At 62.8% G+C, this 56,029-nt stretch carries 55 protein-coding genes (1 of these 55 cut by a window edge); 23 read left to right on the top strand and 32 right to left on the bottom strand.

From position 1 onward, the window contains the following. The 4 genes from bamJ to C7I36_RS02815 form a co-directional block, all read right to left on the bottom strand. Positions 1–421, bottom strand: the 5' portion of a protein-coding gene (bamJ, locus tag C7I36_RS02830; RefSeq protein ID WP_106452221.1) for a BamJ family beta-barrel-assembly machinery protein. Its footprint begins 191 nt before the window's first position; only the first 421 of its 612 coding nucleotides appear in the window; it begins with the start codon at positions 419–421; the stop codon falls past the left edge of the window. A 51-nt stretch (positions 422–472) separates the two neighbouring features. Next, positions 473–1,393 (bottom strand): ROK family protein, encoded by a 921-nt coding sequence (locus tag C7I36_RS02825; RefSeq protein WP_106452220.1) that lies wholly within the window; start codon positions 1,391–1,393, stop codon positions 473–475. 8 nt (positions 1,394–1,401) lie between these two features. Then, entirely contained in the window at positions 1,402–2,193 is a 792-nt protein-coding gene (locus C7I36_RS02820) for a M48 family metallopeptidase (protein ID WP_245880016.1), read from the bottom strand. Between the two features lie 101 nt (positions 2,194–2,294). Continuing rightward, positions 2,295–2,555: a helix-turn-helix domain-containing protein gene (locus tag C7I36_RS02815; protein ID WP_106452218.1), complete on the bottom strand. Its 261-nt coding sequence runs from the start codon at positions 2,553–2,555 to the stop codon at positions 2,295–2,297. A 397-nt stretch (positions 2,556–2,952) separates the two neighbouring features. Between C7I36_RS02815 and C7I36_RS02810 the strand changes: the two genes are divergently transcribed. From C7I36_RS02810 to purU, 3 genes are all read left to right on the top strand, one after another. Beyond that, positions 2,953–3,909, top strand: a complete 957-nt coding sequence (locus C7I36_RS02810; RefSeq protein WP_106452217.1) for an OmpA family protein — start codon at positions 2,953–2,955, stop codon at positions 3,907–3,909. 87 nt (positions 3,910–3,996) lie between these two features. Then, positions 3,997–4,476, top strand: a complete 480-nt coding sequence (locus C7I36_RS02805; protein WP_245880015.1) for a YchJ family protein — start codon at positions 3,997–3,999, stop codon at positions 4,474–4,476. A 41-nt stretch (positions 4,477–4,517) separates the two neighbouring features. Next, positions 4,518–5,354: a formyltetrahydrofolate deformylase gene (gene purU / locus C7I36_RS02800; RefSeq protein ID WP_106452366.1), complete on the top strand. Its 837-nt coding sequence runs from the start codon at positions 4,518–4,520 to the stop codon at positions 5,352–5,354. 215 nt (positions 5,355–5,569) lie between these two features. On the opposite strand, the gene C7I36_RS02795 is transcribed toward purU, so the two are convergent. After that, positions 5,570–5,860: a DUF1244 domain-containing protein gene (locus tag C7I36_RS02795; protein WP_106452215.1), complete on the bottom strand. Its 291-nt coding sequence runs from the start codon at positions 5,858–5,860 to the stop codon at positions 5,570–5,572. A gap of 68 nt (positions 5,861–5,928) precedes the next feature. On the opposite strand from C7I36_RS02795, the gene yfbR reads away from it, so the two are divergent. Further along, entirely contained in the window at positions 5,929–6,522 is a 594-nt protein-coding gene (yfbR, locus tag C7I36_RS02790) for a 5'-deoxynucleotidase (protein ID WP_106452214.1), read from the top strand. Here yfbR and C7I36_RS02785 read toward each other — a convergent pair. From C7I36_RS02785 to C7I36_RS02695, 19 genes are all read right to left on the bottom strand, one after another. Further along, positions 6,519–7,040, bottom strand: coding sequence for a DUF3833 domain-containing protein (locus tag C7I36_RS02785; RefSeq protein ID WP_106452213.1), 522 nt, complete (start codon positions 7,038–7,040; stop codon positions 6,519–6,521). The genes yfbR and C7I36_RS02785 overlap by 4 nt on opposite strands. A gap of 1 nt (position 7,041) precedes the next feature. Continuing rightward, positions 7,042–7,524, bottom strand: coding sequence for a chalcone isomerase family protein (locus C7I36_RS02780; RefSeq protein ID WP_106452212.1), 483 nt, complete (start codon positions 7,522–7,524; stop codon positions 7,042–7,044). A gap of 2 nt (positions 7,525–7,526) precedes the next feature. Further along, the gene (locus C7I36_RS02775) at positions 7,527–8,009 is read right to left on the bottom strand and encodes a DUF2878 domain-containing protein (RefSeq protein ID WP_106452211.1); all 483 of its coding nucleotides are present in this window, start codon (positions 8,007–8,009) and stop codon (positions 7,527–7,529) included. Continuing rightward, complete coding sequence (locus C7I36_RS02770) at positions 7,979–9,232, bottom strand: SAM-dependent methyltransferase (protein ID WP_106452210.1); 1,254 nt, start codon at positions 9,230–9,232, stop codon at positions 7,979–7,981. The genes C7I36_RS02775 and C7I36_RS02770 overlap by 31 nt, the downstream gene beginning before the upstream one ends. 12 nt (positions 9,233–9,244) lie before the next feature. After that, on the bottom strand, positions 9,245–9,964 hold the full coding sequence (locus tag C7I36_RS02765; protein ID WP_106452209.1) for a DUF1365 domain-containing protein: 720 nt from the start codon (positions 9,962–9,964) through the stop codon (positions 9,245–9,247). Beyond that, positions 9,961–11,208 carry an NAD(P)/FAD-dependent oxidoreductase gene (locus tag C7I36_RS02760; protein WP_106452208.1) on the bottom strand — a complete coding sequence of 416 codons (1,248 nt, stop codon included), beginning with the start codon at positions 11,206–11,208 and terminating at the stop codon, positions 9,961–9,963. Before C7I36_RS02760 ends, C7I36_RS02765 begins: the two co-directional genes overlap by 4 nt. After that, the gene (locus tag C7I36_RS02755) at positions 11,201–11,935 is read right to left on the bottom strand and encodes an SDR family NAD(P)-dependent oxidoreductase (RefSeq protein ID WP_219899593.1); all 735 of its coding nucleotides are present in this window, start codon (positions 11,933–11,935) and stop codon (positions 11,201–11,203) included. Before C7I36_RS02755 ends, C7I36_RS02760 begins: the two co-directional genes overlap by 8 nt. After that, positions 11,929–12,351, bottom strand: coding sequence for a nuclear transport factor 2 family protein (locus tag C7I36_RS02750; protein ID WP_106452206.1), 423 nt, complete (start codon positions 12,349–12,351; stop codon positions 11,929–11,931). The genes C7I36_RS02755 and C7I36_RS02750 overlap by 7 nt, the downstream gene beginning before the upstream one ends. Continuing rightward, positions 12,348–13,757, bottom strand: a complete 1,410-nt coding sequence (gene phrB, locus C7I36_RS02745) for a deoxyribodipyrimidine photo-lyase (protein ID WP_106452205.1) — start codon at positions 13,755–13,757, stop codon at positions 12,348–12,350. Before phrB ends, C7I36_RS02750 begins: the two co-directional genes overlap by 4 nt. Continuing rightward, complete coding sequence (locus C7I36_RS02740) at positions 13,729–14,574, bottom strand: MerR family transcriptional regulator (RefSeq protein ID WP_106452204.1); 846 nt, start codon at positions 14,572–14,574, stop codon at positions 13,729–13,731. Before C7I36_RS02740 ends, phrB begins: the two co-directional genes overlap by 29 nt. Next, positions 14,564–15,517, bottom strand: coding sequence for a YbgA family protein (locus tag C7I36_RS02735; protein WP_106452203.1), 954 nt, complete (start codon positions 15,515–15,517; stop codon positions 14,564–14,566). Before C7I36_RS02735 ends, C7I36_RS02740 begins: the two co-directional genes overlap by 11 nt. 185 nt (positions 15,518–15,702) lie before the next feature. Beyond that, the gene (locus C7I36_RS02730; RefSeq protein WP_106452202.1) at positions 15,703–16,518 is read right to left on the bottom strand and encodes a TIM barrel protein; all 816 of its coding nucleotides are present in this window, start codon (positions 16,516–16,518) and stop codon (positions 15,703–15,705) included. A gap of 40 nt (positions 16,519–16,558) precedes the next feature. Then, on the bottom strand, positions 16,559–17,545 hold the full coding sequence (iolG, locus tag C7I36_RS02725) for an inositol 2-dehydrogenase (protein ID WP_106452201.1): 987 nt from the start codon (positions 17,543–17,545) through the stop codon (positions 16,559–16,561). Positions 17,546–17,587: 42 nt separating this feature from the next. Further along, complete coding sequence (iolB, locus tag C7I36_RS02720) at positions 17,588–18,463, bottom strand: 5-deoxy-glucuronate isomerase (RefSeq protein ID WP_245880014.1); 876 nt, start codon at positions 18,461–18,463, stop codon at positions 17,588–17,590. A 141-nt stretch (positions 18,464–18,604) separates the two neighbouring features. After that, complete coding sequence (locus C7I36_RS02715) at positions 18,605–19,450, bottom strand: helix-turn-helix transcriptional regulator (protein ID WP_106452200.1); 846 nt, start codon at positions 19,448–19,450, stop codon at positions 18,605–18,607. Positions 19,451–19,518: 68 nt separating this feature from the next. Beyond that, positions 19,519–20,691, bottom strand: a complete 1,173-nt coding sequence (locus C7I36_RS02710; protein WP_106452199.1) for a Gfo/Idh/MocA family protein — start codon at positions 20,689–20,691, stop codon at positions 19,519–19,521. A gap of 332 nt (positions 20,692–21,023) precedes the next feature. After that, on the bottom strand, positions 21,024–21,947 hold the full coding sequence (locus C7I36_RS02705) for a TIM barrel protein (RefSeq protein WP_106452198.1): 924 nt from the start codon (positions 21,945–21,947) through the stop codon (positions 21,024–21,026). Positions 21,948–22,162: 215 nt separating this feature from the next. Then, a complete protein-coding gene (locus C7I36_RS02700; protein WP_106452197.1) occupies positions 22,163–23,317 on the bottom strand; it encodes a phytanoyl-CoA dioxygenase family protein in 1,155 nt (384 codons plus the stop codon). Continuing rightward, positions 23,314–24,162 (bottom strand): SDR family oxidoreductase, encoded by an 849-nt coding sequence (locus C7I36_RS02695; protein WP_106452196.1) that lies wholly within the window; start codon positions 24,160–24,162, stop codon positions 23,314–23,316. The genes C7I36_RS02700 and C7I36_RS02695 overlap by 4 nt, the downstream gene beginning before the upstream one ends. 114 nt (positions 24,163–24,276) lie before the next feature. Between C7I36_RS02695 and C7I36_RS02690 the strand changes: the two genes are divergently transcribed. After that, positions 24,277–25,311, top strand: coding sequence for a LacI family DNA-binding transcriptional regulator (locus tag C7I36_RS02690; protein WP_106452195.1), 1,035 nt, complete (start codon positions 24,277–24,279; stop codon positions 25,309–25,311). On the opposite strand, the gene C7I36_RS02685 is transcribed toward C7I36_RS02690, so the two are convergent. From C7I36_RS02685 to C7I36_RS02675, 3 genes are all read right to left on the bottom strand, one after another. Further along, positions 25,312–26,064, bottom strand: coding sequence for a sulfite exporter TauE/SafE family protein (locus tag C7I36_RS02685; protein ID WP_219899589.1), 753 nt, complete (start codon positions 26,062–26,064; stop codon positions 25,312–25,314). It abuts the gene before it with no gap. 41 nt (positions 26,065–26,105) lie between these two features. Further along, on the bottom strand, positions 26,106–27,578 hold the full coding sequence (locus tag C7I36_RS02680) for a sugar porter family MFS transporter (RefSeq protein ID WP_106452193.1): 1,473 nt from the start codon (positions 27,576–27,578) through the stop codon (positions 26,106–26,108). Between the two features lie 743 nt (positions 27,579–28,321). Further along, the gene (locus C7I36_RS02675) at positions 28,322–29,377 is read right to left on the bottom strand and encodes a LacI family DNA-binding transcriptional regulator (RefSeq protein ID WP_219899588.1); all 1,056 of its coding nucleotides are present in this window, start codon (positions 29,375–29,377) and stop codon (positions 28,322–28,324) included. 262 nt (positions 29,378–29,639) lie between these two features. Between C7I36_RS02675 and C7I36_RS02670 the strand changes: the two genes are divergently transcribed. The 4 genes from C7I36_RS02670 to C7I36_RS02655 are packed head-to-tail and all read left to right on the top strand — an operon-like array spanning position 29,640 to position 33,886. Beyond that, a complete protein-coding gene (locus C7I36_RS02670) occupies positions 29,640–30,662 on the top strand; it encodes a Gfo/Idh/MocA family protein (RefSeq protein WP_106452192.1) in 1,023 nt (340 codons plus the stop codon). Between the two features lie 45 nt (positions 30,663–30,707). After that, complete coding sequence (locus C7I36_RS02665; RefSeq protein ID WP_106452363.1) at positions 30,708–31,883, top strand: Gfo/Idh/MocA family protein; 1,176 nt, start codon at positions 30,708–30,710, stop codon at positions 31,881–31,883. Positions 31,884–31,922: 39 nt separating this feature from the next. Continuing rightward, positions 31,923–32,915, top strand: a complete 993-nt coding sequence (iolG, locus tag C7I36_RS02660) for an inositol 2-dehydrogenase (RefSeq protein WP_106452191.1) — start codon at positions 31,923–31,925, stop codon at positions 32,913–32,915. A gap of 11 nt (positions 32,916–32,926) precedes the next feature. Next, positions 32,927–33,886: a sugar phosphate isomerase/epimerase family protein gene (locus C7I36_RS02655; RefSeq protein ID WP_106452190.1), complete on the top strand. Its 960-nt coding sequence runs from the start codon at positions 32,927–32,929 to the stop codon at positions 33,884–33,886. A 1,185-nt stretch (positions 33,887–35,071) separates the two neighbouring features. Here the strand turns inward: C7I36_RS02655 and C7I36_RS02650 are convergent. The 4 genes from C7I36_RS02650 to C7I36_RS02635 form a co-directional block, all read right to left on the bottom strand. Beyond that, positions 35,072–36,112 (bottom strand): ABC transporter permease, encoded by a 1,041-nt coding sequence (locus C7I36_RS02650; protein WP_106452189.1) that lies wholly within the window; start codon positions 36,110–36,112, stop codon positions 35,072–35,074. 21 nt (positions 36,113–36,133) lie between these two features. Next, entirely contained in the window at positions 36,134–37,618 is a 1,485-nt protein-coding gene (locus C7I36_RS02645) for a sugar ABC transporter ATP-binding protein (RefSeq protein WP_106452188.1), read from the bottom strand. 55 nt (positions 37,619–37,673) lie between these two features. Next, positions 37,674–38,597, bottom strand: a complete 924-nt coding sequence (locus C7I36_RS02640; RefSeq protein WP_106452187.1) for a sugar ABC transporter substrate-binding protein — start codon at positions 38,595–38,597, stop codon at positions 37,674–37,676. Between the two features lie 387 nt (positions 38,598–38,984). Then, positions 38,985–39,992, bottom strand: a complete 1,008-nt coding sequence (locus tag C7I36_RS02635; RefSeq protein WP_106452186.1) for a LacI family DNA-binding transcriptional regulator — start codon at positions 39,990–39,992, stop codon at positions 38,985–38,987. A 220-nt stretch (positions 39,993–40,212) separates the two neighbouring features. Here C7I36_RS02635 and iolG (C7I36_RS02630) point away from each other — a divergent pair, with 220 nt between their 5' ends. The 6 genes from iolG (C7I36_RS02630) to galU all read left to right on the top strand — a co-directional run bounded on the left by iolG (C7I36_RS02630) (position 40,213) and on the right by galU (position 44,697). Further along, positions 40,213–41,226 carry a bifunctional inositol 2-dehydrogenase/D-chiro-inositol 1-dehydrogenase gene (iolG, locus tag C7I36_RS02630; protein WP_106452185.1) on the top strand — a complete coding sequence of 338 codons (1,014 nt, stop codon included), beginning with the start codon at positions 40,213–40,215 and terminating at the stop codon, positions 41,224–41,226. Between the two features lie 19 nt (positions 41,227–41,245). Then, on the top strand, positions 41,246–42,064 hold the full coding sequence (locus C7I36_RS02625; protein WP_106452184.1) for a TIM barrel protein: 819 nt from the start codon (positions 41,246–41,248) through the stop codon (positions 42,062–42,064). A gap of 153 nt (positions 42,065–42,217) precedes the next feature. Continuing rightward, positions 42,218–42,775: a septation protein A gene (locus C7I36_RS02620; protein ID WP_106452183.1), complete on the top strand. Its 558-nt coding sequence runs from the start codon at positions 42,218–42,220 to the stop codon at positions 42,773–42,775. Beyond that, entirely contained in the window at positions 42,775–43,074 is a 300-nt protein-coding gene (locus C7I36_RS02615; protein WP_106452182.1) for a YciI family protein, read from the top strand. Before C7I36_RS02620 ends, C7I36_RS02615 begins: the two co-directional genes overlap by 1 nt. Positions 43,075–43,419: 345 nt before the next feature. After that, positions 43,420–43,707 (top strand): ComEA family DNA-binding protein, encoded by a 288-nt coding sequence (locus C7I36_RS02610; protein WP_106452181.1) that lies wholly within the window; start codon positions 43,420–43,422, stop codon positions 43,705–43,707. An 84-nt stretch (positions 43,708–43,791) separates the two neighbouring features. Next, the gene (gene galU, locus C7I36_RS02605; protein ID WP_106452180.1) at positions 43,792–44,697 is read left to right on the top strand and encodes a UTP--glucose-1-phosphate uridylyltransferase GalU; all 906 of its coding nucleotides are present in this window, start codon (positions 43,792–43,794) and stop codon (positions 44,695–44,697) included. On the opposite strand, the gene C7I36_RS02600 is transcribed toward galU, so the two are convergent. Next, complete coding sequence (locus tag C7I36_RS02600) at positions 44,694–45,668, bottom strand: response regulator (RefSeq protein WP_106452179.1); 975 nt, start codon at positions 45,666–45,668, stop codon at positions 44,694–44,696. The genes galU and C7I36_RS02600 overlap by 4 nt on opposite strands. A 135-nt stretch (positions 45,669–45,803) precedes the next feature. Here C7I36_RS02600 and C7I36_RS02595 point away from each other — a divergent pair, with 135 nt between their 5' ends. The 8 genes from C7I36_RS02595 (at position 45,804) to C7I36_RS02560 (ending at position 55,833) form a co-directional block, all read left to right on the top strand. After that, positions 45,804–46,484 (top strand): DnaT-like ssDNA-binding domain-containing protein, encoded by a 681-nt coding sequence (locus C7I36_RS02595; protein ID WP_106452362.1) that lies wholly within the window; start codon positions 45,804–45,806, stop codon positions 46,482–46,484. Then, entirely contained in the window at positions 46,468–47,310 is an 843-nt protein-coding gene (locus C7I36_RS02590) for a DnaA ATPase domain-containing protein (RefSeq protein WP_106452178.1), read from the top strand. Before C7I36_RS02595 ends, C7I36_RS02590 begins: the two co-directional genes overlap by 17 nt. An 81-nt stretch (positions 47,311–47,391) precedes the next feature. Next, positions 47,392–50,187, top strand: a complete 2,796-nt coding sequence (locus tag C7I36_RS02585) for an HD domain-containing phosphohydrolase (RefSeq protein WP_106452177.1) — start codon at positions 47,392–47,394, stop codon at positions 50,185–50,187. 69 nt (positions 50,188–50,256) lie between these two features. Beyond that, on the top strand, positions 50,257–51,888 hold the full coding sequence (locus tag C7I36_RS02580; protein WP_219899587.1) for an ATP-binding protein: 1,632 nt from the start codon (positions 50,257–50,259) through the stop codon (positions 51,886–51,888). A 2-nt stretch (positions 51,889–51,890) separates the two neighbouring features. Then, positions 51,891–52,610: a response regulator gene (locus tag C7I36_RS02575; protein WP_106452176.1), complete on the top strand. Its 720-nt coding sequence runs from the start codon at positions 51,891–51,893 to the stop codon at positions 52,608–52,610. 120 nt (positions 52,611–52,730) lie between these two features. Then, entirely contained in the window at positions 52,731–53,732 is a 1,002-nt protein-coding gene (locus C7I36_RS02570) for a tripartite tricarboxylate transporter substrate binding protein (RefSeq protein WP_106452175.1), read from the top strand. Between the two features lie 52 nt (positions 53,733–53,784). After that, positions 53,785–54,267, top strand: a complete 483-nt coding sequence (locus C7I36_RS02565) for a tripartite tricarboxylate transporter TctB family protein (RefSeq protein WP_106452174.1) — start codon at positions 53,785–53,787, stop codon at positions 54,265–54,267. 51 nt (positions 54,268–54,318) lie between these two features. Then, positions 54,319–55,833: a tripartite tricarboxylate transporter permease gene (locus tag C7I36_RS02560; protein ID WP_219899586.1), complete on the top strand. Its 1,515-nt coding sequence runs from the start codon at positions 54,319–54,321 to the stop codon at positions 55,831–55,833. Positions 55,834–56,029: the final 196 nt, after the last annotated feature.

Raw genomic sequence — 56,029 nt, 5'->3', positions numbered from 1 at the left:
GCAGTACCGAGCTGTCGAACACGGAGCCGTCGATAAAGGTGCCGTGGTAGTGCACGCGTACGGTGTCGGTGGCGGCAGGCTTGGCGCCCTCGCCCTGGGCCAGCACTTCGTACTGCAGGCCGGAGGCGGTCTGCTCCACTTCGGCACGCTCGCCGTTGGCGGCAAAGAAAGCCGCTTCGTCTTCCCTGGCCTTGGCAAACTGAGCAGACTGCTGCTCCTGCATACGCTGGGTGATCACCTGGAAGGCACCGTTGATGTCCTCGCGGGACACGGCAAACTCCACCCCGCCGAGGGCGTCGGCCAGGCCTTGCTGTACGGCGGACACATCCAGCCCATCGAATGATTGCTGGCTAAGTTGATCACCGATTTGACGGCCGATACCGTAGCTGGCCTTCTGCTCTACTGTCTCATAGGACGACATGACATTCCCTCTGTTTGGGTGCAAAAAAACCATGTTAACAAATTACGCACCTCAGCTAAATGCCGTCTCGTCCCGGATGGCCAATAATGCCGCGCCCCTGACGCCGCCATCACCGCCAAACAACGGCGCCACCAGCGGGGCGGGAGCAACGCCCTTCATCATCCAGTCCGGCAGGCGGGCCGAAAGTTCCTGATACAGCCAGGGATACTCGCTGAGCCCACCTCCGAGCACCACGGCATCCGGCGCCAGATGCACCATCAGGGAGCCCAGACCGGCCGCCAGGATATCAAGGTAGAGGGCCATACAGCGGGATGCCGCCTCATCGCCACGCTGCCAGCCGGCGACGATGTCGCGGCCACCCAGGCGGACACCGGTGTCATGCTGGTAAAGCCGGGACAGGCCGGTCCCGGAGACATAGGTTTCCAGGCAGCCACTCAAACCACAACCGCATTCAAACAGGGGCAAGGTCGGATAACGCCGCAGCAGGACCGCCCCCACGGCACCATGGCCAAACTCGCCACAGCCTCCCCGCCGGCTGTCGACCAGCCGCCCTTGATGTATCAAAGCGCCACCAACCCCGGTGCCCAGGGTTAACGCCAAGGCCAGACCAGCGCCGGCGACGGCCCCCTGGTGGTATTCGGAGAGCAGGAAACAATTGGCGTCGTTGTCCGCCACCAAGGGGCGTCCAAGCCGCAGGCTCAAATCCTCAAGCAAATTCCGGCCATGAATGGCCGGCACATTGGGCGCCAGGATCCGGGATGCCGTGTCCAGCACCCCGGGAAAACCGAGGCCGACCCGTCCCCTGCCGCCCCAGCGGGCGTCCGCCTGTTCCACCAATCCCACCACCAGGGCGACAAAAGCGCCATAATCCCGGGATGGGGTGGCATGCAGGGAACGCTCACATTCCCTGAACTCGGCGTCAAACACCGCAAAGGCAATCTTGCTGCCACCGATGTCGAAGCCGTAATGCATCCCCCTGCTCAACGCCGGCAAGCCGGTGTTTTACCCTGGGCACGGGCCTGCTGGTAAAGGGCCAGTGCCGCGGGCATGGCGGCATCGAGTTCCTGGATACGGGTGCCGTGAGAGGGATGGGTCGACAACAGCTCAGGCGGCTGCTTGCCGGAGGAAGCCGCCGACATGTTGCGCCACAAATCGAGGGATTGTTCGGGATTAAAGCCCGCCCGGGACATCAGTTCAAGACCCAGCCGGTCGGCCTCGCTTTCCTGTTCACGACCATAGGGCAACAGATAGCCGACCTGAACTCCCAGCCCCAGGGCCGCCATGGCCGGCTGGCGCAGGGCAGACTGACCCAGGGCCAAGTCGGCGGCACTCAGGCCAATATTGGTCAACTGGCTGCGGGATACCCGTTCATTGCTGTGGCGAGCCAGCACATGGGCAATTTCATGGCCGATTACGGCCGCCACCTGATCGGCGCTGTCGGCGACCTTGAGCAGGCCTGAATAGACCCCGACCTTGCCCCCTGGCAGGGCGAAGGCGTTAACCTGGGGCGAATCGAACACCACGACCTCCCACTGGGTCTGACCATAGCCGGCAGGAATCTCCGCCACCAGGCGATCGGTGATGCACTGCACATACTGGATGTCCGACCGGTTGCCACTCGGTTTTTCCTGCTCTTTTATCTGGGTGAAGGAAGTTTCACCGAGTTTTTGCATATCCGCTTCCGAAAACAGCAACACCTGGCTACGGCCGGTGGGGGACTGGCTGCACGCCGTCAGCAGGCCCAGGGTTAACAACAGGGGAATGGCACGCACAAAACTGTCCTCATGACAGGGATCGGATGCGCTACTTTTAGCACAAACCAGCGCCACGAAAAAGCGGACCGGGCCGGCCATCCGGCACCGGTTTGCCGGTTTTAGTCGCTAATTTCAGGACTCACCTGGCCCGCATCCACCAGGGTCCGGTCGGACAGCAGCCAAAGCGTGTACCTGTGCAATTCGGGATGCTGGGCCAGCGCGACCAGAAAAGCCCCGCCAACCTCCCTGTAGCCAAGCTCATAGTTTTTGAGGGTAGTGGGAGGCACCTGGAGCAGCTCAGCGAACTTGGGCCGGCTCAGTCCCATGGCCTCGCGGATTTGCCGGATTTTTTTTCCGACCAGACTGGTATCAGGATTCATAACCTTGCTACTCCTGTCGAGGATTTCGATAACACTGCGGTTACGCACTGTTTAGTTTAACACCAGTCAACAGACTCGTTATGAACTGCCCGGCTTTTACCGAAAATAAATCGTTTCCCTTCTCTTACTGACACTTTCTCGACTCAGACAGGCAGGAGCCGAAATGCAAAAGCTGCGACAATTTTGGCCACGGCCCTTGGGGCGGAGCTTGTCGATAAGGACGAAAACCGCTAGTCTTGGTGTCGTGCGGGTACACTTTTTCGGGATACAGGAGTCCAGCTGGACAATCCCACAACAACTAAAAACCAAAGGACCTCCCGCACTGCACTGGCGCCGAGCGCCTGGGTGCATATTTTATTCCGGCAGCCGCCGGATTCTCATCTATGAGGAAGACAAAATGAAAAAGACAGTGGCTCCTTCTCTGATTGCAATCGCGCTGGCAACCGCCGGTATTTCCGCTGGTGTTCAGGCCAACGACTGGTACCTGGGCGGTGGCGCAGGTCTGTCCAATTTTGAAGACATCCAGGACAGCCTGCCCGCCGTCAAGGATGAAACCCTCTCTATTAATGCCTTCAGCGGCTACAACTTCAACGAACATTTCGGTGCCGAACTGGGTTACACCCTGTTCAATGGTGGCGCAACTCGTGCTCACGGCATCAACCTGTCCGCCATCGGCCGCCTGCCCCTCAACGAGCAGTTTTCCGTATTCGGTGAAGCCGGTGCCATGGGCTGGAAAGCCATGCGTGCCGTTAACGACGAAGGTATTTCTCCCATGGCAGGTATCGGTCTGACCTACCGTGCCTCCGATCTGGTTGATGTGCAGGCTCGTTATCGTCGTATCGAAGACATCGGCGATATGGGTAACAATGGTTACGAAAGTGATGTAAACAACTTCATGCTGGAACTGGTACTGCACCCCAACCGTGGCGCCACCGCTCCGGCTCCCGCCGCTCCGGTTGCTCCCCAGCCGCAGCCCGAAGTCACCTACGAGACCCGTACCGTGACCGCCGATGGTTCCATCTACTTCGCCTTCGACAAGTCCGATCTGTCCGCGGAATCCCGCGCGACCCTGGACGAAGTTGCCCGTTTCGCCCAGGAAAACCCGGATTACCAGGTTGAACTGGCCGGTTACGCCGACCGTCTGGGCAGCGCCGAGTACAACCGTCGCCTGTCCGAGCGCCGTGCCATGGCCGCCAAGGACTATCTGGTACAGCGTGGCGTTGCCGCCCAGAATATCCAGACAGCCTGGTACGGCAGTGAGCTGGCCGAAGGCGTGACCGAAGCCGAGCGTCAGCGCGACCGCCGCGTGGATGCCAAGGCCCAGGCCACCATCCAGGTAGAAATCATCGAGTAAGCCCCCAGGCTCTAATGGTTTCAAAGCGGCCCTTCGGGGCCGTTTTTTATTTTTCGCATCCCCTCCCCCATGGCATACTGAGTTTCTTTGACTTACGGGTCCATAGCCATGCTTTGCCATTGCGACAGCCAACAGCCGTTCAGCCTCTGCTGCGAGCCCCTGCTGCGGGGCGCCCCGGTGCCGACTCCGTTGGCCCTGATGCGCTCCCGCTACAGCGCCTACCGGCTGGGCCTGGGCGACTACCTGGTGCAGAGCTGGCACCCGGACACTCTGGGCGGACTGACCGCCGACGAACTGGCCCAAACCGGGCTGGACACCGACTGGCTGGGGCTGGCCATCGTCTTTGCTCGAGGCGGCCAGCAGGATCAGGAAGGCGAGGTGGAATTCAGGGTACGTTACCGGGACGCCGGCCGGGTGGTGGTGCTGCACGAGCGCTCCCGCTTCCTGCGCCACCAGGGCCGCTGGGTCTATCACTCCGGCCAGTTCAACCCACCCAAAATCGGCCCCAACCAGCCCTGCCCCTGTCTCAGCGGCAAAAAATACAAACAGTGCTGTGGCCGGCGCTGACTCGACCCATTCTCATCATCCTCAACACCGACAAGACCATAATGGAACGAAAAATACTGCTGACCCACTGTCCCGACGCCAAGGGGCTGATCTCCAAGATCACCAATATCTGCTACAAGCACCAGCTCAACATCATCCGCAACGATGAATTCGTGGACTACGACAACGGCCACTTCTTCATGCGTACCGAGCTGGAAGGCATCTTCAACGATCACACCCTGCAGGCCGATCTGGACGATGCCCTGCCCCAGGGCAGCCAGCGCCGACTGGTGCCGGCCGGCAGCAAGCGGGCGGTGATACTGGTGACCAAGGAAGCCCACTGCCTGGGCGACATCCTGATGAAGCACTACGCCGGCGCCATGAACATCGACATCGCCGCCGTGGTGGGCAACTACGACACCCTGGCCAGCCTGACCGAAAAGTTCGATCTTCCCTTCCATACCGTGTCCCACGAGGGGCTGAACCGGGCCGAACACGAGCAGCGGCTGGCGGACATCATTGACCGCTACCAGCCGGACTACGTGGTGCTGGCCAAATACATGCGCATCCTGAGCCCCGAGTTCGTGGCCCGCTACCGCCAGCGTATCATCAATATCCACCACTCCTTCCTGCCCGCCTTCGTCGGCGCCAGCCCCTATCGCCAGGCCTATGAGCGCGGCGTGAAGATGATCGGCGCCACCGCCCACTTCGTGACCGACGATCTGGACGAAGGCCCCATCATCGAGCAGGACGTGACCCACGTGAACCACACCTTCTCCGCCCAGGACATGGCCAAGGCCGGCCGGGACGTGGAAAAGTCGGTGCTGAGCCGGGCGCTCAACCTGGTGCTGGAAGAAAAGGTCTTCGTCTACGGCAACAAGACGGTGGTGTTCAAGTAACGGGCCCTTCGGGGGGCTGTCAGCTGTAAGTGGTGGCGGCTGAAGGTTCTCGGCCGCACTGATTAATGAGGCGTTGTTTGCATAATGGGTTCCGAGTCCATCATGTTGAACTTGATTCTGTAGCGGAATAACGAAGTGTTAAATCTGCAGGTACAACGCCGTACCTGCAGACAAAACCGGGCTGCTTACAGCTTAAAGCTGACCGCTTATCGCTGTTATTTGTGGCTCTTCTCAAAGGCCGCCTTCTGCTCGGGCGTGGCTTCCTGCTGGTATTTGACTTTCCACTCCTCGTAGGGCATGCCGTACACCCGTTCCCGGGCCTGGTCGTAGTCCATCTCCAGACCGCGCTCTTCGGCGGCGGCCAGGTACCACTTGCTCAGGCAGTTGCGACAAAAGCCGGCCAGGTTCATCAGGTCGATGTTCTGCACGTCCTTGCGCTTGTCCAGGTGCGCCAGCAGGGCGCGGAAGGCGGCGGCTTCCAGCTCGGTTTGGGTTTGCTTGTCCATTCTCTTCTCCATTGGGGTCGGTTAGTGCCATTATAACGGCATCGCCCCGCAACGACACAGGCAAGCCCATGAACCGCAGCCACTTCTTCGCCCATATGGCGCGCATGAAACTGATCCAGCGCTGGCCGCTGATGCGTAACGTCGAGCCGGAAAACGTGGCCGAACACAGCCTGCAGGTGGCCATGGTGGCCCACGCCCTGGCGGTGATCCGCAACACCTGCTTCAATGGCCGCCTCGACCCGGCCCAGGCCGCCATGCGAGCCCTCTTCCACGACGCCAGCGAGGTGCTTACCGGTGACCTGCCCACCCCGGTGAAGTATTTCAACGAGGACATCGCCCGGGCCTACAAGGATATCGAGAAGAACGCCGAGGCCACCCTGCTGAAAATGCTGCCCGCCGAGCTGCAGGGCGCCTACGCTCCCCTGCTCAGCAGCCCGCCGGATGACGACTACGGCCAGTTGGTCAAGGCGGCGGACATCCTCTGCGCCCTGCTCAAGTGCGAGGAGGAGCTGACCGCCGGCAACCGGGAGTTCGCCCCGGCCAGAAAGCGACTCACCGCCATGCTGGAGCAACGGATGAACCAGGAGATCCGCTATTTTCTCGAGGTCTTCGTGCCCAGCTTTTCCCTGTCCCTCGACGAGATTTCGGCCCCGGAGTTCTAGCCTCCCCGGCGCTCTATCCAGAGGGTGACCTCGCCGACCCTGAAACCCCACTTGCTCATCTCGGCCCTGTTGATCAGCCGGTCTTCATCAAGCAGGTACATCCAGTCGTTGAAATCGAGGTGCCAGACTCTGCCGTCCAGCGGCACCGCCAGGGTATAACGCCAGTTGAGGGCATAGCCCCGGGTCTGGCCCGAAGCGGGCCTGACCACGTCGTCGGCGGTGCCGCTGTAGCGGCCGTCCGGTCCTTTTTCCAGGTACCAGACCCGGCGCTGGGTTTCGCCGTCGTCGTAGAAGAAGTCTTCCTCCAGCACCCCCCGGTTGCCCTCCCAGCAGCCGACCATGTCCACCTTGAAACGGCGCAACACCTTGCCCGCCCTGTCCTGCACCATGCCGTAGGCAACCAGTTCGCCGTTGAAAAAGCGATCCAGTTCCAGGGTCGGTTCGGTATCGGCATAGTCCGTAATCTGACTGCTGCAGGACATCAGCAGCAGGCTCAGCGCCAGTATCAGTACTTTCATCTCAGCTCCCCTTGAGTTTTCGGGTCAGGGCCGGATCCCGGCTGTCGGGCGACAGCCAGATGGCCAGAAAGGCGGGGGCGAAGTCCGGATCTTCCACCGTCCCCAGCAGCCGCCAGTTGAAATAAAACCGGCTGACCCCGTTTTCGTCCACCCGCAGCACCAGTTCGTCCTGCTTGCGCACCGAGGGCCAGAACCGCTCCAGTTGCCGGCGCCACTCGGGTTTCCACACCACCCCCAACCGGTGCCATTCCTCGACGGTGGCATTCAACAAGTCTTCCTGCCTGATGTCCCGCTGGTAGCGCAGGGCCAGGGCCTGGGGAAAATCCCCGGGCCGGTAACGGCCATCGTCGCTGTAAAAACGGGCCTGGTAGAGATCCCAGAACAACCAGCGCATCTTGCCTTCCCCCACCAGGGTCAGATCTGCGACCGGGCTGGCCCAGACGGGGACCGCCAGCAACATCAGTATCGATAACCACTTTTTCATCTTCAGTCACTCCTTAAACGCCGGTCCAAATGCACCAGCAGCGGCAGCAGGGCCGCCCATACCAGCGCCAGCACCAGGGCGCTGGTCCATGGCCCCAGGGGCAATTGCACCGCCCCCAGCCGCCAGCCGGCCAGATAGGAAGAAGACCCGGCCAGGGCACCGGTCAGTGCCAGCAGGGGCCACGAAAAACGCCGCAGCCACACCAGGCTGTGTCCCAGGGTCAGAACGAAGCCAAGCCACAGCAGCAGCAGCCACCAGGGTGGCTCGGCAAAGCGGAACACCCCGGCGCCGGTCAGGGCGGCGTCCACTGCCAGCCCCGGCAATACCAGCAACATCGCCCTGGCATCGGCGCGCCGGCTGGGGGTAAACAGGAAGTGGGCCAGCAGCAGCAGGACCACCAGCCAGGCCCAGCGATTTTGCCCGGCCACCGCCAGCAGCCAGAAGCCCTCGAAGGCTAGCAGCTGGATCCATTGCCATGGGGACATGTCCTGGCTCCCGGTTTGGCGGCCTCGAAATGCACCAGGCCGATGCTGCCCTCGCGAAATCCCCCTTCGCAATAGGCGAAGTAGAAGGCCCACAGGCGGTGAAAATCCTGGCTGTAGCCGAGCTGGCGCAATGCCGGCTCGGCCTGGCGGAAGCGCTCGGCCCAGATTTTCAGGGTCTCGGCATAATCCAGGCCGTAATCGTGCAACCGGGTCAGGCTCATGTCGGTCTGCTCCTTCAGGTGTCGGCACATCTCGCTCACCGAAGGCAGACAGCCGCCGGGGAAAATATAGCGCTGGATAAAGTCGACCCCCTTGCGGTACTGTTCATAACGCTGGTCGGCAATGGTAATGGCCTGGATCAGCAAGCGTCCCCGGGGACCGAGCAAGCGGCTCAGCCGGCGGAAATACACCGGCAGGTATTCATGGCCCACCGCCTCGATCATTTCCACCGATACCAGCTTGTCGTAGCGTCCTTCGAGTTCCCGGTAATCCTGCAGCAGCAGGGTAACCCTGTCGCCCAGCCCCTCCTGCTCTACCCGGGCCCGGGCAAACTCGTACTGCTCACGGGACAGGGTGGTGGTGGTTACCCGACAGCCGTAGTGGCGGGCGGCAAAGCAGGCCAGCCCGCCCCAGCCGGTGCCGATCTCCAGCAGGTGATCGGATTCCTTCAATTCCAGCCGCTCGCAGATCAGCCTGAGCTTGTGCTCCTGGGCCTGCTCCAGGCTGGCGCCCGGCGCAGGAAATACCGCCGAGGAATACTGCATCAGGGGATCCAGGAACAGCTGGTACATGTCGTTGCCCAGATCGTAGTGGGCGGCGATATTGGCCCGGCTGCCACTTTTGGAGTTGCGCCGCAGGCGATGGCCCAGCTTGAGCCAGGGCGCGGTCAGCCAGCCCAGGCGGCGTTCGAGGCGATCGAGGACGGTCAGGTTGCGGGCGAACAGGCGGATCACCGCAGCCAGGTCGCTGCTGTGCCAGCCGCCATCCACCCAGGACTCGGCCGCGCCTATGCTGCCGCTCAACATCAGCCGGCGATAAAAGCGCGGATCGAACACCCGGATCTGGGCCTGCAGGCCCGCATTCCGATCACCGAAATAAAAGCTTTCCTCGCCCTCCTGTACGGTCAGGCCGGCCCCCTTGAGGCCGGACAACAGGGAAAATGCCAGGCGGCGGGCCCAGCGCTCCAGGCGCCGGGGGGATGAGATGCTCAGGGTCGTCTCCATCTTGGGCTTCCTTCAGGGATGTGGATGATAGGGAATGCGTTTCATGAACAGCCGCAACGCCTGCCAGTAAATGCCGCGCACTATGGTCAGCGTCATCATCGGCCATTGCAGCAGGGCCGCCCTGAGGGCGGTGGCACCGAAAGGCCGGCGCCGCAGGGCCAGGGTAGCGTCGAACAGCAGCGCCGGGTCGCGGTTTTCAATGTGTACCAGAGCCCGTTTCTCGGGCGGACTGACCCGCCAGTGGTAGCGCATCTCCAGCCCCATGAAGGGCGAGACGTGGAATACCTTGTCGGTCGCGGCGGGCCTGTCCAGATCCACCAGGTAGGTGTGCCGTTCGTTCCAGGGCGTGTTGTGCACCTCTGCCAGCAGATAGCGCGCGCGCCCGTCCCGATAGCAGAAAAACAGGTTCACCGGGCTGAAATACAGCCCGAAACAACGCACCTGGCCCAGCATCAGCACCCGTTCCAGGTCCTGGCTGTCGCCTCCCAGTCGCGTCACTTCGTCCACCACCGCCTGCTTGAGGGGCACGGCGGCATCGCCCAGGTAATCCCGGCGCCGGAAACTGAGCGGCGCGAAGCGCTCCAGCGCAAACCAGCGGCCGGCGGCGGCCAGGGCGGGCAACTCATCCAGATCCAGGGCCAGCATGTACAGGCCGTAGCTGAAGTGGTGCGCCCGGGGCAGGTAACGGCGATGGCGCACCTGGCCGACATAGATACCGCTGTTAAGGCTCATAGCGCCTCCCCGAAGCGGTCACACACATCGAGCGCGCTGCGCACGCCATCCTCGTGGAAGCCGTTGTACCAGTAGGCACCGCAAAAGTGGGTGTGGCGCTGGCCGCAGATCTCGCCACGGCGCTGCTGGGCACGGATGGCGTCGGTGTTATAGACCGGGTGGGCATAGCGGAAACGGCGCAGGACGCGGGCAGGGTCGATGTCGGCGCTGCGGTTGAGGGTGACGCACAGGGTGTGCGGGCAGTCCAGCCCCTGCAGCAGGTTCATGTTGTAGGTCACCGCCGGCAGGGCCGTCTCGCCGCCCTCGAGGTAATAATTCCAGCTGGCCCAGGCCCTCGGCTCTTTCGGCAACAGCCGGGTATCGGTATGTAGCACCACCTCGTTGTCCCGGTAGGCCAGGCCGCCCAGTACCTGTCGTTCGGCGTCGCTGGCATCGCTCAGCAGGCGCAGCGCCTGGTCCGAATGGCAGGCCAGCACCACTTCGTCGAATCGCTCTTCGCCGGCATGGCTCAGCACGGTCACGCCGTCCCGGTCGCGCCGGATCCCGAGGACCGGGGTATTGAGCCGGATATCCTCAAGGCCGGCGGTCAGGGCCGGAATATAACTGCGCGAACCGCCTTCCACCACATACCACTGGGGCCTGTCGACCAGGTTGAGCAGGCCGTGGTGGTTGAAAAAGCGCAGAAAAAAGGCCAATGGAAAGTCCCGGCTGTCGGCCAGGGAAGACGACCAAATCGCCGCTACCATGGGCAGGATATAGTGTCCGGCAAAAAACGGCGAAAAGCCGTGCCGGTGCAGGAAATGGCCCAGGGTATCGCCGTCGCTCAGGCCGCCCGTCTTCAACAGTCGCTTGCACAACAGATTGAAGCGTACGATTTCCGCCAGAAAACCATAAAAACGTGGACTCAGCAGGTTGCGGCGCTGGGCGAACAGGGTATTCAGGGTATGGCCGTTGTATTCCAGCCCGGTCGACGCCTGCTGCACGCTGAAACTCATTTCGGTCGGCCGGGCGCCAACCCCGGCCTTGGCCAGCAGTTGGCGAAAGCGGGGATAGGTCCTGTCGTTGAACACAATAAACCCCGTGTCCACCCCGTAGCGGCGACCTCCCAGCTCGACGTCGACGGTAGCAGTGTGCCCGCCGAGGTAGTCGTTGGCCTCGAACAGGCTGATACGGTGCTGCCGGCCCAGCAGCCAGGCGCAGGTCAGACCGGAAATGCCACTGCCGATCACGGCGATGTTACTCATGCTTGCTCCTTGTCATGGATGCCGCCAGCCGCCGCCACCCGCCCGAGGGCAGCCAGGACAGCAGGCGCAACAGGGTAATGAAGGCGAAGGGAAAGGCGATTTCGGACCGGCCCCGGGCCAGGCCGCGGCGAATGGCCCGGCTGGCCTGCCCCGCCGCGATGCGTCCGGGCATGGGAAAATCGTTTTTGCGGGTCAGGGGGGTATCCACAAATCCCGGCCGGATCAGGCTGACCCCGATATCATGGCGCGCCAGATCGAGCGCCAGGCTGCGGGCCAGGTAATCCAGCCCGGCCTTGGAGGCGCCATACGCCTCGGCCCGGGTCAGGGGCAGCCAGGTGACCGAAGAACTGACCAGCGCCAGCCGACCGCCGGGCCTGATGCGGGGCAGCAGGGCGGCCAGGCAATTGGCGGTACCGAGCAGGTTGGTGCGGATCACCCGCTCGAACAGGGCCGCGTCGAAGTGCAGGGCGTCGTCCACGTATTCGCAGTTGCCGGCATTGAGGATCACCAGGTCCAGGTCGCGCTCGCCCGCCAGGGCCGAGGCCGCCTGCTCCCGGTTGGCCATGTCGAACAGGCACAATTGCGCCGCGGTTCCCTCCAGCGCCCGGGCCAGCTTGTCTTGGTCCCGGCCACAGGCCAGCACCTGCCAGCCGTCGGCGGCATAGTCCCGGGCCAGTTGCAGGCCAATACCGGAGCCTGCCCCGGTAATGAGTACGCGCTTCATGATGCCAGCCTCCCCTTGAGCCGGCGGATCACCGCCCCCAGCACCGGCAGCTGTTCATAGAGCAGGGCACCGAGGTCGAAGTAATCCCGGTGATAGTGAATGCGCCGGTCAAACCTCAGGTGGCTGATCCCGGGGACAACCACTTCCCGGCCACCATTGAGCCGGGAATGGACAAAGTGCATGCGCCAGCGCACAAAAGCCTCGCCCTCTTGCTCCATCACCTGCTCGATATCGAACCGGCATTGGCTGACGTGGGTAAAGAGGCCCTCGAAATAACCGACCAGGGCTTCCAGGCCGCGAAGATCGTGGGCCGGATCGCAAAAATGCACTTCGTCGGCGTAGACCTGCCGCAGGCCCGCCAGTCCGTCCGGCCCAAGCCGGCGATAGAGTGCACAAAAGGCGTCGAGGGCCGGGCTCATAAGGCCTCCTGCGCCTTGAGGGCGTCAAACATGGCGATGGCGTGCAGCCGGGCCCGGGCGTGATCCACCACGGGGGGCGGATAACCATGACCCGGGCGGTGTCTCGCCAGCCAGTCATGGGGGGCATGGATGGCGGTGGCTGGCACCCCGGCCAGCTCGGGTACCCAGCGGCGGATAAAGTCGCCCTGGGTATCGAAGCGCTCACTCTGGGTGGCTGGATTGAATACCCGGAAATAGGGCGCCGCGTCGGCGCCGGTGCCCGCCGCCCACTGCCAGCCGCCGTTGTTGGCCGCCAGTTCGCCGTCGATCAGCCGGGACAGGAACCAGCTCTCGCCCCAGCGCCAGTCGATATGCAGATCCTTGGTGAGGAAACTCGCCACCACCATCCGCAACCGGTTGTGCATCCAGCCGGTCTGCTCCAGGCAACGCATGGCCGCGTCGACGATGGGATAGCCGGTCTGCCCCCTACACCAGGCATCGAACCGTGTCCGGTCCTGGCTCCATTGCAATGCCTCGGTTTCCGGCTTGAAGGCCCGGTGCATCGACAGGGCGGGAAACACCACCAGCAGGTGGCGGTAGAACTCCCGCCAGATCAACTCGTTGAGCCAAGCAAATCCCGCCTCGCCGCGACTCATGGGCAACTGGCCCAACTCGGCCTCGATGGCGGCCAGGCACTGGTTGGGAGACAGCACGCCCAGGGCCAGATAGGGCGACAGGCTGCTGGTCGCCTCCAGGGCCGGGAAGTCGCGCTGCTCGCCGTAGCCGCGCAGCCGGGTGGCGCAAAACCGGGCCAGCAACTCGGCCGCCGCTTCCTCGCCCGCCGGCCAGGCACCGCTGTCGCGCCGTTCGCCGGACAGGGACAGCGCCGGCTCGGCCAGCGGCACCGCTACCTCGGCCGGGGCCGGCAGCAGCCGGTAGCCCTGGGCTCGCAGCCGGGCCAGCCAGGCCTTGGCAAAGGGGGTGAACACCTTGAACATGTCGCCGCCACGGGTGGTAACGCTGCCATGGGGGTGCACGCAATCGCCGTTGTAAACCCGGCAGGGAATGGCCAGGGCCTGCTGGACCGCCTTGTCACGCCGGCGCTCGTTGACCCCGAGGTCCCGGTTGGCGTAAAGGGCATCGATACCCTGGCGTGCCGTCCAGTCGGCCAGCAGGGCCGGCACCTGGTCAAAGCGCGGGCATTCCAGCAGGGTCAGGGGCACGCCGCACCGGGCCAGCCGGCGCGCCAGTTGCTGCAGGTTGCGACTGACGAAATCCCGCTGGATAGGGGCATTGCCGTGCTCCCGCCACTGCTGAGGACAATCCACATAGAGGGCAACCACCTCGTCGCCCTCGGCCATGGCCGCCTGCAGCGCCGGATTGTCGGCTACCCGCAGATCAGTTCGAAACCACACCAAATGTCGCATCGTATTTCCTCGCTATCTCGCTGACGCTGACCGCGAACGGCCGGTTGAGCCATCCCTGCTGCTGGTAGACCAGCCCCAGTTCGCCGACAAAAAAACAGGCCGAAGGCCAGTTGGCCTGGTGTTGCACAAACCAGCCCTGGCCCAGTCCGGCGCCGAGCAGCACCACCAGGCCGTCGACCTGCAGCCGGTCGGCGGCAAGCGGCAACTGGGCCGGATCCGCCGCCCCCAGGTCCAGGCTGCGGCATTCCAGCCCCTGCAGCTCAAACTGGGCCAGCAGGCTGTGCAGCTCGCCCAGTTGTCCGGCCCGCAATAGCGCCAGGCGGGGGCCGCTGCGAATGGTCAGCAAGGAATAAAAGGTACGGGTCAGCAGGGCGCGGGCGCTGTGTTCAATCAAGAGGGCATCGGGACGGACCAACTGGCCCAGCGCCACCAGCCAAGGCTCGATCACCCGCCGCAGCAGCAATTCGGCCGGATACAGGCTCGCCAGTTCCAGCAGTTCCGATTCCAGCCGGTTGATATTGAGCCGGCAGGCGCTCTCCAGCAGCCGGCTCCTGGCCTGCTCCCAGTTGGAGCCGTCCACCACGGGAGCCGGGTTGTCGAGCAGCCCCTTGACCTGGCCGATGCTGACCCCCTGCTCCAGCCAGTGCAGGATCTGGCGGATAAGCGCGATATCCTGTTCGGAATAGAGCCGGTGGCCCTTGTCGGTGCGCGCCGGCTTGAGCAGGCCGTAACGTCGCTGCCAGGCCCGCAGGGTAACCGGATTGATGCCGGTCAGCCGCGATACCTCGCGGATCGGGTATTTGGGTTCAGATGCCATAACGCAGCCGCAGGGCCTCCGGATGGGGATTGAGATAAACCTGCTGGCGCAGGTAGTCGTTGGGGTGCTCTTCCAGGTAGTGGCGCAGCAGGGTGATGGGCGCCAGCAGCGGCAGTATGCCCTCCCGGTACTGATGAATGGTGCGGGCCAGCTCCTGGCGCTGGCGGGAGCTGAGCTGGCGCTTGAAATAACCTTGCAGGTGCTGCAGCACATTGGTGTGGCCGGTGCGCCCGGCCCGGCGTCCCAGGGCCTGCATCAGTCCCTGGATGTAACCGTCGGCCTTGCGCTCCACCTCGCAGGACAAGTCCGACAGCAGCTGTCCCAACTGCTGGTAGCTGTCTCTGTGATGCGCCATCAGCAGGTATTTGTAACGGCTATGGAAAGCGATCAGGCGCGAAGGCGTCAGCCCCCGGTGCAACAGGCACTGCCAGTCATGCAGGGCATAAAGGCGGGTCACGAAATTTTCCCGCAGCACGGGATCATTGAGCCGGCCGTCCTCCTCTACCGGCAGCAAGGGCAGGGCCCGCATCAGTTCGGCGGCGTACAGGCCGGTTCCTTCCTTGGCGTTGCCCTTGCCGCTGTCGTGATAGACCCGTACCCGCTCCATGCCGCAACTCGGGGACTTGGCGCACAGCACATAACCGCTCAGACCGGAAAAACCCTCGGCCATGCGCCGGCCGTACTCGCGCAAAGCGGCGGTCACGTCCTCGCCCCTGGCGGTCTGGGCTATCAGCTCTCCCTCTCGGTTGATCAGCCGGATACTGGGCCTGGGCGTACCCAGGCCTATGGCCATCTCCGGACAAACCGGCACAAACTCCACAAAGCGGGCCAATTCCTCGGTGCAGAAATCGGAGCGCTTGTGGCCGCCGTCAAAACGCACCTGCTGGCCCATCAGGCAGCCACTGATGCCGACCCGGATAACCTGGGGATCAAACTTGTACATATCAATTCCTCTTGTACAACTATGCCATTACCATAGCTGTGGTTGTACAAGGAGATCAAGGTTGTACAAGAAAAATTTCATCCTGCCGAGTGCGCAAAAAAAGGGCACTCCCTTGCAGGCGTGCCCAAAACTCAGATCCAGGGATCTGAAACCCATCGAGAAACAAAAACAGCCTTAATCCTGCCTCAGCGGCGCAACAACTCCGCCGGCAGGGTGAAGGCCTCGCGGAAGCGGCGCAGGGCCAGTTCCGAATCGCCGGAGGCGAAGGCTTCCAGGCCGATATTGCCCCGGTAACCCACCTCATACAGCGCCCGGGCGATGGCGGGATAGTTGATCTCGCCGGTGCCGGGCTCGCAGCGGCCGGGCACGTCCGCCACCTGAATTTCGCCGATATGGGGCGCGCTGCGGCGGATCAGCTCTATCAGGTTGCCCTCGCCGATCTGGGCGTGGTAGAGATCGAGCATCATCTTTACCCGGGGCCGGTTCACCCCCGCCACCAGCTCCAGAACCTCCTGGGCGCGGGCGAAGGGCACCCCGGGGTGGTCCACCTCGGTGTTGAGGTTTTCCAGCACGAAGGTCACCCCGTGCCGCTCGCCCAGATCCGCCAGCCGGTTGAGGGTGTCGGCGGCCTTGAGCCACATGGCGCCGGTCACTTGCGTACAGGGTTTGACCGGCAGGCCCTTGTTGTCGAGGCCGGTGCCATGCAGGTTCAGCCGGGGAATGCCCAGCTCTTTCGCCACCGGTATCGACTGCTCGGCGGTGCGCAGCAACTCGGTGGCGCCCTCGTCGTCCGCCAGGGTGCCGGTGACATAGCCGGTCATGGAGGAGAAGGTCGCCCCGCTCGCCGCCAGCGCCGGGATGTCGTGCCGGGTCCAGTCCCAGATCTCGACCTGGAAGCCCTGCTGGTGAATATGCTTGATGCGCTCCAGTACCGGCAGCTCGAGAAACACCATCTCGGCACAGACCGCCAGGGTAAAGGGCTGGGAAACGTCCATGGTCATCGCTTCGCTCCTGATAATAACGGGGCCGCGGCCCCTTGCCTTACAGGCGGACCGTCTTGCCGGTGGTCCAGGACTCCACCGCCGCGTCGGCCAGGCGCAGGGCCTGCTCGCCTTCCTTGCCACCGCTCAGGCATTGGGCCCGGCCCAGGGCCACGTCCACAAAGTGGGCCCACTCGGCCTTGTAGGCTGCACTGTAACGCTCCAGGAAGAAATACTGGGGGTTGGCTTGGCCGGTGCCCTGATCGTTGGCCAGCTGGACGGTGTTTTCCAGCTGGTTCTCGGCCCTGAGCATGCCCTCGGCGCCCAAGAGCTCAATGCGCTGGTCGTAGCCAAAGCCGGAGCGGCGAGTATTGACGATGGTGCCCAGGGCGCCGGAGGCGAATTCCAGGGTGACCACGGCGGTGTCGATATCGCCGGCCTCACCGATGGCCGGGTCCACCACGCAGCTGCCGCGGGCGGTCACCGCCACCACCGGCTCGTCCACCAGGTAGCAGGCCATGTCGAAGTCGTGGATGGTCATGTCGCGGAACAGGCCGCCGGAGCGCTGGATGTAGGACACAGGGGGCGGCGACGGATCCCGGGACACGATCAGCACCGACTCGGCCTTGCCGATCTGGCCTTGCTGGTAGCGGTTGCGCACGGCGGCGAAGTTGGGATCGAAACGGCGGTTGAAGCCCACCAGCAGCGGCACCCGGCACTCCTCCACCACCTTGAGGCAGGCCTGCACCCGCGCAAGGCTCAAATCCACCGGCTTTTCGCAGAAGATGGCCTTGCCGCTGCGGGCCGCCAGCTCGATAAAGTCGGCGTGGGTGTCGGTGGCCGAGCCGATGACCACGGCGTCGATGCCCGGGTCCGCCATCACCTCTTCCAGGGTCTTCACCGGCGCACCGGTTTTCTCGGACAGGCTCAGGGCCGCTTCCGGGAACGCATCCACGATGGCCACCAGCCGGCTCTCGGGGTGCGCCACGATATTCGCCGAATGCACCTGGCCGATGCGGCCGGCGCCAATCAATGCCACCTTAATCATTTACCCTCTCCTTGTGCTTGTGTCGGCTTGCTTGTTCTTGGGTTACTTGCTTTTGGGATAGTTATCGGAATTCACCCAGGCGTGATCGGCCTCCCAGGTAAAGCGCCACTTGCGGGTGGGCCCGGCCATCACGTTCAGGTAGTAGTTGTCGTAGCCAGCGATGGTGGCCACCGGGTGGTAGCCTTTCGGCACCTGCACCACGTCCTGGTTGTAGGGCGCCATGCACTCGTCCAGCTCGAAATCGTCGGTATAGACCCGCTGCAGGGCAAAGCCCTGGGGCGGATCGAAGCGGTGGTAATAGGTCTCTTCCAGGTAGGTTTCGCCCGGCTCGGCGTCCCGGTCGTGCTTGTGGGACGGGTAGGAGCTGGTGCAGCCCTCGTCGGTGAACACCTCCACCACCAGCAGGCTGTCCGCGGCGGCGGTGTCGGGCAGGATGTTGTGCACATAGCGCCGGTTGTGGCCCTTGCCGCGGTGCTCGGCATCGATGCTGTCGGGGCCGATCAGCCGCGCCGGGTGGTTGCCGAAACCCGGCGCCTTGCATACCGCCAGTTCCACCTTGGTTTGGGCGGTGACGGTGAAATGATCGTCGTTGGGCACATAGACGGCGTAGGGCTTCTTGCGCTCGAAGGGGCTCATCCGCTCGCCGATGGCATCGAGGCTGAGCTCGCAGGTGCGCACGCTGGCCTTGCCCGCCACCAGCACCAGGCAGACTTCCCGGTCCAGGGTGTCCTGGCTCAGGCTCTGGCCGGCCTCCAGCTCATACACCTCGAAGCCCACATAGCCCCAGCCGGCCGATTCCGGCGTGATGCGCTGGATGGCGCCCTGGCTGTCCGGTTGCCGGCGCTTGGATAATAACTTGGACATCCGCTCCCCCTGGTTGGTGAATGACTGATTCTGCTGGAAGTGATAATAAAACATTTATTTCGTTTGGTGAAATTGTGAATTTAAAAATCCAAGCGCTCTTTGGCGGAACTGTGACTGGCGACACAATTCGTTAACCTCGTCGGCCGGAACGGGCCGGTTTGGAGCAGGCTGGCACGGAGCCGGCGCGCGGCGGGGCTATTCCAGGTATTGCCGGCGGTACCGGCCGGGGGGGATGCCCACCACCTTCCGGAAGGCGGTGTTGAAGTAGTTGGGGTTGTCGTAGCCCACCATCAGCGCGATGTCGGTGACGCTGAGCCCGGTGTTGATAAGCAACGTCTGGGCCTCGCCGATGCGCCGGCGGATCAGGTACTGGATGGGCGAGCAGCCCACGCTCTGCCTGAAGCGGTGGGCGAGGTAATAAGGGCTGATGTTGAGCGCCTCGGACAGCCGGCCCAGATCCAGCTCGTCCTGGTAGTGCCGGTCGATATAGCGCTTGACGCTTTCGCCCAGCTCGTAGCGGGCTTCCGCCTCCTCCGCGTCCTGCTCGTCGATCAGGCTGGACACCATCAGCAGCAGCGCCTGCAGCAGGTGATCGCAGCAAGCCAGGCTGAGCCGGTGCTCGGAACGGATCTGGGCATGCAAGAGCCCGAACAGGCTGTCGAATTCCCCATGGCGCTCGCCGGTGGGGATCCGCACCCGGCCGCGGCTCAGGGTGTTTTTGGGCAGGCCCCGGAGCTTGAGGTTGGTGAAGGCGCAGCAATAGACGCTCATGCCCTCATTGGGGTTGGCGGACTCGTCGTGCAGCACACCGCTGTTGTAGATCAGCAGATCGCCCCGCCCGGTATGGTAGGCGCGGCCGTCGATGATATGGGTGCCGCTGCCCTCGCGGATAAAGACGATCTCCACCCGGTCGTCGTGCCGGTGCATGGCGCGGGGCAGCCGGGTGTCGCCGGCGTCGGCCAGGCAGAGGTACATCAGCTCGGCCGGCTGCTCCAGCTCCAGCCGGCCCCGGCGTTTGCCGCTGACAAAATGCTGTATCACGCCGTCTCTCCTGGTTTGGCCCACCCGCTTATCTTGTCCCCGGGGAGCATGCGGCGCAAGCCCGCCCCTCAGCGGTAATCCACCCACACCGCGCCCTGGTCCGCCGAGCGCACGCAGTTTTCCACCCAACGCACCCCTTCCACCCCGGCCTCGATGCCGGGGATGTGCAGGGCCCGCGCCCGGTCGTGCTCGCCCGCGTCGCAGGCTTCCATCGCCAGGGCGAAGCGGTAGTAGAGGTTGGACCAGGATTCGAACAACCCCTCCGGATGGCCGCCGCCGATGCGATCGTCCTCCCGCGCCTCGGGGTAGAGGTAGCCCATGCCCCGCTCCAGGATGCGCGCCGGCTCGCCCTGGATTTCAAAACGCAGCTGGTTGGGCTGCTCGTCCCACCACTCCAGACTAGCCCGGGAACCGATCACCCGGATCTTCTGGCCGTGCATGGAGCCGGCGTTGACCGCGCTGGCCCAAACATGCCCCATCACCCCGCCGCAGTACTGCATCAGCACATAGGCGTTGTCTTCGAGCGGTGCCCGACTCCGCACGAAGCTCTGGCGGGCGCACAGCAGCTTTTCAATCTTCAGCTGTGGCAGCATCACTTCGGACAGATAGAGCGGATGGGTGGCCAGATCCCCCAGCACATAACTGGGCCCGGCGTAACGGGGATCCACCCGCCACCGGGTGCTGGGGCTCCCCTGCTCCACCGCCTCGCTGTGGAAGCCGTGGGCGAACTGCATGTGCACCATGCGGATCTCGCCCAGCTCGCCGTTGGCGATCATGGCCCTGGCCTGGGTGATCATCTGGTGGCCGGCATAGCCGTAGGTTACGCACAGCATGCGCTGCCGGCGCTCGGCCAGGGCGCGCAGCTCCTCGGCCTCGGCCAGGGTAAAGCACAGGGGTTTTTCGCACACCACGTGCAGGCCGGCTTCCAGCGCCGCCTTGCTGATGGCGAAGTGGGTGCCGTTGGGGGTGGCGATGGACACCGCCTGGATGCCGTCTTCCCGTTTGGCCTCTGCGGCGAACAGGGTCTGGTAGTCGGCATAGCAGCGCTCGGGCGCCACTTGCAGGCCGGCGCCGAATTCCCGGCCCCGTTCGGGGTCGAGGTCGAAGGCGCCGGCCACCAGTTGGAAGCTGTGATCGCGCAGCGCCGCCGAGCGGTGGATATAGCCAATCTGGCTGCCCTTGCCGCCGCCCACCATGGCCCAGCGGATGGGTGCCTTGACCTTGCGTTCTCCATAAATCATTGCGGTTTCTCCTTGTTCCAGTCGTCTGTAGGTATCCCGAGTCCGGCCAAAGCGCCAGTGTCGCCTGCTGGCGCTACCCTCGGCGCCGAAGCTTGGAAGAGGCAGCAGGGATGGCCTCCACCGACCGTCACATGCCATGGATGGCATGTGCGAGCCTACAGGGGGCGAGCTTGCTCGCCGCGACGAGCGGTTCCGGCCTGACCGAACATCCAGTGAATGTTCGCAGCAGGCCGAAACAGCGAGTGTCATATTTTGCGGCGTGTCGGTGGAGGTAGCCCTGTTGTCTCTTCGCTGGCCACAACGGGCAGCTTTGCAAAGTTCGTGTACTGGCCCTAAAACCCCTTGCTTTGCAGAAAGGCCAGGCTGGCGGCCACATCCTGCAGGCTGCCGGCGGCGTTGCGCGGATCCCGCTCCTGCTCCACCGTGATATAGCCCTGGTAGTCCAGCTCCTTGAGCAGGGCGTGGATGGCGTCGTAATCCAGCACGCCCCGGCCGATGGGGCACATCACGCCCCGGGCGCAGGCGGCGAAAAAGTCCACCGGCTCCGCCATCACCTCGGCATATACCTTGGGGTCTATGTCCTTGAAGTGCAGGTAGTCGATGCGCCCGGCATGGCGCCTCAGCCAGCTCACCGGATCCATCTTCGAGTAGTAGAGATGGCCGGTGTCCAGGCACAGGCCGGCCACCTCGGCGGGGATATCGGCAACCAACTGCTCGATTTCGTCCTCGAATTCGATATAGCCGCCCGCGTGGGGATGGATCACCGCCCGCACCCCGTACCGGTCCCGGGCCAGGGTGGCGATGGCCTCGATGTGCGCCATGGCCTGCCGCCAGCGCTCGGGCGAGAGCCTGGGCGCGCGCTCCGGGTGGCCGGCCACCAGGCTGCGCTCGGCGTGTACATGGTCGATCAGCACCAGGTAGGGGGCGGCGAAGCGCTGGCCCTGCGCCTTGGGCAACCGGGGCAAGCGGGTGAGCAGGTCGCAGATATCACGGGTCTGGCGCAGCAGGTTGTCGAGGTTGGCCGGGTCCACCAGATCGTCGAAGATGGTGCCCGCCACCACGCTCAGGCCGTTGGCCTCGAGCGCCGTGCCGACCCGGTCGATATCCAGCGGCAGGTAGCCGTAGGGGCCGAGCTCGATGCCCCGGTAGCCGGCCTGGGCCGCCTCGCTCAGCACCCTTTGCCAGGGCGGCAGGTGGGGATTATTGACGTCGTCCACGCCCCAGCAGCAGGGGGCACTGGTGATGTGCATGGTCATGATGGCACCTCGGATAGGGCTTTACGCCGTTGTTAATGTGCTGTTATTAGAGCAAAAGCCGGCGGGGCCCATATTCGATTTCTTGCGCTTTGTAGGTGTTGGCTAAAGGCAGGAATTGCGCCACAGGGCGTATCGGAGTGGGCTGCGAGTAAAAAGAGCGGAGCAAAACTTTGTTTTCTTGCTTTAAGGGGCAGAGAGGGCTGCCCCTTAAGCCTTCACGCCTGCCGCTGTTGCTGGCTCCGGCTCAGTTGGCGGCCGAAGTCCGCTTCCGTCCAGTCTTCTTCCAGTGCCCGGCGCAGCAACTGCTGCTGGGTCTGCGGCGCCAGGCCGCCGAGGGGCGGATCCCGGTCCAGATTGGTGGGAAAGGAATACCCATCGGCGGCGGCCGCGATCAGCGCCGACAGCTCGGGCTCCGCCAGTTGGCCCTGGCGATAGCGGGCCAACAGCGCCGGATAGAGGTGTCGCAATATCCGCTCCCGGTTCACCGTTTCCATCGGCTTGCCGAAGGCGGAAGACACCTGCAGCAGATTGGCGGTGCGCACCACATCCTCGGTGCTGTTGCTGCCGGCGGCGTGGAACAGGGCCGGGCTGAAGAACAGCATGTCCCCCCGCTCCAGCGGCAGCTGCACCGCGTGGCGCTCGAAGTAGTCGATAAAGTCCGGCCGCCGCCAGGCCAGGTAGCCGCCCTCATACCGCTGGGAAAAGGGCAGCAACAGGGTGGGTCCCGCGGCCAGGGGCATGTCCGAGTGGGCCACGGCCCCCTGCAGGGTCAGGTACTGGGACAATTGCTGCACCGGCAGCGGGAAGCGGCTCGCGTCGGCCGCCGACTGGAAGCCGAGGTGGTAGTCCCGGTGTGGCTGCTGGGCCTGGCCGCCCGGGCGCACCACATTGACCTGGGCGGTCATCTGGTACCAGGGCCCCAGCCAGGCCTCGCACACCAGCGCCAGCAGGGGGTTGGCGTAGTAGTCGATAAAGGCCTCGGCGTCCCGCTCCGCCACCTTCTGCAGCGAGTTCCAGATCCGGCCGTTGTGGCCGGCCTGGGCGAAATGATCCGCCGCCGTCCCACGCTCCGCCTCCTCCGCGAAGATGCGCCCGAACACCGCCGTGTTGCGCTCGATCACCCCCTGGTCGGCATAGCCGCCCTTGATCACCAGCACCCCCGGCCCCTGGGCCAGGGCCCGGTGCAGCTCGGCCAGCACCTCGGTGCGATGTCGTTGGGCGGCGGCGTTGAGGGTTGACGCCCGGTAGACCAGCACCCGGCGTTCGATACCGGCCGCCAGGGGATAGTCGGACAAAACCGGAGACTGTTCGCACAGGGCGGCGAACTGTGCCAGATCGAGTTGCTCCGGCTGCAGATAGAGCGCCGTCATGCCGCGCCTCCTTCCGGCAGGACCAGGGCCGCCGGCGGCTTGGGGGTGCCTTCGTCGCCGCAGCCGATCACCCCCTGGTCGAAGTCGATGATGGCGCCGGTCATCATGCCCGACTCGTCGGACAGCATAAAGGCCAGTGCCCGCGCCACCTCCTCCGGCTTGAGCAGGCGGCCGAAGGGCTGCGCCTGCTCCACCCGGGCCAGCCAGTCGTCGTCCGCACCGTGGTACTGGCGCTGGATCTCGTGCTCGTGGGGCGAGTCCATCCAGCCGATGTTGAGGCCGTTGACCCGGATCCGGTTGCGCATGGCGCTGTAGGCCGCGTTCTTGGTGAGGGTGGCCAGGGCGCCCTTGGAAGCGGCGTAAGGGGTGAGAAAGGACTGGCCGCCATGGGAAGTCATGGTGATGATATTGGCGATGCTGCCTGCTGTTCCGGTGCGGATCATCAGCTTGATGGCCGCCTGCATCAGGAAGAAGGGCGCCCGCACGTTGACCGCGAAGATGCGGTCGAACAGCTCGGGGCTGGTGTCGAGGATGCAGCCCCGATCCGACATGCCGGCGCAGTTGGCCAGGCCGTGCAGGGTGCCGAAGCGTCGTTCGGCCTCGTCGATAACGGCCTGGCAGTCCTCCGTCCGCGCCAGATCCGCCGGCACGAACCAGGACGGACAGCCCATGTTGGTCAGCCGGTCGGCCTGGGCCTGCCCCTTGTCCCGGCTGCGCCCGCACAGCACCAGGCCCGCCGCCCCCCGTGCCGCCAGCAACCCGGCCACCGCCGCCCCCAGCCCCTGGGTGCTGCCGGTCACCACGAAATAACGCCCTTCGAAGTCTCGCTTGTCATTCTGGTTCATCTGTCCCTCCGGTGACACTCATTAAAAACAAACATTTCGTTTTTGTTGGTTTCGAATCGATAGTAGCATTTACACTTCGGCAACAAGACCTCGGCAACGCCTCAGAAACGCCTCATGAACGAGCTCGACCGCAAGAAATTTTCCATCAAGCAGATCGCGGCCCAGGCCGGGGTCAGCAAGGCCACTGTGGACCGGGTGCTGCACCGGCGCGGCCAGGTGCACTACCAGACCCTCAAACGGGTGGAGCAGGCCATCCGCGAGCTGGACAGCCAGCAACGGGCGGCGCTGGCCGCCGGCCGCACCCTGTACTTCGACGTCGTCATGCTGGCGCCGGAGCGGTTCAGCGAGGCGGTAGCGGAGGCCATAACCAGCCAGGTGGGCAGCCTGGCCCCCTACCGGATAAGCCCCCGCTTTCACCTGTTCGAAGACATCGGCGTTACCGAACTGGTTAAATTGCTACAACGCAGCCTCGAGCAGGGCAGCCAGGGGGTGATCCTGAAGGCGCCGGACGAGCCGCCGGTCAACGAGGCGGTCAACCGGCTGTTCGAGGCGGGCATCCCGGTGGCCACCCTGGTCACCGATCTGCCCGCCAGCCGGCGCATCGGCTACATCGGTATGGACAACCGCAGCGCCGGGCGCACCGCCGGCTACCTGATGCGTCGCTGGCTGCCGCCCATCCCCGCCCGGGTGGCGGTGGTGCTGAGCAGCCAGGGCTTTCGCGGCGAGGAAGAGCGGGAGAGCGGTTTTCGCCAGTGGCTACGGGAGCAGGCGCCGCACCTCGAAGTGGTGGAGCTGAGCGGCGGCCTAGGGATATACGACAATACCTTGAGGCTGATGACCGACTGCCTGGACCGTCACCCTGATCTCAATGCCGTCTACAGCGTGGGTGGCGGCAACAGGGCCATCGTCGATGCCTTTGCCGTCCGGGGCCGCTCGCTCGAGGTGCTGATTGGGCACGATCTGGATCGGGAAAACCGCCAGTTGCTGGCGGAAGGCCGCATCGCCGCCCTCATCGACCACGACCTGCAGCAGGACGCCCGCCGGGCCTTTATGCAGTTGCTGCGCTTTCATGGCTTTCTGCCGGCCAGTGCCGCCCCGCCGGATTTCTCCCGGGTGCTGGTGGTCACTCCCTTCAACATGGCGGGCTGATCACCACCAGGTCCGGAGGCTCAGTTGCAGGAAGTGCAGGCCAGAGAGGAACAAGAGCCCGTAGCACAGCCGGTAGATCAGCCGCTGGCTGGCGGTTCGGACCAGCCAGACCCCGAGCCAGACCCCGACCGGCACCAGGGGCACCAGCATCAGCGAAGTTTGCAGGTTGCCGGGGTTGAGCTGCCCCAGCAGGGTGTAGGGCACCAGCTTCATCAGGTTCACCAGCGCGAACAGCACCGCCATGGTGCCGACCAGCAGCCGTTTCTCCAGTTGCTGGGGCAGCAGGTACATGCTGGCCGGCGCCCCGCCGGCGTGGATGGTGGTACTGAACAGGCCGGTGAGGGTGCCCCACAGGGTGCCCTGGCCCAGGCCGCCGGCCCGGGCCGGCACCGGCGGGCTGAACCAGTGGTGCAGGCAGAACAGGATGGAGGCAATACCGATAAAGCCGGTGAGCAGCCAGGTCGGCGCCCGGGCCATCAGCAGCCCCGCCAGCGCCACCCCCAGCAGGGCGCCGGGGATGAGCTGGCGGATCTGGCGCCAGCACACATAGCGGTGGTGCCAGGCCACGGCGAACAGGTCCATCAGGCACAGCAGCGGCAGCAGCACGGCGGCGGCGGTGGCCGGATGGGTGGTCAGGCTGATGAGCGGCACCGCCACCACTCCCAGGGCACCGCCCAGGCCGCCCTTGCCGATGCCGTAGATCAGCACGGCGGGCACGGCGACCAGGTAGAAGAACGGATCGGTGATCATCATGGTCCCTCAAAAAAAACCGGCCCAGGGGCCGGTTTCGGATATCAGCCGTTGGCCCGGACCATCGCGGCCGGTACTTCCTTGGCTTCCAGCCTGGTTTTGGACAGCATGGTTTCTTCCATCTGCTCCAGGGTCACGCCCTTGGTCTCGGGCAGGAAACGGGTGACGAAGAAGTAGGACAGCACGCAGCAACCGGCGAACAGCCACATGGGGAAGGCGCCGTTGAAGTGTTCCAGCAGGAAGGCGTTGTCGTTCATCAGCGGGAAGCCGAGACCGATACAGAAGTTGCTCACCCACATGGCGGCGATCGCCAGCGACATGCCCTCGGAGCGCATCCGGTTGGGGAAGATTTCGGACACCACCACCCAGGCGCCCACCGCCCAGGAGAAGGCGAAGAACAGCATGAACAGCAGCATGCCGGAGAGGATGAAATAGCCGTTGCGCACCGCCTCGGCCCCGGCAAGGCCCGCCGCGTGGTAGAGGAAGTAGGAGGTGACCAGCAAACCGACGGTCGAGCCGATGGCGCCGATGCGCAGCAGCGGCACCCGGCCCACCCGGTCCATCAGAAAGGCGCCGATGGAAGTCCCGATCAGTTGCACCACCCCGATCCAGATGGTCATAAACAGGGCGGCCTCGTTGTTGCCGGTGGCCTGCTCCAGCACCACGGGGGCGAAATACATCATCACGTTGACGCCGGTGGTCTGCTGGAGGACGGCGATCATGCAGCCCACGAAGGCGATAAACCAGAACGCCTTGTCGTTGCGGTAGTCGATCTTGCGCTTTTGCTGCTGCTCCAGTTGGCGCTGCTTGAGCGAGTCCTTGATTTCCTTGAGCACCTTTTCCGGGTAGGGGCCGTTGTAGATCTTGCGCAGGGTGGTCAGGGCCGCGGCGTCGTTGCCCTTTATCACGTTCCAGCGGGGCGATTCGGGGATGAACATCACCACCAGGCAGAACAACAGGCAGGGGATCACCTCCGAGCCCAGCATCACCCGCCAGCCCATGTCCACCAGCCAGGCTTCGCTCGCGCCCTTGGCGATCAGGTAATTGATGGTAAAGATCGCCACCTGGCCGAACACGATGGCGAAGGTCTGCATGCCGATCGCCCGGCCGCGCATGTCCTTGGGCGAGACTTCCGACATGTACATGGGCGACACCGCCGAGGCCAGGCCCACCGCCACCCCGCCGATCAGGCGGTAGACGATAAACCAGGAGAAGCTATCCACCAGGGCGGAGCCCAGGGCGGAAACGGTAAACAGCAGCGCCGCCAGCACCAGCGCCTTCTTGCGCCCGAGCCGGCCGGCGATGGCACCGGCGGCAAAGGCGCCGACGATGCAGCCGATGGCCACATTGGAGACCGCCCAGCCCACACCGGCGGCGTCCAGCCCGAAATAGCTCTTGATGGGGCCGATGGCGCCGGAAATCACCGCCGTGTCGTAGCCGAACAGCAGGCCTCCCAATGCGGATACTGCGCAGATCAGCAGTACGTACTTGATGTTGTATCTTCCTTGCGGCGTCATGATGCCTCCGTCTGAATAGCTGCCTGGCCATGGGCCTGCGTAAAAATAACGTAGCGTTGTTGTTATCAATCCATCTCAACAACAAACATAAACAAATAATTTATAATTATAAATTTTGAAATAAAAATTCCATGATCTGGGTCGCGATTTGTGGCTGATTTGTAAATTTTTGTTTGATCGGGATCCCGTTTCGGCACCGCTCCGGGCACCGTCAGGGTAAAACGACGACTGCTCGTTTCATATTGCGGAAAGAGGATGGGATCCAATAACGATTGGGGTGATATTGACAGCTAGAGCACCGATCAGTTTAAAAATTGACCAATCAGCTATTTGTTGTCTGTTGCAACCCAGAGAAGAGTCAACAGGGCCACCTCCGCCGACACACCGCAAGTACGTCCCTGTAGGCTCGCACCTACCATCCCTGGCAGGTGACGGTCGGCGGAGGCCATCCCTGTTACCTCTTTCAAGCTCTGACGCCGTCTGAAGGTGCTGCCAGCAGGCAGCTGCGGTGCGATAGGGAGGACAAGGGGGACTGCTCCGCCGGCCCTCCGCGCCAGGGAAGGCGCGGCGGAGCCCCCAGGGACGGGTTCACGGCGTGCCGGAGGAGTAGTGCCCTTTGGCCGACAAACTACACCTCGTCAGAAGCCATCGAAGCCTCCGACAAAGGGCGTTGCCTAAGTTTTAAACTATATGGCGCTCTAGCGTGGCTGGTCGTGCCTCGTCTGTACTTCTGGCGTTTGTGTTCAAGGACTGGAGTAACGAGTATAGGTTAGCAATGGTATCTGCCGACTGGTGACTTCTCTCCCTTCAACAGCTGCCCGAATCAACTCGATGCTGGCCGAAACTTCGGCGTCAATGTCGTGCCCCAGCACAATATCCATATCACCGGAATCAAGCAGCTGGCGTGTGTGCTCGGTAATTTCATGCCCAATAAAGAGAACAGACCCTTGCAGTTGAGCATCTCTGATGGCTTGTGCTATCCCCCTGTTGCCGCCCGCAGCATTGTAGATACCTACGACATCGGAATGCTCCTCAAGGTACGCCTTGACGCTTTCATAAGAGTAGGCAGAATCGTCTTTCGAATTCACCCGCTCTTCAATGTGCAAGTGTGGAAAGTCGGCGCGTAACACGCGGCGAAAACCGACTTCACGCTCCTCCAAACCCCTGTAAGGAGCACTCACAACCAGCAGAATCCTGCCATTCGCCTTGGGCAACATACGCCCCATAAAGAATGCGGCCGTGGCACCCGCACTAGTCTGATCGACACCGACATAGCCTGTACGGCCGGAGTTAGGCAGATCGGTGGTCAGACAAACGACCGGGATACCCTGCCCTGTTACCGACCTGACAGCCCGGTTGATCAATGGATCTTCTGGAGCGATCAGCACAATGCCTTCAGCTTCTTCAGCCCGCTGCTCAATCAACTGTGCCAGCGCAGTAGCATTTGCGTCAGCGGTGGCGACACTATCAAAGCTACAAACCATATCTTGGTGCTGAGTGGCAAACTCCGTCACAGCCCTCTCAACCAGCCCGGTAAAAGTCGGACCAGCTTCCGTGATAAAGGCAACCCGTCGAATTCGCCTGCTCTCACTTCCTCGCTCATCAGAACTCAGCCGCTCTATCGCCAGCATTACCTTGCTGCGCGTTACTTCACGAACGCCGCTACGCTGGTTGAGTACACGGTCGACAGTCGCCGTACTAACACCTGCAGCCTTGGCTATATCAGTTACGGTAGGCCCTTTCCAGTTTGCTCGCTCAGCCATCGTTGAATCGTCACTCATCACAAATTGATTAAACATACATCAAAACAAAAAAACATCAAATATCACAGATGAAAAATGATGAAAAGCAGGCTAAAAACTCATATTTGATGTTATTAAAATCAAATATAGATAAAAATAGAGCTTTAAATAATCTTTTTTTGATTTGATTGTTGACATATGATGTTGATGAGTCAAATATTCAGCAACGGGAGTTCCTTGCTTGATCACATAACTCCCGCATGTGATCGGAACACAAAAGAGGTGTCACTCGACACCTTCACTACTCAAGAGGTCGAACATGGTCAACCCCACAAACAATCCTGCAAATCCCGTACGCTGGGGGATTATCAGCACCGCCGGCATTGCCCGTTCGAAACTGGTTCCCGCCATGCAGGCCAGCCCCTGGTGTGAAGTACTGGCGGTCGGTTCGCGCTCTCTCGACGGTGCTCAGGCATTTGCTAAAGAATTCGATATTCCACGGGCCTACGGATCCTACGAGGCCGTGCTGGACGATCCGGACGTGGAAGCGGTCTACATACCGCTACCCAACCACCTGCATATAGACATCGCGCTCGCGGCCGCCGCCCGCGGCAAGCATGTGCTGTGCGAAAAACCGATCGCGATGACTGGGGCGCAAGCGGAAAAACTCCGTGACGTTGAAGGTAATGTATTGGTCTCCGAGGCGTTCATGGTGCGCCACCATCCACAGTGGGAAGCGCTGCGTGAGCAACTGCGCAGTGGCAAGCATGGCCCGGTCCGGACAGCCCAGGCCATGCTCTCCTTTATGCTGGACGATCCAAGCAACTTCCGTTTCAACACCGATTTCGGCGGCGGCGCCATGTATGACCTTGGCTGCTACGCCACCATGACCACTCGCTACGTGTTCGAAAGCGAACCAGTACGGGTATTCTGCGCCATGTCACTGGATCCGGAGAACGATACCGATTACCTCTCCAGTGCCATTCTGGATTACGGCGAAGGGCGCCTCGCCAGCTTCACCGTCGGTATCAAGATGTCCGCAGCCCAGCGCCTCCAGGTAGTCTGTGAAAAGTCGATGCTGGATCTACCGGCGCCCTACGTGCCAACCCCCGGTGCTCCGGCCAAAATCCTGATCGACAGTCATACAGGGCTCGATGACTTCGCTCCGATCAGCCATCCAATGCCGGAGGCAGCACAATATGAGTGCGAAGCTACCAACTTCGCCAAGGCAGTGCGCGGAGAAAAACCGCTGGCGTTTGGTATCGACGATGCAATCCGCCAGATGCGCGTACTTGATGCGCTCTTCGCTTCGGCCAAGAGTGGCACTTGGCAGTCAGTTTGATCACTCGGCACTACACTTTTAAACCAGCAGAATATGGGTATTACCATGAACGATTTTGGAATTGCCATTCTCGGTGCCGGCATGATCGGTGCAGCCCACGCCTCGGGTTACCGGGCACATCAGTCCCGGTTTCAACGTGACGGTGCTAATTTCCAGCTTCTGACCGTCTGTGACGCGCGCCAGGAAGCTGCTGAAGCTCTCGCCACCAATTACGGCTTTGCAGAAACTGCAACGGACTGGCGTGCAGTAATTGCCGATGAGCGAGTAAAAGTGGTCAGCGTGACCTTGCCGAACTTCGAGCACGCCACCGTTGCTCGGGCAGCACTGGCCGCCGGCAAACATGTACTGTGCGAAAAGCCGCTCGCCCTGACCGCAGCAGAGGCTCGTGATTTGGCTGAATTAGCCAGCACAGCCGGCGTCAACAGCGGCACTGTATTCAACAACCGCCGGGTACCTGCGATCCGGGAAATCAAGAATCTGGTCGCTGCCGGAGAAATCGGCGAGCCAGTTCACATCCTGATACAGTACCAATCGGAGTATGCCGCCGATCCGACACTGCCCCACAGCTGGCGTTACCTGAAAGACAAGGCCGGTGGCGGTGCTCTCCATGATATTGGCGCCCATGCGATCGACGTCGCGCGTTTTATCTGCGGCGATATCCTCGAAATCGGTGGCGCAATATCATCGACTACCGTTCCCCGGCGTTTTCTGCCGGCACAGGCAGCGGCCGGGCACAATCACGTCGCACTCAGCAATGAAAGCCTTCCCGTCGACACCGATGACGTCAGCTCTTGCGTAATGCGATTTGAAAGCGGCTGTCAAGGACTGTTCTCAACTAGCCGCGTCGCTGTAGGCATGGGTAACACCCTGTCCTTCGCGCTTAGTGGTACCCGAGGTACTGTGCGCTATAGCTCGGCGCGTCCTGGTGAGTACGAAATAGCTCGCCTCGACGATAGTCCCCAGGCCTTCAGGATCATCTCAAACCGCCCTGCCTCCCCCTACGTCAGTGAGCGCACCCCGGTTCCGCACGACGGAGTGGGAATCGGCTTTGCCGAAGTCTTCGGTTTCATGATTGCCGAATTCATGGAATCGATCGCCCAGGGTCAGCCATTCACCAATGGTTCCATAGAAGACGGGTTACGAGTCGCGGAAATTCTTGAGGCAATTCAACTGAGCGCAGATGAACACAGACCGGTCCAAATCAGCGAAATACGGCAGTAACGGCAACACAAATCTCGAACAGATTAAGAGGAGAACAAGATGTATAACGTAGCTTTATTAGGTGCGGGGCGTATTGGTCAGATCCATGCTGCCAGCGTCGCAGCTCATCCGAAATGCGCTTTGGCACATGTTGTCGACGTTCATCAGCCTGCCGCTGAAGCGCTGGCCACCAAATACGGCGCCAAAGTATCCAGCGTCGAGGATGCTCTGGCGGACAAAAACGTCGATTTGGTGATGATTTGCACTATTACCGACACGCATGCCGACCTGATCGAAGCCGCCGCTCGTGCAGGTAAGGCAGTTTTCTGTGAAAAGCCGGTTGACTTGAGTATCGACCGCGTACGCGAGTGTCTCGCCGTGGTTAAGAAGCACAACACCAAGTTGATGGTGGGCTTCAATCGTCGCTTCGACCCCAACTTCGCACATCTACAGCAGTCCCTGACCAGCGGTGAAATCGGCAATCTGGAACTGCTGACCATCTGCTCTCGCGATCCGGCCGCACCGCCAGCCAGCTACGTCAAGGGCTCTGGCGGGTTGTTCCGGGACATGACCATTCATGACCTCGACATGGCCCGCTGGCTGTTGCAGGAGGAGCCGGTCAGCGTCTACGCCAGCGCCTCCGCAGTGGTCTCCCCCGAAATCAAGGAAGTCGGCGATGTCGATACCGCCGTCGTCACTCTGACTTGTGCCAGCGGAAAAATCGCCGTGATCACCAACAGCCGCCGCGCGGCATACGGTTACGATCAGCGTGTCGAGGTCCATGGTAGCGAGGGCATGCTGGCCGTAACCAACGTGCCGGAAACCACGCTAGTCAAGTCCGACGCCCAGGGCGTTGTCGCACAAAAGCCACTGCACTTTTTCCTCGAGCGCTACGCCGCCTCCTATCGCAGCGAGTTCGAGGCCTTTATTACTGCGCTGGAGGGTGAATCAGGTCCCGCGCCTTCCGGCCTGGATGGTGAACGTGCGCTGATCCTGGCCGATGCGGCGCTGGAGTCACTGCAGACCGGTAAGGCTGTCGCAGTCAAACTCTGAGGAGAAAAATCATGAAAATCGGAATGGTAACCGACAGTCTGGCACATTTGTCATTCGACGAACTGTTGCGTCAGTCGGCGGAGCTAGGACTCGACTGCGTCGAGTTTCCTACCGGCAACTGGTCGGCCGCCCCCCATATCAACATCGATGCATTGTTGGACAGCGATAAAAACCGCCGTGAGTTTCTCGCTCGGGTGCGGGATCACGGGCTTGAAATTTCAGCCCTGACAGCCAACGGCAACCCCCTGCACCCCAAAAGCGGGGTCGAGCAGGATGCCTGCCTGCGCAAAACCATCAGGCTCGCCGCACTGATGAATATTGAACGTGTCAACGCCATGTCAGGCCTTCCCGGAGGGCGCGGCGATGCCAACCCGAACTGGGTGACCGTTGCCTGGCCTCCCGATTGCCACGAGATCCTCGACTATCAATGGAATGAAGTCGCCTTGCCCTACTGGCAAGAACTGGTCGCGTTTTCCAATAATGCAGGCATTCACAAGATTTGCCTTGAGCTGCATGGGGGGCAGCTGGTTTACAACTGCGAAACCTTTAACCGCCTACGCAATGCAGTCGGTGATACCGTTGGTGTCAACCTGGATCCGAGCCATCTGCTTTGGATGGGGGCAGACCCCATTGCCTGTGTGCGGGAGTTGGGCGATGCCATCTACCACGTGCATGCCAAGGACGCGCTGATCGACAATCGCAACTGTGCGATTAACAGCCGCTTGGAGACAGCCCATTCAGCCAAGGTTGCCGAACGCAGCTGGTCCTACGTCACTTTGGGCTATGGCCAGGATGAAGGTTGGTGGAAGCGCTTCTGCTATGCCCTGCGTGTCGTCGGCTACGATGATGTACTGAGTATCGAGCACGAGGATGTCACCTTGTCCCGCCTCGAGGGAGTACGTAAATCGATTGAACTCCTTAAACGCAGTATCGCGCTGGAGGCTTCAGACTACGAACTGCCTAATATCTGAGTAACTTGCCCCGGTGTGTTGCGATTGAGTGCACACCGGGTTGCCTTCCAAAACACAGGTGTTCACCTGTTGGCCGCACTGGCGACGATGCTTCAACGTAGTAGCCCTTTAAGCACCTGGCGAACTGCTGGCACCCATCCATTCCTTAGAATTTGTTTACAATTTACAGTAATCGGCCAGTCACTGCCCTGCTCCTGCCACTCACCCCTGTTTACGGCGTTTTAGCCACTGGGGAATATGGTGTCGGGCCTGCAGGTCTCCGCCGTTTTCAGCCTTGCGCCACGTAAACAGACGCCTACGGATAAAAAGTTCAAAGATAGGCAGCCTTGTTGCGACGGGGCTGCTCGGCCAGTGTCCAAAGCAATCGCAGTGTACAAGCTCAGGCAAGGCAGGATACTGACACCCCACCCGCAAGAGGCGATTCTGCAAGGTCTGAAGCCAATGGCGCAAAAACGGGCCGATGCCAGAGCTCGAGCACGCTCTGGCATCGACCTGTAATTGGAAAGGGCCCAGGCCCCGGTACCTGGACCTGCGGCTGAACGAACACGATCTTAACCGGACAGCGATGATTACCAACCTGCATATAGCACTGCGTAACCACCGGTTTACGCTGCTGTAGCCGTCGCTTCAGCCGACGAGAAGACGGCTCCCAATTTCCGCGCTCCCCGCCGTTGGCAGGTTTGCGCCACGTAAACGGGCGCCTACAGGTGAGATATCGTACTACCCATGCATTTAAACTGATCGGCGCTATAGGCGACGAGCCTACCCCGACTACAGCACATCCAGCCGCCGTTTATCCAGAGTCCTGATGATGAGCCAGTGAAGCCGGTGGATATGACTACTCGGCAGTAACTACAGCAGTGCTTCGGTTCAGCTAGTGAGATAGTTTGTGAGGCAACTTAGGGAGCAGCTTGTCGATTTGATCGGTTGAGGATTCACAACACGACAGATAGGCACCCGCAACCAAACACGCTGGTCGAGTTGACCACTGCTTCGGATGGAATATCCGTCGGCCATAAATGAAAGGGCTTTCTCGATGACAACGGTTACTGTGTGGCACAACCTCAGACTGAGGTTCAAGGTCGATGAGCGGTATACCGTCATCAGGTACATGGCAGGTTTAAAAAACAGGCAGGGGCCGAAGCCGCCTGCCTGAAAAAGGGCAATTCGCACCAGGGTATTGGATCAGCGTTTGGTTCTGTTGCGGCGCATGTCGATCACCACGGCACCGACGATGATGGCCCCCTTGATGATGTCCTGCACATAGGTATCCACCCCGATAAAGGTGAAGCCGCTCTTCATAAGGCCGAGGATGATGGCCCCGATCACGCAGCCGGTAATACGCCCCACCCCGCCCATCAGGCTGGTGCCGCCGATCACCGCCGCGGCGATGGCGTCCAGCTCGTAGGCCATGCCCATGCTGGACTGGCCACTGCTCACCCGCGCCGCCATCACGATGCCCGCCAGGCCGGACAGCGCCCCGGCGATGGAGTACACGATGATCAGGTACTTGTCGACGTTGATGCCGGATACCCGGGCCGAGGTCATGTTGCCGCCGATGGCGTACACGTATTTGCCGTAGCGGGTGTGCTTGAGCGCGATATGGAACACCACCGCCACCACCAGGAAGATCACCACCGGCACCGAGCCCTGGCCGATGGAAGTAAAGCCGTCGGACAAGAAGCTGATCGGGTTGCCCTGGGTATAGAACTGGGCCAGGCCGCGGGCCGACACCATCATCCCAAGGGTGGCGATAAAGGGCGGAATGCCGGTCTTGGTGATCAGCCAGCCGTTGAGCACGCCGCACAGCAACCCCACCCCGATGCCCGCCACTATCGGCACGATGGCCGGCAGGTCGAGCAGGCCCGGATACATGGGGGAGATGCTGTCGGCGGTCTGCGCCAGGCTGGCCGCCACCACCGCCGTCAACGCCACCAGCGAGCCGGAGGAAAGATCGATACCGGTGGTGATAATGACCTGGGTCACCCCCACCGCGATGATACCGATGATCGCCACCTGCAACACGATCAGCACCAGCCGGCCCGGGTTCATCAGGAAGGACTGGCCGCGGAACACCCAGCCCAGCACTTCAAACACCAGGGCGATGCCGATCATCACCAGGAAGATGCCCATGTCCTTGGGCATTTTCTTCTTGAGATTGTCCCAGGCGCTGGCCTGGTTAGCAGCGGTCGCCGCCGCGTCTTTGTTCATCTTTACGTTTTCCATAATCCAAGTCCTTTTAACCGCTTATTCCGAGGCCAACTCGAGGATTTTTTCCTGAGTGGCGTCCGCTTTGTCCAGAATGCCGGTGATATGCCCCTCGTGCATCACCATCACCCGGTCGCTCATGCCCAGGATTTCCGGCAGTTCCGACGACACCATGATGATGGCCACGCCCCGGTTGGCGAGCTCGCTGATCAGCTTGTAGATTTCCGCCTTGGCACCGACGTCGATGCCCCGGGTCGGCTCGTCCAGGATCAGCAGCTTGGGCTGGGCCAGCAGCCAGCGGGCGATCAGCACTTTCTGCTGGTTGCCGCCGCTCAGGTTGTTGATGATCTGATCCATGGTCGGGGTCTTGATATTGAGTTTCTGGATCTGCTCCAGGCAGTCTCTGGCCATGTCCGAATGCCTGACGAAACCTTTGTTGTCGATGTATTTCGGCATCTTGACGATGCTCATGTTTTCCAGCACCGACAGCACCAGGAACAGGCCGGATTTCTTGCGATCCTCGGTGAGGAAGGCCAGCCCCAGGTCGATGGCCTGGGCGGGAGAGCCGATGCTCACCTCCTGCCCTTCCAGCACGATGCTGCCGCTGTCCGCCGGGTGTACTCCAAACAGGCTTTCCATCACCTCGCTGCGCCCGGCGCCGACCAGGCCGGCCACCCCCAGGATCTCGCCGCGCTTGAGGGAGAAGCTCACGTCGTGGAACTTGCCGGCGCGGCAGAGGTTGTTCACCGCCAGCACCTCTTCCCCGATATTGTCGTTGAACTTGGGGAACATCTGGGTCAGTTCGCGGCCCACCATTTTGGTGATCAGGCTCTGGCGGTCGAAATGGTCGGTCTTGTCCGAGCCGACGTAGGTGCCGTCCCGGAAAATGCTGATCTCGTCGGTGATTTCGAAAATTTCGTCCATCTTGTGGCTGATGTAGACGATGGACTTACCCTGCTCCTTGAGGTCGTTGATGATGCGGAACAGGTGGAATACCTCGCCTTCGGTCAGCGCCGAGGTCGGCTCGTCCATGATCACCACGTCCGCGTCGTAAGACACTGCCTTGGCGATTTCGATCATCTGCTGGGTGCCGATGCTCAGCTCGCCCACCAGTTCATCGGGTTTGACCTTGATGCTGAGCTGCTTGAGCAGTTTGTCGGTTTCCCGGTAGAGGATGTCGTGGTCGACGAAGGGGCCTTTCATCGGCTCGCGCCCCAACCAGATATTTTCCGCCACCGTCATGTGCGGCACCAGGTTCAGCTCCTGGTGGATCATGGAAATGCCGGAGTGCAGCGCGTCCATGGTATCGCGGAAGTTCATTGCCTTGCCTTTGACCTTGATGGTGCCGGTATCCGGGGTGTAGATGCCGATCAGGCACTTCATCAGGGTCGACTTGCCGGCGCCGTTTTCGCCCATCAGCGCGTGTACGCTGCCCGGGCGGATCTTCAGGGTGACGTTGTCCAGCGCCTTGACACCGGGGAAGCCTTTGCTGATGCCTTCGGCCTCGAGCACATATGGGTACATCTGATTACCTCCAAGACGTATCAAGGGGCCCGCCCCGCGGGCCCCGGTTGATGGCTTAGTTACGTCCAACGTATTCCTTGTAGTTTTCCGGGGTGACCAGCTCATAGGGGATCATGATGTTTTTCTCCACGGCTTCGCCCCTGGCCATCTTGTAGGCGGTATCGACAGCGACCTTGCCTTGGCCCTTGGCGTCCTGGAACACGGTCACGTCCATCATGCCCTTGTCCAGAAAGGCCAGGGCGTCGGGAGTAGCGTCCACCCCGCCAACAATCACGTCCTTCAGGCGGTTGGGGCCCAGGGCCATGATGGCGCCGATGGCCATTTCATCGTTGTTGGAGGCGATGGCATCGAACTCGTAGCCGGACAACAGCCAGTTATTGGTAGTGTCGATGCCTTCCTTGCGGGACCATTTACCGGTTTCCTTGGCGATGATCTTGATGTCCGGGTACTTGGCGGCAATTTCCTCTACCCCGCCGGTGCGGTCGCGGGTGGATTCGTCGGACAAATTGCCCATCAGGATGGCCACGTTGCCCTTGCCGCCCAGCTTGTCGGCGATGTATTCCATCTGCAGCCGGCCGGCCACCTTGGAATCGGAGCCCACATAGGCCATGTTCTCGGGCAGCTCGGCGTCGGGACGGCGGTTGACGAACACCAGCGGAATGCCGGCTTCATGGACCCGCTTAACGATGGGCGCCACCGCCTGGGTGTCCACCGGGTTGACGATGATGGCATCCAGCCCTTGGCTGATAAAGCTTTCCACCTGCTGCAGCTGCTGGACCACGTCCATCTTGGCATCCTCGAACTGGGTATCGACCCCTTCCAGCTCCGCCGCCTTCTCCTGCATGGCCTGGCGCAACAGGGTCAGGAAGTTGTCGTCGAACATCGCCATGGACACGCCGACCTTGATGTCATCGGCATAGGCGCCAAACGGCAGGGTGGCGGCCAGGGCGGAGGCAACAATCAGCTTTTTGAATTTCATGGTCTTACTCCTTGTCGGAACGCAGTATTTCAATCCTTGAGGCGGAACCGGCAAACGGCTGGCCGAATATGAAGGAACACGGACAACCTGCCCACCCAATTGAATATTTATTTCAAAACAAATGATGTTGGAATTTATGATTTTTGGCAAGCCACTTACGGGATTTCACTCCAAAAAATAACAATTTTTTGACATGGATCCTGTTATGGTGCCCCGGCCTGAACATCAGCTCGGGAATTTGCTTATTAAGTTCATAAAAATCAACTAATTAAAAACAAGGCAGGATTTAAGGGGAAAACCGGTGCCTCTGCCCCACCCGGGCTTTCGAAGACCCGGGGCGGAGCCGGACAGAATGAAATGTAAATTTCAATAGAGGAGAGCCGCAGCTCAGCCGCCGATGTTTTCGGGAGTGAACAGGGAGAAGTCGATACGCCCACCGGCGGCCGGCGCGATCTGCTCCAGATGACAGAGCAACAATTCCAGGGCGCGGAAGGCGTGCAGCCTGGGATTTTGATCCAGGGTCAGCTGCATCAGGCCGCGCCTCAGCAAGCTTTCTGTAGTGGCGTGGCGCTCATGGCCGATAAAGACGCAACGCCCGGCCAGGTCCCGGCGTGCCAGCAGGCGGGCGATGGTGCCGTTGCCGGGCCCGGTGTTGTACACCGCCACCACCCGCCCCTCGGCCAGCCGCTCGCGCACCAGGAATTCGATAAGGTCGTTCTGCTCCCGGCCCTCCAGCACCCGGGGCAACAAATGGGGCGCGGATTCCGCCAGCCGCTCCCGGCAGCCGCGCATCCGCTCCCGGTGCACCAGCACCTCCAGCGGGCCGCACACCACCAGTACCTCGCCGGGATCCCGGCACCACTGGCCCAGCAGCCAGCCGGCGGTGCGCCCGGCGGCGTATTGATCGATGCCCACATGGGCCAGGGGCGCCGTGCCCGGCAGCTCGGTGACCAGGGTGATCACCGGCACTCCCTGGTCGGTGGCGGCGTTCACCGCCGCCACCACCGCAGGGTGATCCGAGCCGAACAGGATGATGCCGTCACGACGGGCGGCGGCCTCGCCCAGTTTCTTCGCCAGCAGGTCAGGCTCCCGCTCGCCCACAAAGGTGCGGTGCAGCACCAGGCGCCGCTTGCCCAGGGTGTCGGCCGCCTGCATAAAGCTCTTGCTCAGCTGTTTGAAGAAATAGGTGTCGCTGTCGCTCAGGAACACCTCTATATGGCGCAGCCGGCGCCATTCGTCGGGCAACACCCGTTTCAGCCCCAGCTCCCGGGCGATACGGATCACTCGCTCGGCGGTGTCCGGCGACACATTGCCCCGCTCGTTCAACACCCGATCCACCGTGGCTTCCCCCACCCCGGCCCGCCTGGCGACCTCCGCCAGCGTGATCTTCTTCATGTTTCTTCACTCCAGATCCCAACATCAAGCCAGTATAGCCCCGCATGATGGTTTTCCATCATCACGCCTTTGGCGTTTTTGCCCCGCCACTGCCTATAGTGATGCCCATGAAACATAAATTCCAACAAGCCGGTAACATCGAACAATGCTGGCCTGTGGGAAGCAGACCGCTGAGCGTCGGCGCCAGGCCGACGAGACGACCTTGATCTGGAGGAAAAACATGACAATCAGAATTGGTGTTATCGGTACCGGCGCCATCGGTGCAGACCACGCCCGCCGCATTACCCAGACCCTGTCCGGCGGCCGGGTGGTGGCGGTGAATGACGTCAACCGGGCCCAGGCCGAGGCGGTGGTGGCACGACTGGGGCTGGATGCCAAGGTCTACGACAACGGCCACGAGCTGATCCAGGCCGACGACGTGGACGCCGTGCTGGTCACCTCCTGGGGTCCCACCCACGAGGAGTTTGTATTGTCCGCCATCGCGGCCGGCAAGTACGTGTTCTGCGAGAAACCCCTGGCCACCACCGCCCGGGGCTGCCTCAATATCGTCGAGGCCGAAGTGGCCGCCGGCAAGCGCCTGGTGCAGGTAGGCTTTATGCGCCCCTACGACAAGGGCTACCAGCTGTTGAAACAGGCCATCGACGCCGGCCGGATCGGCGAGCCGCTGATGGTGCATTGCGCCCACCGCAACCCGACGGTGCCCGACAGCTATGTCACCAGCATGGCCATCGTCGACACCGCCATCCACGAGCTGGACGTGCTGCGCTGGCTGCTGGACGACGACTACAAGACGGTGCAGGTGGTGTATCCCAAGCGTACCCGCCACCGTTTCGAGCACCTGGCCGATCCGCAGATAGTGCTGATTGAAACCCGGAAGGGCGTACGCATCGATCTGGAAATCTTCGTCAACTGCCAGTACGGCTACGACATCCAGTGCTCGGTGGTGGGCGAAACCGGTGTCGCCAACCTGCCCGAGCCCCAGAGCCTGCTGCTGCGCACCGAGGCCAAACTGGCCACCAACATCCTCACCGACTGGAAACAGCGCTTTATCGACGCATACGACATCGAGCTGCAGGACTTTATCAAGGGCATTGAACAGCAGCAGCTGTCCGGCCCCACCGCCTGGGACGGCTATGCCGCCGCCGTGGCCGCCGATGCCTGCGTGTTGGCCCAGGAAAGTGGCCAGATTGAACCCGTGGTGATGGCCGAGCGCCCCACCTTTTATAACAAGTGATGTACGGAGCCGAACCAAGATGTCCCGACTGACCCCGACTTTCTCCCTGAACCATATGACGGCGCCCAGGCTGAGCGCCTTCGAACTGCTCGACACCGCCAGGGCCCTGGGCCTGAAGGCGGTAGAACTGCGCAACGACGTGGCCGACAACAGCATCAGCGAGCTGGACCACGCCCGCGCCATCGGCGCCCGGGCCCGAGAGCTCGGCATCGAGATCCTGAGCATCAACGCCCTCTATCCGTTCAACGTCTGGAACCCGGAGCGCGCCGCCCAGGCCGAAAGGCTGGCCGAACTGGCCGCCGCCTGCGGCGCCACCGGCCTGGTGCTGTGCCCGCTCAACGACGGCAGCTTCCAGGGCTCGGATGCCGCCAGCCTGGAGCAGGCCCTGCGCGGCCTCCAGCCGATACTGGAACAGCACGGCCTCAAGGGTTTCGTGGAGCCGCTGGGCTTTCCCGTTTCCTCCCTGCGGCTGAAGAAAAACGCCGTGGCCGCCATCCAGGCGGTGGGCGGCGAGGGCCGTTTCGCCCTGGTGCATGACACCTTCCACCACAGGGTGGCGGGCGAAACCGAGTTCTTCCCCGAGTTCACCGGCCTGGTGCACATCTCCGGGGTGGAAGACACCGCCATCGGCTATGAGCAGATGCTGGACGCCCACCGGGTGCTGGTCGGCCCCGCGGATCGGCTGGACAATATCGGCCAGATCCGCACCCTGCTCCAGACCGGCTACCGGGGCTACTTCTCCTTCGAGCCCTTCGCCAGGGAAGTGTGCGAGCTGGACCAGCCCCTGCCGGCGGTGCGGGCCAGCATGGACTTTATCGCCGAAGGCGTGCAGGGCTAAGTCCCCGCTCCCTCTCGTCGTCTCCCCATAAGCAAAGAGCCCCGGTTCCGCATCGGACCGGGGCCCTTTTGTATTGAATAAATGGCGGACGACTTTGCCTGCGGCCAGCCATGGGGGTAAACTGGGCCCACATTCGCAGTACGGGTCATTCCTATGAAGCAATTCGCCGAGTTCATCCCGCTTATCATCTTCTTCGTGGTGTACAAGACGGTCGACATCTATGCCGCCACCGGCGCCCTGATGGCCGCCACCTGTGTGCAGATGCTGGTACAGTGGCTCCGGCACAAACGGCTTGAAAAAATGCACCTCGTCACCCTGGTGCTGGTGCTGTTCTTCGGCGGGCTGACCATGTTCTTCCAGGATGACGCCTTCATCAAATGGAAGGTGACCGCTGTCAACGCCCTGTTCGCCGTCGGCCTGCTGGTCAGCCGCTACGGTTTCGGCAAGAACCTGATCAAGCAGATGCTGGGCAAGGAAATGCCCCTGCCGGATGCCATCTGGGACAGGGCCAACCTGGCCTGGGTGGGCTTTTTCGCCTTCTGCGGCGCCCTCAACGTCTATGTGGCCTTTTACCTGTCCCAGGAATTCTGGGTCAATTTCAAGGTGTTCGGCCTGCTCGGCCTGACCCTGGCCTTCACCTTCGCCACCGCCTTTTACCTCTATCGCCAATTGCCGCCACAGGACGGCACCAAACAAGAAGGACAACCCTGATGTGGTACGTGATTTTCAGTGAAGATGTTCCCAACAGCCTGCCCATGCGCAAGGAAACCCGCCCGGCCCACCTGGCCCGACTGCAGGCCCTGGCCGAGGAAGGCCGGCTGCTGGTGGCCGGCCCCAACCCGGCCATCGACGCCGAAGACCCTGCCGAGGCCGGCTTTACCGGCAGCACGGTGATCGCCGAGTTCGACTCGCTGGACGCCGCCCGGGCCTGGGCCGATGCCGATCCCTATAACGCCGCCGGTGTCTACGCCTCGGTCATCGTCAAGCCCTTCAGGAAAGTCCTGCCCTGAATGCCAAAAACCGGCCCCGGGCCGGTTTTTTATTATCCCCCGAGATGAGAACGCCGGAGCACCAGGGCGCCAGATAGCATGACGGCGGCTCCAGCGCCCCTATCGCCAGTATGTCGTTCTCGCAGAACAGGGCTGCTATCCGCGCCTCTCTCGGAGTGGTATCCAGGTTGCGGAGCAGACCATCAGCCGTTGAGCCAGTCTATCCGGCAAGCCGGTTTTTCGCCGGCTTGCCGCCGCATGAAAAGATGATTTTTTGACCACACCGGTTGCTTAATTCTTCTCCTTCGACAAACCTTGATAGGTCCAATGGACAAAAAACCACCAACCCAAGGAAGGAGTCAAGAGATGTATAAAACCCTCTCCTCTGCCCTGCTGGCCGCCATGCTGGCCCTGGGCAGCCCGCTCATGGCCAACGAAGCCACCGGTGAAGATACGGTCGTAACCAGCATCAACATCAACACCGCGGGTCCGGAGCAACTGGCCCAGCTGACCGGCATAGGGCCGGCCAAGGCTGCGGCCATCGTAGAGTACCGGGAAACCAACGGACCCTTCGCCACTATCGACGACCTCGCCAAGGTCAAAGGCATCGGCGAGTCCACGGTAGAGAAAAACCGTCATTTGCTGAGTCACTGACGGACGACAAACGCCTCTCCCGGCATGGTCGGGAGAGGCGTCATTGGTTATCATGGCATTCCGTTTACTTTCCGGTTTTCCCCGATGCCATCCCAAACAGTGATTCGCAAGGCGGTCATCCCCGTCGCCGGTCTCGGCACCCGCATGCTGCCCGCCACCAAGGCCATTCCCAAGGAAATGCTGCCTGTGGTCGACAAGCCCCTGATCCAGTATGTGGTCAACGAGGCGGTGCAGGCCGGGATCAAGGAAATCGTGCTGGTGACCCACGCCAGCAAGAACTCCATCGAAAACCACTTCGATACCAGTTTCGAGCTGGAGGCCACCCTGGAAAAACGGGTCAAGCGCCAGTTGCTGAGCGAAGTACAGAACATCTGCCCGCCCGACGTCACCATCATGCACGTGCGCCAGGGCGAGGCCAAGGGGCTGGGCCATGCCATCCTCTGCGCCCAGCCACTGGTGGGTGATGCCCCCTTTGCCATACTGCTGCCGGATGTGCTGATCGACGATGCCGCCTGCCGGCTGCAACAGCACAACCTGGCCGCCATGATCCGCGCCTTCGCCGACAACGGGCACAGCCAGATCCTGGTGGAGCCGGTGGCCGCAGAGCTGGTCGATCAGTTCGGCATCGTCGACATCGGCGGCCAGCCCCTGTCCCAGGGCGCCTCGGCTCCCATCCATGCCATGGTGGAAAAGCCATCCCGGGAGGAAGCCCCTTCCCGGCTGGCGGTAGTGGGCCGCTATGTGCTGTCCGCCGCCATCTGGCCGCTGCTCAGGAAAACTCCGCTCGGCAAGGGTAATGAAATCCAGCTGACCGACACCATCGCCATGCTGATGGAGCAGGAAACGGTCGATGCCCATCACATTACCGGCAAAAGCCACGACTGCGGCAGCAAGCTCGGCTACCTGATGGCCAATGTGGAATACGGATTGCGCCACCGGGAACTGGGTGACGATTTTCGCCGCTACCTGGAGGGGCTGGAGCCGCGCTAGCCCGGCAAGGGGCTGGCGGTCACCTCGATTTCGCCGCCAAAACCGCCCCTCAGGCTCAGCCGCAGGGGAAAGCTGCACCTTTGTCGGTGGGGGCAGGCCACCAGCTGGCCACCGCCGAGCGGGCCGGCATTGCACAAATCCAGCCAGTCGCAACCGGCCATGCCCCCGTTGGCCGCTTCCAGAGTGCCGAGGCCGGCATTGAGCCGCACCAGCACCAGGTTCACCCTGGCGTCCAGGCCCGCATCCAGGATCAGCTGATTGATGTATTCCAGGGTACGGGCCGGACTGAGCAGGGGGCTGTCCGGATTGTCGCGATGGCGGCGCAGGGGTTCATGGAGCAAAAAAGCCACCAGCGTCATCATCACCGGGGTATCGCTGTGCAGGGGATCGAACTCCGCCACCAGCAGCAACAGATCCTGCTCCAGGCGAAGGTATTCGGTCAGCACCCAGGGAGAATTCTGCCGGCAACTGAGCCGCCAGCCATCGAGCAGCCGCTCCGGCTGCTGCCGCCACCCCTGAACCAGCCGGGTGGCCGCCACGTCCCGGCGGCGGTAAAACGCCAGGTGCCCGGCCAGTTCCGCCAGCTCGGCCGCGGGCTGCGGGCACAGGCAGGCGGCAATGGCATGCTCCACCACCTTCCAGTTGCGCACTGGCTTGATCAGGTAGTCCTCTGCCCCCGCGCGCAAGGCCCTCGCCACGTCGGCCATTTTTTGCAGCCCGGAAACGGCGATCACCGGCAGCCAGGGATAACGTCGCTTGAGCTCGCCAATCAGCTCCTGCCCTGCCGGCGCCGGCAGCAACAGCTCGCTCAGCACCAGATCGGGGCGGTATTGTTCGGCCAGCAGCAGGCCTTCGGCGCCATTGTCGGCTTCCAGCACCCGCGCCCCCCACAGCTCCAGGTAGGCGACCATAAGCTGGCGGAATACGGGATCATCCTCTATTAGCAAGACTTTTGGGGAGCCGTCGAACATGTACGGGCCTGGTGATAATGACAACATATGTTGAGCCTAGCCGATTTCCGCCACAGTGAAAGGCCCGTCGCCAACGGCTGTATTCTGCCGGCGCTTTGTTGGATAATGCCCGCATCACGCAACCACGATGGCTTTATGACTCCGGCAGAATACCAGGCGCTGACCTCTCCCCAACTCTCCCATCCGGCCCGCAGCCTTTACCTGCTCTACCTGAGGCAGCAGGCCAGGGGCGAACTGACCCAGCCGCTCGACTACCCGGGCCTGGGCAAGGCGCTGGCGGTGCAGGGCGAGGGGCATTACCGCTACCGGGTCACGCCGGCGGAGCTGACCGCCCTGGTGGACGAACTGTGCCGGGCCGGCCTGCTCAGCCTGCACGACAGGCCCCACCCCCAGCATTATCACGGCGCCCGTTTCCGGCTGGCGCTGAAACAGCTGGCGGGCCTGGCCCCCCTGCCCTCCCGCCAGTTCGCCATGCACCCCGAATGGCGCCCCGACGACCAGTTCGACGGCCTGGCGCGGCTGTGCGGCCTGCTCGACAGCCACTTCGACGAAACCGAACTGGGCGAGTTTATCGCCTACTGGCTGGGCCGGCCGGAAGTCTTCGAGAACCAGCACCAGTGGATGCTCAAGTTTGTGCGCAAACTCAAAAACCAGCGCAGCCTGCGCCGGACGCCGGAGCCCGGCGAGCCGGCCGGCTATCAGCAGGGGCCGCCCGCCGCCGCCGCCGGCCCGAGCAAAAGGGCCAGGGAAATGATGGCGGAGGCGCGCCGCCTGCAGCAACAATGCCAGGGGAGCAGCGATGAAAAAGACACCTGAAGAAATGGCCGCCGAACTGGCCGACATCGCCCGCCGCCGGCGCCAGCAGCAACGACAGGAACCCGCCCCGGTGGCCGCCGACGGCCAGGTGCGGGACATACTGCAACGACTGCGGCGGCTGCGGGCCGGCGGCCAACTGCCCCAGTACGACTACAACAGCCTGCGCCGCCAGTATGAACAGCAGGCCAACGAGGAAGTGCGCCAGCTGCAGCAGCGGGCACGGATACAGCGTACCGAACGCCTGCTGGCCCAGGCGGATCTCAATCCGGACTGGACCTTCGCCAACATGGACCGGCAGGATCCGGCCCTGGCCGAACATATCGACACCGCCCACCATTTCATCAACGCCTTTGATCACTGGGGCACCAAGGGCGGCGCCGCCATTCTGCTCTACGGCGACTTCGGCACCGGCAAGTCCACCCTGGCCGGCGCCATTGCCCACGAGCTGATCCGCCAGCATCAAAAATCGGTGATCTTCCAGCAATGGGCCTCGGTGGTGGACCGGCTGTTCTTCGGGGTCATTGAAGATCAGGAAAGCCGCAACCAGTATCGCCGGGCGCTGGAAGAGGTGGATTTGCTGATCCTCGACGAAGTGGCCGCCAACCGCAGCCGGCTGGCGGAAAGCCAGTCCAGCTTCCTCGGCCACTTGCTGCGCCGGCGCCGCAACCTGTCTAAAAGCGTGATTATCATTACCAACCACGATCCCCAGGCGCTGCACCGGGCAGTGGGCGACTTCTGCTTTGAGGCCATCAAGGCCTTCCATCCGGTCGACATCGCCCTGCGCGGCCCCAGCCGCCGGCCGGACATCGGCGACTATCGCAGCTGAAGGGACGGCCGGACCCGATTCGGCCCCCAACTCCGTCCATGCCGTCTACGCTTATGGCAGTCCCGCACACGGAACGCCGCCATGCCCCTGCCGTTGTCCCGCTTCAGCCTCAGGCTCTACATCAGTTGCCTGTTCACCGTCATCATCGTCCTGCTCGGCCTGCTGCTGATCTACGCCCAGCACCGCCAGCACAGTGATTTTTTGCTGCAGGACAGCGAACGCCGCCTCCACCACCTGGAGCAGACACTTGGCCAGCGGCTGGTGCATAACCTGCACGGCATCGACACCGGCCTGGCACTGATGCGCGCCAGCAGTATCAACCTGGCCGGGGCCGAATCATCGCCGGATCGCTGGTGGCCGCTGATGCGGACCCTGCTCGATGCCAATCCCCAGGCCATCTCCTTTTACCTGGGCGAAGCCGACGGCCGGGGGTTGTTTTTCCGGGCCATGCGTACCCGGGCCATGCGCGACTTTTTCAAGGCTCCAACCGGCGCCGACTGGGTGATGGACATCACCCACCCCTCGGCGCCGGTGCGTCGTGTTTACCTTGGCCGGGACGGCCAGCCCCTGTCGTCGGTCCTGGTCGACGAGAGCCGCTTCGACGCCCGTACCCGGCCCTGGTTCCATACCGCCCTGATGCGCGCCGGCACCGCCATAACACCGCCCTATTCCTTTTACTTTCTGCGCCAGCCCGGGCTTACCCTGTCCCTGGCGGACCGGGAGCAGGGCCGGGTATTCGCCGCCGACCTGCTGCTCAGCGACCTGGCCGCGCTGCTCGGGCGGGACCGGCCGGACGCCAGGACGCTGCTGCTGCAGGCGCCCGAATTCCGTATTCTGGCCAGCAACCTGGAGCACCCGCCGACCGAGGACGGCACCGGTATGCCGCCCCTGTCGACCCTGGAGGGCTTTGCCCCCCTGCTGGAACGCAATGCCGCCACCTGGCAGGCCAGGGTGGACGGCCGCCGCTGGCTGGGCCAGCAAACCCGGGTCCAGTTGCCGGGGCTGGATTTGCGGCTGGTCACCCTGGTGCCCTACCAGAGCCTGATGGCCGAGGCGCTGGCCTTCAGCCGCAACCAGATCCTGCTTACCCTGGCCTTAATCCTGCTCACCCTGCCGGTAGTGATTTGGGCTTCCCGCGCCATTTCCCGGCCCCTGTTGAAGATGGCCCAGGCCATGGGCAGCATCCAGGAGTTCGACTTCGACTACCGTCCCGGGCAGCACCTGTACAAGGAGCTGGCGATGCTGGACGGCGCCCTGCGGCTGACCTGCGACACCCTGTCGAGCTTTACCCGGGAACTGCATCAACTGGCCCGCAGCCGGGATTTCAACGACATGCTGGAACAGGTCAGCCGGGGCATAGTGCGCCTGGGCGGCGGCCGGCGCTGCCTGATCTACCGGGCCCGTCGCCAGGATGGTCGGATACGGCTGGCACTCTGGCAAAACGGCGCCCGCCAGCAGCTGGAACTGGCCGCCGACACACCGCCGGAGGAGATCGCCGGGCAACTGCTGGCCGGACTGGACGGCCACGGTCTGCGCTTCGAACTGCCCTGGCTGCTCTACGACCGCTTCGGCGAACTCAACGGCGCCATCATACTGGGCCTGAGCTACGGCGCACCGCCCCTGTCCGACGGCAAGCGGCGCTTTATCGAGCACTACGGCGAGTTCGCCAACCTGGCTCTGGAAGACATGTCGCTGTTCGAGCAGCAAAAACAGATGACCGAATCGGTGGTGCAGGTGATCGCCTCGGCCATCGACGCCAAGTCCCCCTACACCAGCGGCCACTGCCAGCGGGTGCCGGAGCTGACCCTGATGCTGGCCCGCGCCGCCAGCGAGGCCGATACCGGTCCCCTGGCCGGGTTCCGGCTCGACGAGGGCCAGTGGGAGGCGCTGCGCATGGCCGCCTGGCTGCACGACTGCGGCAAGGTGGTGACGCCGGAGCACGTGATCGACAAGGCCACCAAGCTGGAAACCCTGTACAACCGGCTGCACGAGATCCGCATGCGTTTTGAAGTGCTCAAGCGGGATGCCGACATCGACTACTGGCGAGCCCTGGCCGGCGGCGGCGATGCCCGTCGCCTGGCTCCCCGCCGGCACCGCCGCCAGCGTCGGCTGGATCAGGACTTTGCCTTTATCGCCGCCCTCAATCTGAGCCAGGAGTCGCTCGGCGACGAACAACTGGCGCGCCTGGAGCGCATCGCCCGGGAGCGCTGGCTGCGCACCCTGGACGATACCCTGGGGTTGTCGTGGGAAGAAGCGGAACGTCGTGGCCCGGGCGGACCGCTGCCGGTATGGGAGCCGCTGCTGGCGGATCATCCCTGGCATCGCATCCCCTACCCGCCGGCCCAGCGGATCACCGCCGACAATCCCTGGGGTATCACCCTGGCCCAGCCGGCGCTGCGGCTCAACCTGGGCGAGTGCTACAACCTGGCGACCCGGCGCGGCACCCTGACGGCGGAAGAACGCTACACCATACAGGCCCATATGGTGCATACCCTGATCATGCTCAGCCAGCTGTCCTATCCCCGCCACCTGAGCGAAGTACCGCTGCTGGCGGCCAGCCATCACGAACGGATGGATGGCGGCGGCTATCCCAGGGGTGTCCCTGCCGGCGACTTGCCCCTGACCGCGCGGATGATGGCCCTGGCCGATGTGTTCGAGGCCCTGACCGCCGCCGACCGCCCCTATAAGGAAGCCAAGACGGTGAGCCAGTCCCTGGCCATCATGGCCACCATGGTCAGGGAGCGGCACCTGGATCCGGAGCTGTTTCGCTTTTTTATCGAACGGCGGCTCTACCTGGACTACGGCCGGCGCTTCCTGGCACCGGCGCAACTGGACGAGGTGGATGCTCAACGGCTGCTGGCCGAGGCCGGCCTCTAGCCATTGACGCTGGATTTGGCCCGGCCTGGGGCGATACACTGGTGGCCAGCCTTTTGCGGAGTCGCCCCCTTGCCGAAACCATACCGCTGGTTCGCCCCCCTGCCTTTTCGCACCCAGGTGCAGCTGCTGGTGGGTGCCCTGGTCGCGGCCACCCTGCTGGTGCAGGGGGCCTACCTCAACCATCGTCAAAGCCAGATCATCAGCGAGCAGATTGGTCTGCGCGCGCTCGGCGTGGCCCGCACCGTGGCCCAGATGCCGGCCCTGGTGGCGGCGTTCGACAGCCCGGATCCGGCAGCCCTGATCCAGCCCCTGGCCGAGCGCATCCGCCTTGAAACCGGTGCCCGCTATGTGGTGGTGGGCGATCACCGGGGGATCCGGCTGGCTCACCCCCTGCCCGAGCGGCTGGGCCTGCCGATGGTGGGCGGCGACAACGACAGGGCCCTGCTCGGCGGCGAGTCCTATATCTCGGAGGCGGAGGGCTCGCTGGGCGAGGCCATCCGCGGCAAAGCGCCGGTGCGCGATACCGACGGCAACATCATTGGCATAGTGTCGGTCGGTTTTATGCTGGAGAAGGTGGACCTCGACATCGACAACCACCTCGCCCTGGGCTGGAGCCTGATTGGCCTGATGGTACTGCTTGGCCTCGCCGGCGCCTGGTGGCTGGCCCAGCACCTGAAAAGAGTGATCCTGGGGCTGGAGCCCCACGAAATCGCCCGCCTGGTGATGGAGAAGGACGCCATACTGCAGTCCATCCACGAGGGCATAGTGGCGGTCAACCGGGAGGGGCAGATCACCCTGCTCAACCAGGCCGCCCGCCGTTTCCTCGATCTGCCGCCCCAGGTGGCGGCGGTGGGCCGGCCGGTGCAGGAGCTGGTGCCCAACTCCCGGATGCGGGAGGTGCTGTCCAGCGGCGAGCGGCAGTTCGACCAGGAAATGTGGGTGGGCAACCATCCGGTGGTAGTCAACCGGGTCCCTATCATCCACGAGGGCCGGGTGGAAGGTGCCGTCGCCACCTTTCGCAGCCGCCAGGAGATCCGCGAGCTGTCGCTGGCACTGAATGCAGTCAACCGGGACCGGGACGCCCTGCGGGTGCAGGCCCACGAATTCTCCAACAAGCTGTACACCATCTCCGGCCTGCTGCAATTGAACAAGCCCCAGCAGGCGCTGGCCCTGATCAACCAGGAAACGGCCAGGGAGCAGGCCCGGCTGGCCACGGTGCTGGAACAGATTGCCGATCCCCTGGTGGGCGGCATCCTGCTCGGCAAGCTGGCCGATGCCGAGCAACAAGGCGTACAGCTGGACATCGTCGAACACAGCGCCCTGCACACCCCCCTGAGCCCGGGCGGCCAGCAGGCCCTGCTCAGCGTACTCGGCAACCTGCTCAATAACGCCGTGGATGCCGCCCTGCACAGCCGGGAAGGCAACCCCAGGGTAAGGCTGTTCTTTACCGATCTCGGGGAACAGCTGCTGTTCGAGGTGGAGGACAACGGCCCGGGTGTGGAGCCGGCGCTGCTGGAGCAGATTTTTCAGGACGGCTTCACCACCAAGGCCGGCCAGCACAGGGGCATCGGCCTGGCGCTGGTGCGCCAGCTCTGCCTGGAGCACGGCGGCGACGTCAGTCTCGAAGACGGCGATCTGGGCGGAGCCTGTTTTATCGTCACCCTGGCCAAGGCCTCGGTGACCGCCAGGGAGGAAGAATAACCATGAATCAGCCCCATGGGGTCCTGATCGTCGAGGACGATTTTCGCATCAGCGACATCAACCGCCAGTTCGTGGAACACAGCCCAGGCTTCAGGGTGCTTGGCGAAGCCAGGACCCGTGCCGAGGCGCTGGCCTTTCTCGCCGGGCGGGGCGAAGAAGTCAGCCTGATCCTGCTCGACGCCTACATCCCCGATGCTACCGGGCTTGAACTGCTGTGGGAAATCCGCCGGCTTTACCGCCATATCGACATTGTCATGGTCACCGCCGCCCGGGAAGTGGACACCATACAGGAAGCCCTGCGCGGCGGCGTATTCGACTACCTGATCAAACCCACCCAGCAAGAACGCATGGCCCACATGCTCGACCGCTTCCTGCGGGAGCGATCCTGGCTCGAACAAAAGCAGGAAATCAGCCAGGAAGAGCTGGACCAGGCACTCAACCGCCGGCCCGCAGGCCGCCCGCAACCGGCGCCAGCCCCGGCGGGGGCCCTGCCCAAGGGCATCGACAAACTCACCCTGGATACGGTCATCGCCACCCTGGTCCAGGCCCGGCGGCCGCAAACCGCGGTGGAACTGGCCCAGGCCATCGGTGCCAGCCGCTCCACCGCCCGCCGTTATCTGGAGTTCCTGGTTTCCCGGGGCGAGGCCTGCGCCGAGCAGGCCTACGGCGAGGTCGGCCGGCCCGAGCGGCGCTACCGCCTGAGCCCTGACGCCGGCCCGTGAACAATATGCACAAAATCACCTTAATGCCGTTTTTTTTCCTTATGCCCCAAAACTTGTTCCGGTAACACTCCCGCCTTTATCTTTCACAGGACATTAACAAGGACGATAAAGGAGAACCTCATGTTCAACGCCCTGCGCAAACCCTTCAAACGCCTTGGCCTGGCCGCCCTGCCGCTGCTGGCCCTCGGTGCCCAGGCAGAGGTCCAGGCCCAGGACTGGCAACCCACCCGCCCCGTGGAGTTTATCGCTCCCGCCAACCCCGGCGGTGGCTGGGATACCCTGGTGCGTACCGCCGGCATGGTGATCCAGACCGAAAAACTGGCCCCCCAGAACTTCGCCGCCATCAACGTGCCCGGCGGCGGTGGTGCCGTGGCCTGGGCCCAGATTGCCCGCGACGCCAAAAACGACCACAAGCTGTTCGCCACCAGCCCGCCCATCATACTGGTGCCCCTGGCCGGCACTTCGCGGTTCAGCCACAAGGATTTCACCCCCATCGCCAAGCTGAACACCGATTACGCCATCATTCTGGTGCGCAAGGATTCGCCCTATCAGGACATCAATGACCTGTTCGCCGCGATGAAGGCCAACCCCGGCCTGAGCGTGGGCGGCGGCTCTGCCGCCGGCTCCATGGACCACATAGCCATCGCCGGGGCCGCCGCCGAGGCCGGCCTGGAAGCGCGCAATGTCAACTACATCGCCTTTTCCGGCGGCGGTGAGGCCATGGTCAGCCTGATGGGCAACCATGTGGAAGCGGTGATCAGCGGGGCCGGCGAGTCGGCGGGCCAGCTGGAAGGCGGCGAGCTGCGCGCCCTGGCGGTGTCGTCTCCCGAGCGCCTGGGCGGCGTCCTGGCCGGCGTGCCCACCTTCAAGGAGCAGGGCGTCGACTACACCTTCGACATCTGGCGCGGCGTCATGGGTCCGAAAAACATGTCCCCCGAGGCCCGGGCCTACTACGAGGATCTGTTTTCCCGCATGGTACAGACCGATGCCTGGAAACAGGCCAGCGAACAGCTGGGCTGGATAGACGCCTATCAGGATGGCGAGGCCTTCGGTGCCTTCCTGGACACCCAGCTTGACCAGTTCAGCACCATACTGGGCGACCTGGGCCTGCTGCGGCGCTAATGGACGGCGGTGACGGAGGCGACTCCGTCACCCTTAAAGCACAGGTATTGTTATGAACAAGCTCAACATCAACCAGAAAATCGGCATCATCCTGGCCCTGGTGTCCCTCGGCTATTTGTGGATGGCGTTCCAGATCCCCGGATTTTCCCTGCCCCGTCCCGTCGACTCGGACACCTTTCCCAAGGTGCTGGGCGGCGCCCTGCTGATCCTGTCCATCCTGCTGTTCCTCGAGGCTCCCGCCCACCGGGAGCAGGACGAGGAAGACAGCCCGGCGGCCGGCGACGATACGCTCTGGACCAGCCCGCGCATGCGGGTGGCGGTGACCTCGGCGGCCATTGTCGGCTACGCCTTCGCCCTGCAGCCGGTGGGCTTTGTGGTCACCTCCATCCTGCTGTGCTGCGGCCTGGCCTACTACTACGGTTACCGTAACCACAAGGTCAACCTGCTGGCTTCGGGCGGCGTGGTGCTGGCGCTCTATGTCATGATGAGTTACGTGATGGACGTCTACCTGCCAACCGGCATACTGCCGTTCTAGGCCTCGCCCACCGACTTACCTTTATTCAGGAATAATCAAAGGTTTACCACTATGATGGATGCATTCAACAGCCTGCTGTACGGCTTTAGCGTGGCCCTGGACCCGATGAACATCGCCTATGTGTTCGTCGGTGTATTCGCCGGCACCATTATCGGCATGCTGCCCGGCCTCGGTCCCATCAGCGCCCTGGCGCTGATGATCCCCATCACCTTCAGCATGGATCCCGCCTCGGGCCTGATCCTGATGTCCGGGGTGTACTACGGCGCCATCTTCGGCGGCTCCACCTCCTCCATCCTGCTCAACGCGCCGGGCGTGGCCGGCACCGTGGCCACCTCTTTCGATGGCTACCCCATGGCCAGGAAAGGCATGGCGGGCAAGGCCCTGGCCATCGCCGCCTATGCCTCCTTCATCGGCGGCACAGTGTCGGTGATCGGCCTGATGCTGATCGCTCCCCTGCTGTCCAAGGTGGCGGTGAGTTTTGGCCCGGCCGAATATTTCGCCCTCATGCTGCTCGGCCTGACCGCCGTGGTCAGCCTGTCCGACAAGTCCCTGGTCAAGGGGCTGATCGCCGCCGTGGTGGGCATGATGATCTCCATCGTCGGTATCGATCTGCAGACCGGTACCGAGCGCTACACCTTCGGCAGCCTGGAACTGCTCGACGGCATCGACTTCCTGGTGGTGGCCCTGGGCGTGTTCGCCCTGGCGGAAGTGTTCTACATGCTGCTCAAGGGCGGCGGCGGCAAAGAGCAGCCGCGAAACAACATCGGCTCGCTCAAGCTGAGCAAGGCCGAAGTCAAGGAGATCGCCGGCCCCATTGGCCGTAACTCGGTACTCGGCTTTTTCATTGGTGTACTGCCCGGCGCCGGCGCCACCGTCGCCTCCTTCCTCGGCTACAGTCTGGAAAAACGCCTGGCCAAGGACGGCGATACCTTCGGCAAGGGCAATATCAAGGGCGTGGCCGGTCCCGAGTCGGCCAACAACGCCGCCTGCGGCGGCTCCTTCGTCCCCCTGCTGACCCTGGGTGTACCCGGCTCCGGCTCCACCGCCGTGCTGCTCGGAGCCCTGCTGGTGATGGGCGTGACCCCGGGCCCCATGATGCTGGAGCAGCGTCCGGACGTGTTCTGGGGCGTGATCGCCAGTATGTATGTGGGCAACATCTTCCTGCTGGTGCTGAACCTGCCGCTCATTCCCTACATCGCCCGGCTGCTGGACATGCCCAAGCCACTGCTGCTGGCAATGATCCTGATCTTCTGCATGATCGGCGTCTATGGCCTGAGCTTCAACGTGTTCGACCTGCTGCTGTTGCTCGGCTTCGGCCTGATCGGCCTCGTTATGAAGCTGTATGGCTTTCCCACAGCCCCGCTGATCCTGGCCTTGATCCTCGGCGCCATCATGGAAGAGTCCATGCGCCGTGCCCTGCAGATCTCCGGCGGCGACTGGATGACCTTTGTCGACAAACCCATTTCCATGTGGCTGCTGGTACTGGCCGCCCTGTCGCTGTTCGCTCCGCTGTTGAAAAAGATCGTGCGCCGGCTGATGGCCTCGGGCAAGACCAAGCTGGCCTGAACGGATCACAGCCCTTAATCAAAAAAGCGCCGACCGGCGCTTTTTTGTTTTGCCGATCTTGTATCGACCATCGAGTAGGGTGAGGCGTTACCGCCTCATCCCTCTCACAGAACCGTACATACGGGCCACGTATACGGCTCATGCCATTAACTTACCCCGAACTCGGGGACAGTGATGCCGGTTTTGACCTTCGCAA

Origin of the sequence: Zobellella taiwanensis (assembly GCF_003012795.1) — a bacterium.
Classification (GTDB): domain Bacteria; phylum Pseudomonadota; class Gammaproteobacteria; order Enterobacterales; family Aeromonadaceae; genus Oceanimonas; species Oceanimonas taiwanensis.
Note: the sequence above shows the minus strand (reverse complement) of the source record. Positions and strands in the feature narration are given on the sequence as shown.

What these genes read in the sequence shown, in the direction of transcription:
- C7I36_RS02825 (WP_106452220.1), bottom strand. Translation starts at nt 1,393, where the DNA reads ATGCATTACGGCTTCGACATCGGTGGCAGCAAGATTGCCTTTGCGGTG.
- C7I36_RS02815 (WP_106452218.1), bottom strand. Translation starts at nt 2,555, where the DNA reads ATGAATCCTGATACCAGTCTGGTCGGAAAAAAAATCCGGCAAATCCGC.
- C7I36_RS02810 (WP_106452217.1), top strand. Translation starts at nt 2,953, where the DNA reads ATGAAAAAGACAGTGGCTCCTTCTCTGATTGCAATCGCGCTGGCAACC.
- purU (WP_106452366.1), top strand. Translation starts at nt 4,518, where the DNA reads ATGGAACGAAAAATACTGCTGACCCACTGTCCCGACGCCAAGGGGCTG.
- C7I36_RS02795 (WP_106452215.1), bottom strand. Translation starts at nt 5,860, where the DNA reads ATGGACAAGCAAACCCAAACCGAGCTGGAAGCCGCCGCCTTCCGCGCC.
- yfbR (WP_106452214.1), top strand. Translation starts at nt 5,929, where the DNA reads ATGAACCGCAGCCACTTCTTCGCCCATATGGCGCGCATGAAACTGATC.
- C7I36_RS02785 (WP_106452213.1), bottom strand. Translation starts at nt 7,040, where the DNA reads ATGAAAGTACTGATACTGGCGCTGAGCCTGCTGCTGATGTCCTGCAGC.
- C7I36_RS02780 (WP_106452212.1), bottom strand. Translation starts at nt 7,524, where the DNA reads ATGAAAAAGTGGTTATCGATACTGATGTTGCTGGCGGTCCCCGTCTGG.
- C7I36_RS02775 (WP_106452211.1), bottom strand. Translation starts at nt 8,009, where the DNA reads ATGTCCCCATGGCAATGGATCCAGCTGCTAGCCTTCGAGGGCTTCTGG.
- C7I36_RS02770 (WP_106452210.1), bottom strand. Translation starts at nt 9,232, where the DNA reads ATGGAGACGACCCTGAGCATCTCATCCCCCCGGCGCCTGGAGCGCTGG.
- C7I36_RS02765 (WP_106452209.1), bottom strand. Translation starts at nt 9,964, where the DNA reads ATGAGCCTTAACAGCGGTATCTATGTCGGCCAGGTGCGCCATCGCCGT.
- C7I36_RS02760 (WP_106452208.1), bottom strand. Translation starts at nt 11,208, where the DNA reads ATGAGTAACATCGCCGTGATCGGCAGTGGCATTTCCGGTCTGACCTGC.
- C7I36_RS02750 (WP_106452206.1), bottom strand. Translation starts at nt 12,351, where the DNA reads ATGAGCCCGGCCCTCGACGCCTTTTGTGCACTCTATCGCCGGCTTGGG.
- phrB (WP_106452205.1), bottom strand. Translation starts at nt 13,757, where the DNA reads ATGCGACATTTGGTGTGGTTTCGAACTGATCTGCGGGTAGCCGACAAT.
- C7I36_RS02740 (WP_106452204.1), bottom strand. Translation starts at nt 14,574, where the DNA reads ATGGCATCTGAACCCAAATACCCGATCCGCGAGGTATCGCGGCTGACC.
- C7I36_RS02735 (WP_106452203.1), bottom strand. Translation starts at nt 15,517, where the DNA reads ATGTACAAGTTTGATCCCCAGGTTATCCGGGTCGGCATCAGTGGCTGC.
- C7I36_RS02730 (WP_106452202.1), bottom strand. Translation starts at nt 16,518, where the DNA reads ATGACCATGGACGTTTCCCAGCCCTTTACCCTGGCGGTCTGTGCCGAG.
- iolG (WP_106452201.1), bottom strand. Translation starts at nt 17,545, where the DNA reads ATGATTAAGGTGGCATTGATTGGCGCCGGCCGCATCGGCCAGGTGCAT.
- iolB (WP_245880014.1), bottom strand. Translation starts at nt 18,463, where the DNA reads ATGTTTTATTATCACTTCCAGCAGAATCAGTCATTCACCAACCAGGGG.
- C7I36_RS02710 (WP_106452199.1), bottom strand. Translation starts at nt 20,691, where the DNA reads ATGATTTATGGAGAACGCAAGGTCAAGGCACCCATCCGCTGGGCCATG.
- C7I36_RS02705 (WP_106452198.1), bottom strand. Translation starts at nt 21,947, where the DNA reads ATGACCATGCACATCACCAGTGCCCCCTGCTGCTGGGGCGTGGACGAC.
- C7I36_RS02700 (WP_106452197.1), bottom strand. Translation starts at nt 23,317, where the DNA reads ATGACGGCGCTCTATCTGCAGCCGGAGCAACTCGATCTGGCACAGTTC.
- C7I36_RS02695 (WP_106452196.1), bottom strand. Translation starts at nt 24,162, where the DNA reads ATGAACCAGAATGACAAGCGAGACTTCGAAGGGCGTTATTTCGTGGTG.
- C7I36_RS02690 (WP_106452195.1), top strand. Translation starts at nt 24,277, where the DNA reads ATGAACGAGCTCGACCGCAAGAAATTTTCCATCAAGCAGATCGCGGCC.
- C7I36_RS02685 (WP_219899589.1), bottom strand. Translation starts at nt 26,064, where the DNA reads ATGATGATCACCGATCCGTTCTTCTACCTGGTCGCCGTGCCCGCCGTG.
- C7I36_RS02680 (WP_106452193.1), bottom strand. Translation starts at nt 27,578, where the DNA reads ATGACGCCGCAAGGAAGATACAACATCAAGTACGTACTGCTGATCTGC.
- C7I36_RS02675 (WP_219899588.1), bottom strand. Translation starts at nt 29,377, where the DNA reads ATGTTTAATCAATTTGTGATGAGTGACGATTCAACGATGGCTGAGCGA.
- C7I36_RS02670 (WP_106452192.1), top strand. Translation starts at nt 29,640, where the DNA reads ATGGTCAACCCCACAAACAATCCTGCAAATCCCGTACGCTGGGGGATT.
- C7I36_RS02665 (WP_106452363.1), top strand. Translation starts at nt 30,708, where the DNA reads ATGAACGATTTTGGAATTGCCATTCTCGGTGCCGGCATGATCGGTGCA.
- iolG (WP_106452191.1), top strand. Translation starts at nt 31,923, where the DNA reads ATGTATAACGTAGCTTTATTAGGTGCGGGGCGTATTGGTCAGATCCAT.
- C7I36_RS02655 (WP_106452190.1), top strand. Translation starts at nt 32,927, where the DNA reads ATGAAAATCGGAATGGTAACCGACAGTCTGGCACATTTGTCATTCGAC.
- C7I36_RS02650 (WP_106452189.1), bottom strand. Translation starts at nt 36,112, where the DNA reads ATGGAAAACGTAAAGATGAACAAAGACGCGGCGGCGACCGCTGCTAAC.
- C7I36_RS02645 (WP_106452188.1), bottom strand. Translation starts at nt 37,618, where the DNA reads ATGTACCCATATGTGCTCGAGGCCGAAGGCATCAGCAAAGGCTTCCCC.
- C7I36_RS02640 (WP_106452187.1), bottom strand. Translation starts at nt 38,597, where the DNA reads ATGAAATTCAAAAAGCTGATTGTTGCCTCCGCCCTGGCCGCCACCCTG.
- C7I36_RS02635 (WP_106452186.1), bottom strand. Translation starts at nt 39,992, where the DNA reads ATGAAGAAGATCACGCTGGCGGAGGTCGCCAGGCGGGCCGGGGTGGGG.
- iolG (WP_106452185.1), top strand. Translation starts at nt 40,213, where the DNA reads ATGACAATCAGAATTGGTGTTATCGGTACCGGCGCCATCGGTGCAGAC.
- C7I36_RS02625 (WP_106452184.1), top strand. Translation starts at nt 41,246, where the DNA reads ATGTCCCGACTGACCCCGACTTTCTCCCTGAACCATATGACGGCGCCC.
- C7I36_RS02620 (WP_106452183.1), top strand. Translation starts at nt 42,218, where the DNA reads ATGAAGCAATTCGCCGAGTTCATCCCGCTTATCATCTTCTTCGTGGTG.
- C7I36_RS02615 (WP_106452182.1), top strand. Translation starts at nt 42,775, where the DNA reads ATGTGGTACGTGATTTTCAGTGAAGATGTTCCCAACAGCCTGCCCATG.
- C7I36_RS02610 (WP_106452181.1), top strand. Translation starts at nt 43,420, where the DNA reads ATGTATAAAACCCTCTCCTCTGCCCTGCTGGCCGCCATGCTGGCCCTG.
- galU (WP_106452180.1), top strand. Translation starts at nt 43,792, where the DNA reads ATGCCATCCCAAACAGTGATTCGCAAGGCGGTCATCCCCGTCGCCGGT.
- C7I36_RS02600 (WP_106452179.1), bottom strand. Translation starts at nt 45,668, where the DNA reads ATGTTCGACGGCTCCCCAAAAGTCTTGCTAATAGAGGATGATCCCGTA.
- C7I36_RS02595 (WP_106452362.1), top strand. Translation starts at nt 45,804, where the DNA reads ATGACTCCGGCAGAATACCAGGCGCTGACCTCTCCCCAACTCTCCCAT.
- C7I36_RS02590 (WP_106452178.1), top strand. Translation starts at nt 46,468, where the DNA reads ATGAAAAAGACACCTGAAGAAATGGCCGCCGAACTGGCCGACATCGCC.
- C7I36_RS02585 (WP_106452177.1), top strand. Translation starts at nt 47,392, where the DNA reads ATGCCCCTGCCGTTGTCCCGCTTCAGCCTCAGGCTCTACATCAGTTGC.
- C7I36_RS02575 (WP_106452176.1), top strand. Translation starts at nt 51,891, where the DNA reads ATGAATCAGCCCCATGGGGTCCTGATCGTCGAGGACGATTTTCGCATC.
- C7I36_RS02570 (WP_106452175.1), top strand. Translation starts at nt 52,731, where the DNA reads ATGTTCAACGCCCTGCGCAAACCCTTCAAACGCCTTGGCCTGGCCGCC.
- C7I36_RS02565 (WP_106452174.1), top strand. Translation starts at nt 53,785, where the DNA reads ATGAACAAGCTCAACATCAACCAGAAAATCGGCATCATCCTGGCCCTG.
- C7I36_RS02560 (WP_219899586.1), top strand. Translation starts at nt 54,319, where the DNA reads ATGATGGATGCATTCAACAGCCTGCTGTACGGCTTTAGCGTGGCCCTG.